General features: G+C 39.7%; 53 protein-coding genes, 1 other RNA gene and 1 pseudogene (2 of these 55 running past the window's edge). 1 reads left to right on the plus strand and 54 read right to left on the minus strand.

All coding sequences use genetic code 11. The features are described from left to right. The 37 genes and pseudogenes from rny to E7K77_RS03175 form a co-directional block, all read right to left on the minus strand. On the minus strand, positions 1-1,359 hold the 5' portion of the coding sequence (gene rny, locus E7K77_RS02995) for a ribonuclease Y (protein ID WP_004696400.1). The gene continues 243 nt to the left of window position 1, outside the view; only the first 1,359 of its 1,602 coding nucleotides appear in the window; its start codon is at positions 1,357-1,359; its stop codon lies beyond the left edge, outside the window. A 118-nt stretch (positions 1,360-1,477) separates the two neighbouring features. After that, positions 1,478-1,921: a regulatory protein RecX gene (locus E7K77_RS03000; protein WP_325306048.1), complete on the minus strand. Its 444-nt coding sequence runs from the start codon at positions 1,919-1,921 to the stop codon at positions 1,478-1,480. A 2-nt stretch (positions 1,922-1,923) separates the two neighbouring features. After that, a complete protein-coding gene (recA, locus tag E7K77_RS03005) occupies positions 1,924-2,964 on the minus strand; it encodes a recombinase RecA (RefSeq protein ID WP_004696404.1) in 1,041 nt (346 codons plus the stop codon). Positions 2,965-2,968: 4 nt separating this feature from the next. After that, positions 2,969-4,216 (minus strand): competence/damage-inducible protein A, encoded by a 1,248-nt coding sequence (locus tag E7K77_RS03010; RefSeq protein WP_278471770.1) that lies wholly within the window; start codon positions 4,214-4,216, stop codon positions 2,969-2,971. 37 nt (positions 4,217-4,253) lie between these two features. After that, positions 4,254-5,600 (minus strand): 30S ribosomal protein S12 methylthiotransferase RimO, encoded by a 1,347-nt coding sequence (rimO, locus tag E7K77_RS03015; RefSeq protein WP_004696407.1) that lies wholly within the window; start codon positions 5,598-5,600, stop codon positions 4,254-4,256. 59 nt (positions 5,601-5,659) lie between these two features. Then, a complete protein-coding gene (locus E7K77_RS03020; RefSeq protein ID WP_325306049.1) occupies positions 5,660-6,697 on the minus strand; it encodes an ABC transporter substrate-binding protein in 1,038 nt (345 codons plus the stop codon). Positions 6,698-6,753: 56 nt separating this feature from the next. Beyond that, positions 6,754-8,700, minus strand: a complete 1,947-nt coding sequence (locus E7K77_RS03025) for a YgiQ family radical SAM protein (protein WP_325306050.1) — start codon at positions 8,698-8,700, stop codon at positions 6,754-6,756. Positions 8,701-8,739: 39 nt separating this feature from the next. Beyond that, complete coding sequence (locus tag E7K77_RS03030) at positions 8,740-9,192, minus strand: helix-turn-helix domain-containing protein (RefSeq protein WP_004698676.1); 453 nt, start codon at positions 9,190-9,192, stop codon at positions 8,740-8,742. Between the two features lie 48 nt (positions 9,193-9,240). Continuing rightward, positions 9,241-11,985 (minus strand): FtsK/SpoIIIE family DNA translocase, encoded by a 2,745-nt coding sequence (locus E7K77_RS03035; protein WP_325306051.1) that lies wholly within the window; start codon positions 11,983-11,985, stop codon positions 9,241-9,243. An 82-nt stretch (positions 11,986-12,067) separates the two neighbouring features. Beyond that, a complete protein-coding gene (locus tag E7K77_RS03040) occupies positions 12,068-13,369 on the minus strand; it encodes a replication-associated recombination protein A (protein ID WP_287531221.1) in 1,302 nt (433 codons plus the stop codon). A 245-nt stretch (positions 13,370-13,614) separates the two neighbouring features. Beyond that, positions 13,615-13,786, minus strand: a non-coding RNA gene (ssrS, locus tag E7K77_RS03045) — 6S RNA. 80 nt (positions 13,787-13,866) lie between these two features. Then, positions 13,867-15,672, minus strand: a complete 1,806-nt coding sequence (aspS, locus tag E7K77_RS03050; protein ID WP_287531222.1) for an aspartate--tRNA ligase — start codon at positions 15,670-15,672, stop codon at positions 13,867-13,869. A gap of 8 nt (positions 15,673-15,680) precedes the next feature. Further along, positions 15,681-16,952: a histidine--tRNA ligase gene (hisS, locus tag E7K77_RS03055; protein ID WP_105086654.1), complete on the minus strand. Its 1,272-nt coding sequence runs from the start codon at positions 16,950-16,952 to the stop codon at positions 15,681-15,683. Continuing rightward, a complete protein-coding gene (gene hemZ / locus E7K77_RS03060) occupies positions 16,952-18,379 on the minus strand; it encodes a coproporphyrinogen dehydrogenase HemZ (RefSeq protein WP_325306052.1) in 1,428 nt (475 codons plus the stop codon). The genes hisS and hemZ overlap by 1 nt, the downstream gene beginning before the upstream one ends. After that, entirely contained in the window at positions 18,372-18,860 is a 489-nt protein-coding gene (locus E7K77_RS03065) for a Fur family transcriptional regulator (RefSeq protein WP_008601380.1), read from the minus strand. Before E7K77_RS03065 ends, hemZ begins: the two co-directional genes overlap by 8 nt. Before the next feature lie 41 nt (positions 18,861-18,901). Further along, positions 18,902-19,537, minus strand: coding sequence for an MBL fold metallo-hydrolase (locus E7K77_RS03070; protein ID WP_128114051.1), 636 nt, complete (start codon positions 19,535-19,537; stop codon positions 18,902-18,904). Then, positions 19,537-21,777: a RelA/SpoT family protein gene (locus E7K77_RS03075; protein ID WP_004696424.1), complete on the minus strand. Its 2,241-nt coding sequence runs from the start codon at positions 21,775-21,777 to the stop codon at positions 19,537-19,539. The genes E7K77_RS03070 and E7K77_RS03075 overlap by 1 nt, the downstream gene beginning before the upstream one ends. A gap of 11 nt (positions 21,778-21,788) precedes the next feature. Further along, the gene (gene recJ / locus E7K77_RS03080; RefSeq protein ID WP_077708569.1) at positions 21,789-23,771 is read right to left on the minus strand and encodes a single-stranded-DNA-specific exonuclease RecJ; all 1,983 of its coding nucleotides are present in this window, start codon (positions 23,769-23,771) and stop codon (positions 21,789-21,791) included. Between the two features lie 194 nt (positions 23,772-23,965). After that, a complete protein-coding gene (gene hydG, locus E7K77_RS03085) occupies positions 23,966-25,384 on the minus strand; it encodes a [FeFe] hydrogenase H-cluster radical SAM maturase HydG (protein WP_004696428.1) in 1,419 nt (472 codons plus the stop codon). A gap of 325 nt (positions 25,385-25,709) precedes the next feature. After that, complete coding sequence (gene rpmA, locus E7K77_RS03090) at positions 25,710-25,994, minus strand: 50S ribosomal protein L27 (protein ID WP_004696430.1); 285 nt, start codon at positions 25,992-25,994, stop codon at positions 25,710-25,712. Positions 25,995-26,006: 12 nt separating this feature from the next. After that, positions 26,007-26,321 (minus strand): ribosomal-processing cysteine protease Prp, encoded by a 315-nt coding sequence (locus E7K77_RS03095; RefSeq protein WP_008601403.1) that lies wholly within the window; start codon positions 26,319-26,321, stop codon positions 26,007-26,009. A gap of 2 nt (positions 26,322-26,323) precedes the next feature. Beyond that, a complete protein-coding gene (rplU, locus tag E7K77_RS03100) occupies positions 26,324-26,635 on the minus strand; it encodes a 50S ribosomal protein L21 (protein ID WP_004696434.1) in 312 nt (103 codons plus the stop codon). Between the two features lie 201 nt (positions 26,636-26,836). Further along, positions 26,837-27,412 (minus strand): annotated as a pseudogene (locus E7K77_RS03105) (manganese efflux pump MntP). A 28-nt stretch (positions 27,413-27,440) separates the two neighbouring features. Beyond that, positions 27,441-28,868 (minus strand): Rne/Rng family ribonuclease, encoded by a 1,428-nt coding sequence (locus tag E7K77_RS03110; protein WP_195213110.1) that lies wholly within the window; start codon positions 28,866-28,868, stop codon positions 27,441-27,443. A 109-nt stretch (positions 28,869-28,977) separates the two neighbouring features. After that, on the minus strand, positions 28,978-29,673 hold the full coding sequence (locus E7K77_RS03115) for a TIGR03936 family radical SAM-associated protein (RefSeq protein WP_195213109.1): 696 nt from the start codon (positions 29,671-29,673) through the stop codon (positions 28,978-28,980). Beyond that, positions 29,645-31,528, minus strand: a complete 1,884-nt coding sequence (locus E7K77_RS03120) for a TIGR03960 family B12-binding radical SAM protein (RefSeq protein WP_325306053.1) — start codon at positions 31,526-31,528, stop codon at positions 29,645-29,647. The genes E7K77_RS03115 and E7K77_RS03120 overlap by 29 nt, the downstream gene beginning before the upstream one ends. Positions 31,529-31,583: 55 nt before the next feature. Continuing rightward, positions 31,584-32,687: a rod shape-determining protein RodA gene (gene rodA / locus E7K77_RS03125; protein ID WP_083791376.1), complete on the minus strand. Its 1,104-nt coding sequence runs from the start codon at positions 32,685-32,687 to the stop codon at positions 31,584-31,586. An 8-nt stretch (positions 32,688-32,695) separates the two neighbouring features. Continuing rightward, positions 32,696-33,619 carry a P-loop NTPase gene (locus tag E7K77_RS03130; protein ID WP_287541567.1) on the minus strand — a complete coding sequence of 308 codons (924 nt, stop codon included), beginning with the start codon at positions 33,617-33,619 and terminating at the stop codon, positions 32,696-32,698. A gap of 1 nt (position 33,620) precedes the next feature. Further along, on the minus strand, positions 33,621-35,543 hold the full coding sequence (mrdA, locus tag E7K77_RS03135) for a penicillin-binding protein 2 (protein WP_008714278.1): 1,923 nt from the start codon (positions 35,541-35,543) through the stop codon (positions 33,621-33,623). Between the two features lie 19 nt (positions 35,544-35,562). Next, on the minus strand, positions 35,563-36,057 hold the full coding sequence (gene mreD, locus E7K77_RS03140) for a rod shape-determining protein MreD (RefSeq protein WP_008714280.1): 495 nt from the start codon (positions 36,055-36,057) through the stop codon (positions 35,563-35,565). Then, positions 36,054-36,971 carry a rod shape-determining protein MreC gene (gene mreC / locus E7K77_RS03145; protein WP_012864591.1) on the minus strand — a complete coding sequence of 306 codons (918 nt, stop codon included), beginning with the start codon at positions 36,969-36,971 and terminating at the stop codon, positions 36,054-36,056. The genes mreD and mreC overlap by 4 nt, the downstream gene beginning before the upstream one ends. 1 nt (position 36,972) lies before the next feature. Beyond that, positions 36,973-38,010, minus strand: coding sequence for a rod shape-determining protein (locus tag E7K77_RS03150; RefSeq protein ID WP_008601416.1), 1,038 nt, complete (start codon positions 38,008-38,010; stop codon positions 36,973-36,975). Positions 38,011-38,289: 279 nt separating this feature from the next. Next, positions 38,290-38,988 (minus strand): RadC family protein, encoded by a 699-nt coding sequence (gene radC, locus E7K77_RS03155; protein WP_008714282.1) that lies wholly within the window; start codon positions 38,986-38,988, stop codon positions 38,290-38,292. Positions 38,989-39,130: 142 nt separating this feature from the next. Further along, a complete protein-coding gene (locus E7K77_RS03160) occupies positions 39,131-39,697 on the minus strand; it encodes a Maf family protein (RefSeq protein ID WP_004698546.1) in 567 nt (188 codons plus the stop codon). Positions 39,698-39,783: 86 nt separating this feature from the next. After that, entirely contained in the window at positions 39,784-40,404 is a 621-nt protein-coding gene (locus E7K77_RS03165; RefSeq protein WP_325306054.1) for a hypothetical protein, read from the minus strand. A 152-nt stretch (positions 40,405-40,556) separates the two neighbouring features. Further along, positions 40,557-41,762, minus strand: coding sequence for an acetate/propionate family kinase (locus tag E7K77_RS03170; protein ID WP_004698711.1), 1,206 nt, complete (start codon positions 41,760-41,762; stop codon positions 40,557-40,559). 3 nt (positions 41,763-41,765) lie between these two features. After that, positions 41,766-42,329, minus strand: a complete 564-nt coding sequence (locus tag E7K77_RS03175; RefSeq protein WP_004696462.1) for a hypothetical protein — start codon at positions 42,327-42,329, stop codon at positions 41,766-41,768. 186 nt (positions 42,330-42,515) lie between these two features. Between E7K77_RS03175 and E7K77_RS03180 the strand changes: the two genes are divergently transcribed. Continuing rightward, a complete protein-coding gene (locus E7K77_RS03180; protein ID WP_325306055.1) occupies positions 42,516-43,853 on the plus strand; it encodes a tRNA(Met) cytidine acetate ligase in 1,338 nt (445 codons plus the stop codon). A 122-nt stretch (positions 43,854-43,975) separates the two neighbouring features. Here E7K77_RS03180 and pyrR read toward each other — a convergent pair whose 3' ends face one another. The 17 genes from pyrR to E7K77_RS03265 form a co-directional block, all read right to left on the minus strand. Beyond that, positions 43,976-44,497 carry a bifunctional pyr operon transcriptional regulator/uracil phosphoribosyltransferase PyrR gene (pyrR, locus tag E7K77_RS03185; protein WP_004696466.1) on the minus strand — a complete coding sequence of 174 codons (522 nt, stop codon included), beginning with the start codon at positions 44,495-44,497 and terminating at the stop codon, positions 43,976-43,978. Positions 44,498-44,590: 93 nt separating this feature from the next. After that, positions 44,591-45,514, minus strand: a complete 924-nt coding sequence (locus E7K77_RS03190; protein ID WP_021148361.1) for an RluA family pseudouridine synthase — start codon at positions 45,512-45,514, stop codon at positions 44,591-44,593. An 86-nt stretch (positions 45,515-45,600) separates the two neighbouring features. Then, positions 45,601-46,041 carry a signal peptidase II gene (lspA, locus tag E7K77_RS03195; protein WP_021148362.1) on the minus strand — a complete coding sequence of 147 codons (441 nt, stop codon included), beginning with the start codon at positions 46,039-46,041 and terminating at the stop codon, positions 45,601-45,603. Between the two features lie 108 nt (positions 46,042-46,149). Next, entirely contained in the window at positions 46,150-46,314 is a 165-nt protein-coding gene (locus E7K77_RS03200; protein WP_004696472.1) for a DUF362 domain-containing protein, read from the minus strand. Between the two features lie 491 nt (positions 46,315-46,805). Continuing rightward, positions 46,806-47,069: a SemiSWEET family transporter gene (locus tag E7K77_RS03205; RefSeq protein ID WP_004696474.1), complete on the minus strand. Its 264-nt coding sequence runs from the start codon at positions 47,067-47,069 to the stop codon at positions 46,806-46,808. 240 nt (positions 47,070-47,309) lie between these two features. After that, positions 47,310-48,611, minus strand: coding sequence for an SLC13 family permease (locus E7K77_RS03210; protein WP_021148363.1), 1,302 nt, complete (start codon positions 48,609-48,611; stop codon positions 47,310-47,312). A gap of 38 nt (positions 48,612-48,649) precedes the next feature. Further along, on the minus strand, positions 48,650-48,907 hold the full coding sequence (locus E7K77_RS03215; protein ID WP_008601433.1) for a hypothetical protein: 258 nt from the start codon (positions 48,905-48,907) through the stop codon (positions 48,650-48,652). Between the two features lie 194 nt (positions 48,908-49,101). After that, on the minus strand, positions 49,102-50,223 hold the full coding sequence (gene mmdB / locus E7K77_RS03220; RefSeq protein ID WP_008601435.1) for a methylmalonyl-CoA decarboxylase subunit beta: 1,122 nt from the start codon (positions 50,221-50,223) through the stop codon (positions 49,102-49,104). A gap of 70 nt (positions 50,224-50,293) precedes the next feature. Then, positions 50,294-50,677, minus strand: coding sequence for a methylmalonyl-CoA decarboxylase subunit gamma (mmdC, locus tag E7K77_RS03225; RefSeq protein WP_008601436.1), 384 nt, complete (start codon positions 50,675-50,677; stop codon positions 50,294-50,296). Positions 50,678-50,778: 101 nt separating this feature from the next. Next, positions 50,779-50,946: a methylmalonyl-CoA decarboxylase subunit epsilon gene (gene mmdE / locus E7K77_RS03230; protein WP_004696483.1), complete on the minus strand. Its 168-nt coding sequence runs from the start codon at positions 50,944-50,946 to the stop codon at positions 50,779-50,781. 23 nt (positions 50,947-50,969) lie between these two features. Beyond that, positions 50,970-51,314: a methylmalonyl-CoA decarboxylase subunit delta gene (mmdD, locus tag E7K77_RS03235; RefSeq protein ID WP_021148364.1), complete on the minus strand. Its 345-nt coding sequence runs from the start codon at positions 51,312-51,314 to the stop codon at positions 50,970-50,972. 73 nt (positions 51,315-51,387) lie between these two features. Next, a complete protein-coding gene (gene mmdA / locus E7K77_RS03240; RefSeq protein ID WP_021148365.1) occupies positions 51,388-52,917 on the minus strand; it encodes a methylmalonyl-CoA decarboxylase subunit alpha in 1,530 nt (509 codons plus the stop codon). Between the two features lie 150 nt (positions 52,918-53,067). Then, a complete protein-coding gene (mce, locus tag E7K77_RS03245) occupies positions 53,068-53,490 on the minus strand; it encodes a methylmalonyl-CoA epimerase (protein WP_004696488.1) in 423 nt (140 codons plus the stop codon). A gap of 51 nt (positions 53,491-53,541) precedes the next feature. After that, a complete protein-coding gene (gene meaB / locus E7K77_RS03250; RefSeq protein WP_021148366.1) occupies positions 53,542-54,480 on the minus strand; it encodes a methylmalonyl Co-A mutase-associated GTPase MeaB in 939 nt (312 codons plus the stop codon). A gap of 79 nt (positions 54,481-54,559) precedes the next feature. Continuing rightward, positions 54,560-54,955 (minus strand): cobalamin B12-binding domain-containing protein, encoded by a 396-nt coding sequence (locus E7K77_RS03255; RefSeq protein ID WP_021148367.1) that lies wholly within the window; start codon positions 54,953-54,955, stop codon positions 54,560-54,562. Positions 54,956-54,982: 27 nt separating this feature from the next. Continuing rightward, on the minus strand, positions 54,983-56,629 hold the full coding sequence (locus E7K77_RS03260) for an acyl-CoA mutase large subunit family protein (protein WP_021148368.1): 1,647 nt from the start codon (positions 56,627-56,629) through the stop codon (positions 54,983-54,985). 28 nt (positions 56,630-56,657) lie between these two features. Beyond that, positions 56,658-57,671, minus strand: the 3' portion of a protein-coding gene (locus tag E7K77_RS03265) for an acetyl-CoA hydrolase/transferase family protein (RefSeq protein ID WP_004696497.1). 492 nt of this gene lie beyond the right edge of the window; the window shows 1,014 of its 1,506 coding nt (coding positions 493-1,506); its start codon lies beyond the right edge, outside the window; it ends in the stop codon at positions 56,658-56,660.

The following is a 57,671-nucleotide window of genomic DNA, read 5'->3' on the forward strand; positions in this document are numbered from 1 at the left end:
GTTTTCTAATGTTTCTCGACGTGCTCCTGGACGGGCAGCGGAGATAGCATCAGCGGCAGCTACTAATACAGCTTCTACAGTTTGGAACTCTTCATCACCATGATGAGCACCAATACAGTTAATTACTGCTGCACTTTCACGATATTTACGAGCCACATCAACACCGATTTGAACATGAGAACCTTCAAGTTCACGGTCTAATGCTTTACCAATATCATGAATCAAACCACCTCGTTTAGCCAAAGTTACATCACAGCCTAGTTCAGCTGCCATTAAACCTGCTAAATGAGATACTTCAATGGAATGTTTCAATACGTTTTGACCATAACTAGTACGATATTTCAAACGGCCCAAAATCTTAACAATTTCAGGATGTAAGCCATGAACATCAGCTTCAAATGTCGCTTGTTCACCAGCCTCTTTAATAGTTTGGTCCACCTCTTTACGAGCTTTACCAACCATTTCTTCAATACGAGCTGGATGGATACGACCATCTACAATCAATTTTTCCAGCGCAATACGAGCCACTTCACGACGAATTGGATCGAAGCCGGAAAGAATAACTGCTTCTGGTGTGTCATCGATAATCAAATCAATACCTGTTAATGTTTCGAGTGCACGAATGTTACGGCCTTCACGACCGATAATGCGCCCCTTCATTTCATCATTAGGCAATGCCACTACGGATACGGTAGTTTCCGCTACATGATCAGCTGCACAACGTTGGATAGCAGAGGAGATAATTTCTTTCGCTTTTTTCTCCGCTTCATCCTTAGCTTGCTGCTCCATTTCCTTAACCATAATCGCCGTTTCATGACGGATTTCTTGTTCCACATTCGTTAATAAGATATTTTTTGCTTCTTCGAACGTCATGCCAGAAATACGTTCTAATTCTGCCATTTGTTTTTCATACAAAGCTTCTACCTTTTCACGGCTTTGGGCTAAGTCAGCTTCTTTGCGATGTAAAGCTTCCTCTTTGTGCTCAATATTGTCTAATTTTTTATCCAAAGATTCTTCTTTTTGAAGAATACGACGTTCCATACGTTGAAGTTCAGAACGACGATCTTTATTTTCTCGTTCTACATCAGAACGGAGCTTATGAATTTCTTCTTTCGCTTCTAATAAGGCTTCTTTCTTTTTAGACTCAGCTGTGCGTTCACCATTTGCAATGATGCGAGCAGCCTCTTGTTCAGCTTGATTCAGTTTTCCTTCAGCAATATTTTTTCTTAAAAAATAGCCTACCCCTAGTCCAATCAGTACCATTACCACCGCAATTAGACTATACTCTAAAATTTCTTTCACCTCCTTTTTATTTCTCAAAATTGAGCTTTCATGCTCCTTTTTATGCCCTTTATGCATTAAATTATCAATTAGCCATATCATCATATAAATAAATAAGGCTATTATTAATTTTAGACTTCAAAGCCCTTTCTGTCAAGATTTTACAAGCCTACCAAGGCCTCTCAAAAAGCAGAATTTATTCATAAAAATCATTGCATACAACTTGAATTGTGCTTGTTGAGAACCCCCTGTATTTGAGAAAACTAAAAACTTTTACCCGAGGAGTCTTCTCTTCATTGAGAATAGATCCAAATTTTTTTTCTACCACCCGATAAGCAGCTTTTACCTCATCATAAGCAGAAATATCTTGAGGAATCGCAAGTCCTCGAAGTTTCATTTTTTGCTTAATCATATAAACACCGTATTTCTGTTCTTTCATAAAATACGCTAATACTTGCTCAGATAAACGTTCATCATTAATGTAATCATAATCTTTAAGGCGCTCAAGGACCCTCTCAATGATAGGGTCCTCGAATTGTTTACGTCTCATTTTTTGCGTCAGCTCATAAGAACTAAGGAAGCGCTGAGCTAGGAAGCGATACGCTTGATCCATAGCAGCTTGCATCGTTTCGTCACTCATGATTATACTTCTTCAGTTACTTCTTCACCAATTACATCGATTTCTTCAGTGCCAACAGCCAATGTATCACGAATAATGCGATCGATTTCATCAGCTATTTGTGGATTCTCTAACAAGTATTGTTTAGCCGCTTCCTTACCTTGCCCCATACGTTCCCCATTATAGGAGTACCAAGCACCAGATTTATTAATAATTTCCATATTTGTACCAATATCAATAAGTGTGCCAGTTTTAGAGATACCTTCGCCATACATCAAATCAAATTCAGCTGTCTTAAATGGAGGTGCCACCTTATTTTTGACAACTTTGACTTTTGTTCGAGCGCCAACATTTTCGTTGTTTGCTTTAATTAATTCCCCTTTACGAACATCAAGTCGTACGGAAGAATAGAATTTCAACGCACGACCACCAGTCGTTGTTTCAGGATTACCGAACATAACACCTACTTTTTCACGCAATTGGTTGATGAAGATAACAACTGTTTTGGATTTACTGATGATACCAGTCAATTTGCGCAAAGCTTTACTCATCAAACGAGCTTGTAAGCCTACGTGAGCATCGCCCATTTCGCCATCGATTTCCGCTTTAGGCACCAAAGCCGCTACGGAGTCAACTACAACGATATCTACTGCACCACTGCGAACAAGAGCTTCTGTAATTTCTAGAGCTTGTTCTCCATTATCTGGTTGAGAAATCAACAAATTATTGATGTCTACCCCCAAGTTGCGAGCATATACAGGATCCATCGCATGCTCCGCATCAATAAATGCCGCAATACCACCTTGTTTTTGAGCTTCTGCTACAGCGTGAAGAGCGACTGTTGTTTTACCAGAAGATTCTGGACCGTAGATTTCAATTACACGACCACGAGGGAAGCCACCTACACCAACAGCAATATCGATAGCAAGAGAACCAGAGGAAATCACCTCTACATTCATGCGATCTGCCGCTTCACCAAGACGCATAATAGCACCTTTACCAAAATCTTTTTCAATTTGTTTTAACGCGTTATCCAACGCTGCTTGTCTGCCATCTACAGCCATTATTTTATTTCCCCTTTTCTGTTATATAAGTATAAACATAGTATAGTGCTAGCTCTGCCGCACTTTGTCTAATATCTTCTCGATTGCCAATTAAATTAGCTTTATGGGCCACTGTGCCATATGGACCAGTAACACCAAACCATACAAGACCAACAGGCTTTTCTCGAGTACCACCTCCAGGACCAGCTATGCCTGTCGTAGAAACAGCATATGTTGTTTGGCCAACAGTTCGTGCCCCCTCTGCCATAGCCTTAGCCACTTGTTCACTAACAGCGCCATACGCATCTAACATATCTTGTGGTACACCTAAAACACGATGTTTCACATCATTACTATACGAAATGACACCACCCATATAGTACTCACTACTGCCACTGACATTAGTCAGTAATTTACCAACCAATCCTGATGTACATGATTCAGCAGTACTAATAGTACTATGTTCCTCTAACAAGGTTCGACCTAATGTTTCCTCCATAGAAATTGTTAAGTTGCGCCCTATGCGAGAGCCTAAGCGTTCTCGTATGATTGCATCCCAAGGATTAAGCAGGTCTTGTGCCGCTTCTAATGTTTCAGCCTTAGCAGTGATACGAACCTCAATGTAGCCTTTTTTAATGAGCAAAGCTATGGTCGGATTAGATTGCTTCTTAATTAGATCCATCAAGGTGCTTTCTAAATCAATTTCACGAATATCATATACGCCATAACGATAGGATGTAACAACACCTTGAGAACCAAATCGGCCATTTAAATAAGGAACTACGCTCTCTTGGAACATGTCCTTCATTTCTCCAGGAGGTCCAGGTAAAAGTATGTACGTAGTGTCGCCATCTTCAACGACGACACCTGGAGCAACTCCAACAGGGTTATATAATACTTTCGCCCCTTCTGGTAATTGTGCTTCTCGCCGACTCGCATCGGGTATAGTACGGTTTACACTTTTAAAAAACCTTTCAAGCTCATTCATGGCCTCTTGATTAAACACAATAGGTCTGCCAATTGAATCGGCAAGTACATTACGTGTAATGTCGCCCTGCGTAGGTCCTAGCCCACCAGTACTAATAACGATATCAGCCCTTGTACTAGCGAGCTGAAAAACTTCAGCCATCCGTTTCGGATTATCACCTACCACCGATTGATGGGCAATGGTATATCCTAATTTATTTAACTCTTGTGCTAGCCATGATACATTCGTATTTACTGTATCACCTAGCAATAATTCTGAACCTGTAGAAATAAGTTCTACAATCATCAGATCACCTCCACAATCGAATGTATCGAACTGTGTATTATTCTACAACCGTAGCTACTACATCATAAGCAAAGCCTTGCTCTACTTGTACCTTAAGAATATCACCAGGTTGAATGTCTTCACCACAGTCTTCAATGTACATATTACCATCTACATCAGGTGCTTGAGATTTCAATCGACCTTTTGCAAGCAAGGTGTTATTCTCGCCTTCTTCGATTTCCTCTACCATCGCATAATCAATGGTACCTTCTAAATTGCGATTATTCTCTTCAGAGATAGCAGCTTGGATGGACATAAGAACGTGATAACGCTCTTCTTTGACCTCTTCTGGTATTTGGTCTTCACGAGCACCAGCTGGTGTACCATCTTCTTGAGAATACGTAAATACGCCCATATTATCGAATTTGATTTCTTTTACAAAGTCACAAAGTTCCTCAAATTGTTCATCTGTTTCACCAGGAAATCCAACGATGATAGAGGTGCGCAATGTAATATGAGTCGGTGCATTTCTAATCTTCTTAAGCAAGCGCTCAATATCATTGCGATCGTCTCGGCGATTCATTTGTTTCAAAATATCGTTATTAACATGTTGCAATGGAATATCTACATATTTACAAAGCTTTGGCTCATTAACAATAATATCTAACAATTCATCAGAGAAAAATGTCGGATATAGGTATAGCATGCGAATCCATTCTATGCCTTCTACAGTTGTTAATTCTTTTAACAATGTCGTCAATAATGGTTTACCAGCATTAAGGTCGATACCATAGCTCGTTGTATCTTGAGCGATAAGGACAACTTCCTTAACCCCGGTCGCAGCCAATCGTTCCACTTCAGCCTTAATAGACTCGATAGTACGACTGCGGAATGCACCGCGTACCTTAGGAATAATACAGAATGTACACCCGTTATTACAGCCTTCTGCAATTTTTACATATGCACTATAACGAGGTGTTGTTTGAATACGAGGCATGCGCTCATCATAGATATTCGTAATATTTTCCATGATACAACTGCGATTGCCGTGCTCAATAGCATCAACGGCTACCATAACTTGATCCCATGCACCGGTACCGATTAATGCATCAATTTCAGGAATTTCTTGGAATAATTCATCCTGATATTGTTGGCTAAGACAACCTGCTACGATAAGGCCCTTACAAGTACCATCCTCCTTATATTGGGCAACCTCAAGGATGGTATTTATAGACTCAGCCTTAGCTTTTTCAATAAAAGTACAGGTATTTACAACGATAAGATCTGCTTCGCTTAAGTCTTCTGTAATCGAATAGCCATTATCTCTCAATAAGCCTAACATTACCTCTGTATCTACTAAATTTTTAGCACAACCTAGGCTAACATATCCTAATTTTTTCCCCATTCTATATCCTTTCGTCACTAGATTCTTATTTATTTATTTCTTGGATTTATACAACTGACTTAGTCCTTACGGAATCGTACTTGACTAACCCAATGATTTAATAGTAACTTTTTACCTTCTAGAGTATAGCCACCATTCACAGGCCATAATACTAAATCATGCCCCATAGAATCTTTTGGCTCATCCATCTCAGGATTAGTAAATATATAAGTAAAATTCTTTTCTACCATATATTTCGCCGTTTTAGAAGATAGTAACCAATTAATAAACTCTACACTATCTGCTTTATGTTTTGAATTTTTTAAAACGGCAGCACCAGTCACATAATAAGACGTACCATCTTTAGGATAAATGATCTTAATTGGATACCCATGATGACTATATTGCGCCGCATCAGACAAGTTACCAATACCAATATTTGTCTCCCCTAGCGCAGTTAGGCGTATTGGAGTAGACAAAAATTTAGCATGTTGAACCACATGGGGCTTCAAACTATATAAGTATTCAAGAGCCTCTGGTTCCCCTTTATACTCTACCATATTATATAGCAAATTGGCCGCATTCTGAGATGCTACAAAATCGGTCATAACGATAGACCAATCACCTTGTTTTCCCAATGTATCCCATGTAGTAATATATTTACCAATGCCATTATGGAAGGTATCATTCTGAACAAATACGATGGGATCATACCAAATACCAACCCAATAGCCATTTGGATCCTTTAGATTATCACGTACCTCGTCAATACGTTCATTGACGATGGGCATATATTTACCTGCATTGGCACCAATTACGAGATTATCTTCAGAAGTTAGCACCAAATCACCAGAAGTATCAGCCACTGTAGAAGCCGACCGTTGCGACATTTGTTCCTCTGTAAGAGGCATTACAATGACTTTTACCTTTTGTTCCTCTTCATAACGCTCAGCAAGCATAGCTGTCAAAGTATTAGGTAAGTCCGTATAGACTATAATTTCACCACGAATAGGCTCTTTGGCCTGTTCTATTTGTTCTTGTTGGTAAAAGTTTATGCCATAGATCAACATTCCTACCACAAATAATGCTAAGATGCTCGGAGCAATCCATCGTTTCATATATGCCTCCCATAAGACATAAAGTATCTTAAAATGAGAGTAGCTAGAGCTACTCCCTACATGTAACGACCACCAAAACTTTTATTAGATGTACGAACTTTAGTCACATCTCTACTACACCTTTTTCCAGTCTGGCATCGATTCCTAGATTCGCAACCTCGTTTGCCATTACGAGATTTACTAGATTGGCTAATACGCTTAGAATTTCCACCAATTGGTCGGGGTGGAATTAAACATTCTGGGCCAAAGCCAATTAAATCACGTCGATTGGCTTCTATGAGAGCCTCTTTAACAAGGTCATAGTTTTCAATATTTTTAAACTGCATCAATGCGCGCTGTTTTGCTTTATCTCTACCCTTTTTAGCAACATATACAGGTTTTCCATCTAGTGGATTAATGCCCGTATAATACATACAAGTAGAAAGGCTACCCGGCGTAGGAATAAAATCCTGTACTTGCTCTGGGTACATATGGTGATCTCGTAAAAATTCCGCTAATTCAATAGCATCCTCTAGGGCACAACCGGGATGAGAGCTCATAAAGTACGGCACTAAGTATTGTTTCTTACCAAGCTTTTTATTTGCCTCTTCAAACCAAGACTTAAAGGTTAGGAATTCTTCTTTACCAGCTTTTCCCATCATATTGGTAACCCGTTTAGATACATGTTCTGGAGCTACCTTTAGCTGCCCACTTACGTGAAACTCGCAAAGTTCCCGCACAAAATCTTTATTGTTATCGGCTAGTACATAGTCATAACGCAAACCAGAACGAACAAATACCTTTTTTACACCTTTTAGTTTACGTAATTTACGTAGTAAAGCAATATAGTCATCATGATTTGTATTCAAGTTTTCACAAGGCTCTGGAGCCGCACAAGTACGACCTTTACACGCACCATAGACAGCTTGTTTATCGCAAGCTAGATGGCGGAAGTTTGCCGTAGGGCCCCCTACATCATGAATATACCCTTTAAAATTGTCCATCTTGATCATCATGTGAGCTTCTTCAATCAAAGACTCATGACTACGATTCTGAATGATACGCCCTTGGTGATTAGTAATAGCACAGAAAGAACAACTGCCAAAGCAACCTCGTTGGCTCACAAGGCTAAATTGAACTTCACTTAATGCTGGCACACCACCCTTATCATCGTATTTAGGATGCCACTTTCGAGTATATGGCAAGTTATAGACACCGTCCATTTCCTCCTGTGTCAATGGCAAGGCAGGCGTGTTCTGAATGAGATATCTATCACCATGCTTTTGGACTACAATACGTCCATAGAACGGATCTTGTTCATCGTATTGAATGCGGAATGCATCGGCAAAATCCATCTTATCCGCCTTAATAGCTTCATACGATGGGCACTCTACATAGTCAATGGTTGGAATTTCCTTTGCCATGTAGCAAATGCCACGTATAGATGGCAAAGACTCTTTAAATCGACCCTGATCTAAGGCATCAGCTAGTTCAACGATTTGAAGTTCTCCCATGCCATAGACGAGTACATCGGCCTTAGAATCTACTAAGATGGATCGACGCACCGTATCTGACCAATAGTCATAATGACCAAAGCGACGCAAAGACGCTTCTATACCACCAATGATAAGAGGTACATCACTGTAAGCCTCCTTCATGCGGTTAGCATATACCAAGGTAGCACGATCTGGACGATGACCTGACTCACCACCTGGAGAATAATCATCTTGACGGCGAACTTTCTTTGCTGCCGTAAATTTATTAAGCATTGAATCTAAATTCCCTGCCGTAACAAGGGATGCTAGACGTGGTTTACCTAGTTTTTTGAAAGCCTCTACATCATTCCAATCTGGTTGATCTATAATGCCTACACGATAACCTTTGGATTCCAAGTATCTACCGATAACTGCAGGCGCAAAGGATGGATGGTCCACATAAGCGTCCCCACTGATGAGAACGAAATCTAATTCAGCCCAACCACGTTCCTTCATATCCGAAGGTTCTGTTACTAAAAATCTATCCATTGATTGTGTAAATGCCTTTCTATCATGCCTAATCAGATACTAGAACAGAAATAACCATAGTAAAAATAATGCCATACAAACTAAAATAATCCCTAAAATAATGCGTTCTTGTACAATAGAGCGTTGACGTTTTCGTTGACGCGTTTCTAAGGACATACGCTTTTTAGATGTTTGGTATTCAACAAACTCACTTTGTACCAAATTAGGAGTTGCTTGAGCCTTTCGTCTTGTAACAGAACGTAAAGAAAAGGTATCTATGTCCCCTACTTGGCCCTGATATACTTTTACCAAGCGATCCCCATCAAGATCTAAGTAGTTACCATAGTTTCGAATAAAACCTTTTACGTAGACTTGACCAGGAATGATATCATAGTTGCCATCTTCGATAGCCTCTAAATAGGTTGTTTTAATGTGCAGCACTTGCTCCACATCTTTAAAGGTTAGATTACGTCTTACCCGTTCACGTCGTAATTCTTCGCCTAATTCAGCCATTTTCGTTCCTTTCTAAATCTACGTAATATTCATATAGTAATTAGCTAATTATTGCTCATCATTGGAATCGGAGAAATATCTAGCCTTAGCTTGTTCAGGGCTCATTAAAATTTCTCGAGCCTTACTGCCCATGCTAGGGCCAACGATTTTGAGGTCTTCCATTGTATCTACAAGACGTGCCGCACGGGTGTAACCTATACGGAAACGACGTTGCAACATCGATACGGAAGCTTGACCAGATTCCATAACGAGATTGACAGCTCGCTCTAATAATTCATCGCGGTAAACATCATTAGCATCAGAAGATTCTTTTTCAGCTTCCTTTTCCACTTCTTGAGTTACCGTATTATCATATTCTGGTTCTCGTTGAGCTTTCACAAACTCTACAAGTTTTTCTACCTCATCATCAGAAATGAAGGCCCCTTGTACACGAATAGGTTTATTAGCACCAATCGGAGCAAATAACATATCCCCTTTACCCAATAATTTCTCTGCTCCTGCCATATCAAGAATGGTACGGGAGTCAATTTGAGAGCCTACAGCAAAGGAAATACGGCTTGGTACATTGGCCTTAATAGAACCGGTAATAACGTTAACAGATGGCCGTTGTGTAGCAAGAACCATGTGAATACCTGCGGCACGAGCCATTTGTGCTAAACGACTAATAGATTCTTCAATATCATCAGGAGCCGTCATCATAAGGTCAGCTAACTCGTCAATAATCAACACGATTAGTGGCATTGCAGCCTTAGGATGCGCTTCATTATAGCTCTTGATATCACGTTTACCAGATGCAGCAAAAGCCTTATAACGAGCCTCCATTTCACGAACGGCCCAACGCAATACAGCTGCTGCTTTTTTCATATCCGTTACAACTGGAGCCATCAAGTGCGGGATCCCATTGTAAATAGACAATTCAACCATCTTAGGGTCGATTAATAATAACTTAACCTCTTCCGGTTTGCGGCTAAAGAGAATACTAGAAATTAATGTATTTACACATACGGATTTACCAGAGCCAGTTGTACCAGCTACGAGCAAGTGAGGCATCTTCGCAAGGTCTGTAATAACAGGCTTTCCTGCAATATCCTTACCAAGGCCGACAGGAATACCTCCACGAGCATCTTTAAAGTCACTGCAATCAAGTACATCGCGTAAATGAACAGCTTCTGTCGTTTTATTAGGGACCTCAATACCGATGGCAGATTTCCCTGGAATTGGAGCCTCCATACGAATATGTTGTGCTGCCAAATTGAGGGCAATATCATCTGTTAAATTAACGATACGACTCACTTTCACGCCTGGTGCAGGTTCAATTTCATAACGTGTAACAGTTGGGCCTTGTGTAGCATTAACAACCTTTGCCGTAATACCAAAGTCACTCAATACATGTTCAAGAATCATCGCATTTTGTGCTACTTCTTCACCATTATTTTGACTCTCCTTCCCTTTCGCCAAAATATCTAGGCTTGGGAAATGGTAAGGTCTATCATAGGACCGATGAATCTGTCCATCTTTAGATACAGCTACTTGCGCCGTATCTTCTGTAGTACTAATAATGGACGGTACTTGTAACCCCATACCTGCCATACCAGCTCCAGCACTTACAGAACTTGCCGCTGCACCCGTTCCTGGCACAGCGGAGGCAATAGCACCGTGATTCGTTTCTAATGGTCCTATTGTTGTATTTTGATAAGAGAATTTTGGTTCTTCATCATCAGAATTTTCTACAGTTCCAACCTCATCTGAATACTCTTCATCTGGTGTATATGAATAGTCCTTATCTGGAACATATACATAATCATCACTCGTAGATCTATGCGTATCAGAGAATTGTTCAAAATCATCAGCTTCATAAGACTTCGTATCACCAGATGCTTCAGATATATTAGCTAATTGCTCAGCCGCACGATTACGTGCTTCTATCTCAGCTAATTCCTTCCAAGATGTAGGAGGTTTTGGCGCCTCCACAGTAGTAACTGTATCTTCAAGATTTTCAACTTCTACATCTGTAGAAGAGTCAAACAGATCTCTTCCATTAGCAATACCTTGTTTTTCCAATGCATCTAATGCTTGATCTGCCGCATCAGCAAAGCGTGTGTCTTTTTCCCTGTTATAAGCTTTACGCTGTTCTGCCGCTTCTTTACGCTGTTCATTCCAATCTTCAAAGACTTCTTTTGCAACAGCGACCTTTTCAGCAGCTACCTCTTTTGCAACATCAAGGCCAACCTGTGTTTTGTCCGCAGCCTTCTGTAATCCACTACGCAAAGACAAACGTGTCACAAGTAATCCAAAAGCTATGACTAAGAATACATCAAGAATAATAGCCCCTAGGTTGCCTAATAGTGTGCGAAGGAATGTAGCAATTGCGCCACCTACGAAACCACCTTGATTAGCTAGTTGTGTAGTGATGAGTTCCTGCCCCTCAGGAACGCGCCACAAGGGAACAAGAGCTAACAAAAATAGGAAAAACAAGGTCATTACAACGCCTCGTTTTGTAATAGAAATAAATGTATCCTTATATAATAATCTCCAACCTAACCAGAAAACGCATAAACAAGGAATAATACCCCCTAGGCCAAAGCCATAACGGAATATACCTGTTAAAATCTGTCCTACAAGGCCGAGTTCAAAGCCAAAAAAGCCCAGAAAGGAAATCACAGCAAAGGCAATGACAATAAGGCCTTTAACTTCGCTGCGCAAAGAAAAACTTTGAGACTTTGATTGCTGTTTTGTACTTGTTCGCTTACGGCGTGTGTTGCGTTTTTTGGTGGAAGTATTTTCTTCTGCCATAAATCTATACAAACCCCTTACTTATATAACATTACAGTAAATTAACTTATCATTATATTATAGCATATATCGTAATATTAAGTTAATTTTTACGACGTTTCTCCCAGTCGTGAAGTAACTGTTCCTCAGTCCCTCTCTTTATACCCTTATAGTAGGTTGCATCGACTAGAGGCGTTGGTAAATACTGCTGTTTTATATATCCATTAGGATAATTATGAGCATACTTATAAGCTTTTCCATGGCCTAATTTACTAGCCCCGCTATAGTGACTATCTTTCAAATGATCAGGTACTTGTCCACAATCCTTATGTCGCACATCAGATATAGCTGCATCAATAGCTACATAAGCAGAATTACTTTTAGGTGCGAGAGCAACATAGCACGCAGCTTCGGATAATATAATACGCGCCTCAGGAAAGCCTACCATATGAGCCGCTTGAGCCGCTGCATTGGCGAGTATAAGAGCTTGTGGATCCGCAAGACCAACATCCTCTGCTGCACAAATAACAATACGACGAGCAATGAAATTAGGATCCTCTCCAGCTTCAATCATACGCGCTAAATAATGTACCGTTGCTTGCACATCGGATCCACGCATACTTTTAATAAAAGCTGAAATTGTATCGTAATGACTATCGCCTTTTTTATCATATGTATATATGCGACGACCTACGACCTTTTCAAGAACCTCAATAGTAATCGTCCCCTCATCGGGAACCATAGCTGCTGCTTGTTCAAGAATATTAAGGGCCATACGTCCATCACCATTGACGAAAATCCCCACATCTTCCAGAACTTCATCCGTTACCTGTAGATGGCGTTTGCCTAATCCCACTTCTTCATCGGTAATGGCGCGACGTAAAATTTGACCAATAGCCTTTGGTGTAAGTGCTTCTAATGTAATAAGACGCAAACGAGATAATAACGGTCTATTAACCTCAAAGAATGGATTCTCTGTAGTAGCACCAATAAGGATAATAGTGCCATCCTCTACACAGGGTAACAACACATCTTGTTGGCTTTTATTAAAACGATGAATTTCATCAAGGAATAGAATTGTGCGTTGTTGTAAAGAGCGAACTCGTTTACGCGCATCTTCAATGATGGTCCGCAACTCACCAATACCGGCGTTAGTAGCATTCAGGTTTACAAAATGACTATTACTCACCTTAGCTATGATTCCGGCTAATGTAGTCTTACCCGTTCCACAAGGACCATAAAAAAGCATAGATGGTATTGTATCCTTCTCTACCATAGCACGCAAGAAAGTCCCCTTCCCTATGGCCTTCTCTTGACCATATAAATGATCCAGTTTAGTAGGACGCATTCGTACAGGAAGTGGCTCGTATGTATTTGTAGGTGTCATATCAAATAAACTATCCATTCTATCACCTCAATTCGCACCCAGTTTAACTATCGTATTTTAATATCTATAACTATTCAATCAAAAAAACAATTACTTCCCTGTCATAAAAGCCTAATAACATCAGTAACTCGGTAACACTGATAATATTGGCAAGACATTTATAACGTTTATGACATTTAAGACTCTTAAGATTTTAAAAAGTTTAAATTCTTACCAAAGATATATTTATAGTATATGATATTTCAGTCTATTTTTACACGCAAAAAAGCCCCACCATGCCGTAATGTACCGCGTTTTGATCCTGCAAGGGCAGGTGGGTGTCCTCCTCATCCTGCAGTTGTCCCGTAAGGGCGTAACGTTCAGACGAGAGTTCAGACTCCCAAAGTAAATGTGTTGGCTCAAAACTGCGATATCACACGCACATGGCAGGGATATCTTATACTTAAATAGTATCAGAAAGATTAGCAATTAACAAGTCTTGACATTTCGATTTTAATCAATTCTTGCCTATGTTTTTACACTAAAGATTGCTCTTGTTCTTCTTCTACATCTGGTTTAATATGCAACTCTTTTAATTGCTTTGGTTCTACTTCAGATGGAGCTTGGCTCATGATATCAGAAGCAGATTGAGTTTTAGGGAATGCGATTACGTCGCGGATAGATTGACGTTTTGCCATCAACATAACAAGACGATCTAAACCAAATGCACAGCCTGCATGAGGAGGTGCACCATATTGGAATGCATCAAGCATAAAGCCGAATTTAGATCGTGCTTCTTCAATGGACAAACCAATTGCTTTGAATACTTTTTCTTGTACGTCAGCTTGGTAGATACGCAAGGAACCGCCACCGATTTCTACGCCATTCAATACCATGTCGTAAGCAATCGCTTTTACGCTGCCAGGATCGGATTCCAATTTATCAAGATCCGCATGGCGTGGCATTGTGAACGGATGGTGCATTGCCACATAACGTTTTTCGTCTTCATTATATTCGAACATAGGGAAATCAGTTACCCATGTGAATGCCAATTTATCTGGATCAATCATGTTCATGCGGCGTGCCATTTCAAGGCGCAATTCGCCTAATGCACGTGCCACAGTTGCAGGTTTATCAGCAATCATCAATACGAGGTCGCCACCTTTAGCGCCCATTTTTTCACCGATATTGCGAATTGTATCTTCACCTAAGAACTTCATGATTTGAGACTTGATAGAACCATCTTCGTTGAAGCAAGCCCATGCAAGGCCTTTAGCGCCGTAACGATTTACATACTCAACAAGGTCATCAAGTTCACGACGAGGAATGCCAGCGTCGCCAGGTACAACGATACCTTTAACTACGCCACCATTGTCGATTACAGAGCGGAATACTTTAAATTCTGTATCTTTTACAAGATCAGTTACATCTGTAAACGCCATGTCAAAGCGAAGGTCTGGTTTATCAGAACCATATTTATCCATTGCTTCATCCCATGTAATGCGAGGCATAGGCAATGTGATTTCTTTGCCCAATGCAGTTTTAAATACATGAGCAATCATTTCTTCAAGCATGGAGTAAATGTCTTCTTCGTCTACAAAGGACATTTCCAAGTCGAGCTGAGTAAACTCAGGTTGACGGTCTGCACGCAAATCTTCATCGCGGAAGCAACGAGCGATTTGGAAGTATTTTTCATAACCAGCAACCATCAAGATTTGTTTAAAGATTTGTGGAGATTGTGGCAATGCATAAAATGTACCAGCATTTACACGGGAAGGCACTAGATAGTCACGAGCGCCCTCTGGTGTAGATTTAGTAAGCATTGGAGTTTCAATTTCCAAGAAATCGCGGCTATCAAAGAAGTCGCGCATTGCTTTTGTTACCTTGTGACGTAAAATCAAGTTGCGTTGCATTTCAGGACGACGCAAGTCAAGGTAACGATATTTCAAGCGAATATTTTCATCTACATCGATATCATCTTGAATATAGAAAGGAGGAGTTTTAGCGGAATTCAATACGCGCAACTCTTCACAGAACATTTCGTATGCACCTGTAGGAAGGTTTGGATTAATAGCAGCCTCATCACGTTTTGTAATCTTACCACGTACACAAAGAACATATTCATTACGAACATCCTCTGCTTTGTGGAACGATTCTACGTTATGATCTGGGGATGCCACTACTTGTACTACACCAGAACGATCGCGTAAATCCAAGAAAATCAAACCACCATGGTCACGACGGCGTTCAACCCAACCACATAATACGACCTCTTTACCTACCTCTTGTTCAGAGATGGTGCCACAACCGTGCGTACGGTGTAAGCCTTGCATTGTTTCCATTCTAATTGTCATCCTTTCACCAAAGAAGTTATACGTTCAGCCACTGTATTGAGAGATACAGTCTCTTGTTCACTAGTATCCATGAATCGAATTATGGCTTCTTTACGAACCAATTCATCATCACCCAATATAATAACATATTTCGCATTAATTTTGTTAGCGTATTTTAATTGTGCCTTCATACTTTTTCCCTGCCCGTCCATTTCAACAGGAATATCAAGACTGCGAAGTTTTTGGCAAATTTTGAAAGCCTCTACCTTAGCCGCATCACCAAGAGCGACTACGAATGCAGATGGTTCTACAGTCGGCTCAGGCAATAAGTTTTGTTTTTCAAGAGCTAATAGTAAACGCTCCATGCCCATAGCAAAACCGATAGCTGGAGTATGAGGTCCATCGAGCTCTTCTACGAGACCATCGTAACGGCCACCACCGGCTACGGCACTTTGAGCACCTAAAGGAGTATATTGTACCTCAAAAGCTGTTTTTGTATAGTAATCAAGGCCACGTACGAGACGAGGATTTAAAGTATATTGCACATTAGCTGCAGTTAAATAGGTTTTCAATTCTTCAAAATGATCATGACACTCTTCACATAAATGTTCGTGAATTTCAGGAGCACCTATGGACAAGGATTTACATGTTTCATTTTTACAATCCAGTATACGCAAAGGGTTTTTGTACAAACGTTCTTGGCAGTCGCTACATAATTGTTCCTTTTTAGGTTCAAAGAAAGCGATTAATTTTTCACGATATACAGGACGACATATCGGACAACCTACAGAATTTACCTCTACATTGAGATCTTTAAGCCCAAAATCTTTTAACAACTGCACAACCATGCAGATAACTTCGCTATCCACTACTGGAGATTGAGAGCCTAATACCTCAGCACCAAATTGGTGAAATTGACGGTAACGGCCTGCTTGCGGTTTATCATGACGGAACATAGGGCCCATATAATACCATTTGGTGAGACCTTCTTTACCATATACTTTATTTTCTAAGTATGCGCGCACAGCAGACGCCGTATTTTCAGGGCGTAAGGTAAAGCTAGAACCACCGTCATCTCCGGTGGTAAAGGTGTACATCTCTTTTTGTACTACATCTGTAGTTTCACCGATACCTCGCAAAAATAATTTAGTTTCTTCAAAGGCAGGTGTGCGAATTTCATTGAAGCCGTATACTTTACAAATTTCGCGCATACGTTGTTCAATATAGTGCCAATTTATCATCTGTTCTGGCAAAAAGTCTTGTGTACCTCTTGGTTTTCTTATAGCCATTACACAACCTCCCAAAATCTTTCACAAATTCTATGTCGTTTCTCTAAAAGTGCATCTATCGTTACGTGATAAACATCTACGTCTTTTGGCATATGCTGTTTAAGCTGACGATATTCAGGGGCTCGCATCCACTTAGACGAGCTACCGGGCCCCATGGATAGAATACTTTGACGTTCCTCCATGATTTGAATATTATATTCGCATGCTTTGCCAGGCAAGGTATAGCCGATATTCTCTAACTGCCCTCTCATATATTGTTGGCGATATAAATAATATGGCACATAACCAGCCGCTTCAAGACGCTCTTTACCATATTGTACCATTTCCGCTACGAGATTTTCTTCAGGAATATCATCTTGCATTTGTAAATCGTACAACGGGCTACCACGTTTTAATGCTAACGTATGAATTGTAACATTTTCCGGCAGATTTTGACATACATAATCCATATTCTCTATCATGTTTGACATCGTTTGGTTAGGCAAGCCTGCGATAAAATCCATATTTACGGCTAATGATGTATTGTTTTTTACATATTGTAAAAGTTCATCAACATCCCGTACGCTATGACCGCGTCCAATGCGACGCAAAATATCATCTTGCATCGTTTGCGGGTTAATGCTAATGCGATTCACACCTAGCTCAAGCATGGAACGTAGCTTAATAGGATTAACAGAATCTGGCCGCCCGGCCTCTACAGTGAATTCATGTCGTTCAGATACGAGTAGAGATAACTGTTTTAGGACTTGGTGAAAGTCTTCATCCTCTAGCACTGTCGGAGTACCACCGCCCATATAGAGAGTATCGACTGTTAGGCCATAGGAATCAACAATAGATTTCATATCTTCTATATCACGGTTTAAAGCCCTTAGAAATTGACTTTTACCAACATAATCCTGATAAAGACCATATGGAAACGAGCAATATACGCAACGCGTATCGCAGAAAGGAATACCACAATAGAGACTTACCTTTTTATCATCTGTATCAGATAAAAACGGACGTTGATATTCGCCAATGGACCCCAAAGTAGCAAGCTTTTCCATAGACACAGAAAACTCGTCCCTAATGTGACGAGTTGCTGCGTGGATAGAGCCATATGTATCTATATATTTATGTAGTAGCTTTGTAGGGCGCACACCTATCATAGTTCCCCATGGAGCCTCAGCAGGTAAGCCTTGATATTCACGCAAATATCGCAACAAGGCTTGTCCAATTTGACGACGCCCCATAGAGGAAACAGTTCCTTCAAAAATCTTAATTGTATCACCAATAGTAACAGTTAATGTATATATTCCTTCCACTTCATGCGCTTCAAGGATAACCTCTGGATGTACCTTATCAGAAAAGAGTCCTGCCGCGCCACAGTTATGAGCTACTACGGAGCCAAGTGGTAATGGACCCGTATATAGATATCCATTAACCATGATGGGACATACGCTCAAGCTTTTCTAATTCTGCTTCAGTCATATGATTTTGACAATCACTACAGTAACCATATACTTTCAATTGATGATCAATGGTACGGAAGTTCAATTTCTTAGCGATGATAGACTCCAATGTTTCAAGCATGTCATCTTCAAACTCGGATACTTTACCACATTTTACGCAAATCAAATGATGATGGAAATGAGCGAACTCTTCGTCATTTAATTCATAACGATTACGGCCATCACCAAAATCAAGACGTTTTAACAAATCAAGTTCTGTGAAGAGATCAAGAGTTCTGTAAATTGTTGCTAACCCGATATCAGGTGCCACCTCTTTTACAAGAACATATACATCTTCAGCACTCAAATGATTTTCTTCAGCATCGATAAATGCTTGCAAGATTGTTTGACGTTGTGTGGTCAATTTGTACTTTTTGTCTTTAATGCGTTCTTTTAATTTTTCTAATGTTGTGTTCATAATAAATTTCCCCTCGACTGTAAAAAATAATTCGTTTAAACCTACTGACCAACGAATGGGTTGTATTGTTTTTCATACCCTATATTTGTTTCCGGTCCATGACCAGGATAAACCATTGTATTATCAGGCAATCTATATAGCTGAGTCTTAATCGATGATATCAGGGTCTCATAAGAACCATTTGGAAAATCTGTACGGCCTACAGAGTCTCTGAATAGAGTGTCCCCTACAAACACAAGACCTTCCATGTAATAACACACACCTCCTGGCGTATGACCTGGTGTTTCAAGCACCTCAAGATCGATATCACCACATGTAATGTGATCACCTTGTTTAACCTCAATAATTTCCGCTTTTACCTTAATTGGCGTTGGATTGCTATAAGCACTAAGATTAAGTTCAGGATCAGATAAATACGGTACATCGCCCTTATGAATATATACAGGCACATGATAGATGTTTACAATCTCTTGAATGCCACCAATATGATCTCCATGACCATGTGTCAGTACAATTGCCTTCGGCTTTAAGTCATGTTTTTTTAGCGCATCTAGTACTTCAGCTGTTGCAGGATCGATAATGAAAGCTTCACCTATCGCTTTATCACCGATAACATAGCAATTTGTTCCTAGTGGACCTAAAGGCATGCGCATAAGCACTAATTGTTGTTCGCTCATTAAGCCCCTCCTTTACTACGTTGAACAGTATACACTTCACGAATACGACGCAATTTAGTCATTACAAAATCTAGTTGCGAAATATCCCGAATATCAACCACCAAATTAATGCTTACATTTTTTGTATCTTCTTGAACCTTAGCATTGATGTTAGTAATGGTGATTTTCAATTCTGAAAGCACCGCCATAACTTCCATGAGAATGCCAGCTCGATCATAAGCTTGAATATCAATGCCTACGTGGAAAGATTCGCCAGAAGAACCGTCCCAAGAGACTTCTATCATCCGCTCTAAATCTTCAGGTGAATGGCCCATGCTAGGGCAATCACAACGGTGAATAGAAACGCCACGACCACGGGTTATGTAACCTATAATATCATCACCAGGTACAGGATTACAGCATTTTGCCATACGCACCATCACACCAGCTTCACCTTTTACGAGAACACCAGTGCCATTTTTAGTTTTCTTTTGTCCTTGAGATTTTAACTTCTCAATAATTTGCTCTGTACTGCGCTTAGATTCCTCTACCTCTTTAGACTTTTTATAAAGTTCAATTAAACGCAAGAGAACCGTGCTTACAGGAATACCGCCATAGCCACAGGCTGCAAACATTTCCTCTTCTGTACCGGCTTTAAGTTGTTTCGTTACATGTTGTAAACGGTTGTCTGCACATAATTCTTTCCAATTATGATTCAATCGTTTTGCTTCTTTTTCAAGAGCTTCTAAGCCTTTTTCAATATTTTCAGCTTTATTTTCACGCTTGAACCAATTGCGAATTTTGCTCTTACTTTCAGAAGAACCTACGATATTCAACCAATCAAGGCTAGGACGACCTGTTTTGGATGTGATGATATCAACAATATCACCATTTTGCAAGGTGTAATCCAGCGGTACAATTTTACCGTTTACCTTAGCACCTACACAATGATGACCTACATCGGTATGAACTCGATAGGCAAAATCAAGAGGTACAGAGCCTATTGGCAACTTAACAACGTCACCCTTTGGCGTAAATACAAATACCTCACCAGAGAAAACGTCTAATTTCAAAGCATTAACGAGTTCCGTTGGATTACTAGTATCTTGCCATTCAAGAACTTGGCGCAGCCATGCAACCTTTTGATCAAATTCTTTATCGCCATTTTTATTTCCTTCTTTATATCGCCAGTGAGCAGCCACACCATATTCAGATACACGGTGCATTTCCCAAGTACGGATTTGAATCTCTACCGGTTGCCCCATCGTGCCGATAACGGTTGTATGCAAGGATTGATACATATTAGACTTCGGCATGGAAATATAATCTTTGAAGCGATAAGGCAATGGCTTCCACAAGCTATGTGCAATGCCAAGTACTGCATAACAATCAGGAATGCTATCAACAATTACACGAACGGCAAGCAAATCATAAATTTGGGATAAATCACGATTATCCTTTTTCATCTTCTTATAAATACTGTAGAAGTGTTTTGGACGACCTTTGATATCCGCCTTGATATGGGCTTCACTTAAGGCCTTTGTAAGTTGCCTCATCGTATCATTAACGATGTCTTCCCGGACTTGGCGTTTTTGTTTCATTTGATCGACTAGATCATAGTATTTTTCCGGCTCTAAATAACGGAAGGATAAATCTTCCAACTCCCATTTCACATTGAAGATACCAAGACGATGTGCCAAAGGTGCAAAGATTTCTAGGGTTTCCTTAGCAATACGCTTTTGTTTGTCACTACGCATATGCTTTAAGGTGCGCATATTATGTAAGCGATCACCCAATTTAATAACTACGACACGTACGTCCTTCGCCATAGCTAAAATCATCTTTCGATAGTTTTCCATTTGGCGATCTTCTTTGGTTTCATACTGGAATTGGTTTAATTTTGTTACCCCATCAACGAGGAATGCTACTTCAGAGCCAAACATCTCCTCTAGGTCTTCCTTCGAGTAAGATGTATCTTCAACCACATCATGCATTAGAGCTGCCATGAGTGTAATATGGTCGATTTGTAAATGTGCCAAAATATCAGCTACAGCTAGAGGATGCATGATATACGGTTCACCGGAAGCTCTAAACTGACCTTCATGAGCCTTATCAGCAAGCTCAAAAGCTTTCAATACTTGGTCACACTCATCATCTGTTAAATACGTATGGATATACTCCATAAACTCAGCTAAGGCTTTACTTTTATCAAATGTACTTTGTTCTACCAAAGCTTTGCCTTCTTCATTTACAGTTGTCATGATGTCACCTCCTATACACTATACGTAAGGAATGTTACGGATGTGACAAGATCTAATTTTCCTTCAATGGCGTTCCATCTAAGCATTAATTGACCATCATCACTTGTATATTCTTCAACAATGCCCAATTCTTTAAATACATCAATAGATGTTAGAGCACTGCGATTATTCTGATCTGCCGGCTTACGGCGCAATATATCTTGTTCTACATTATAAACCGATTGACTACGACCTCGCATGGACTGTTTTATTATGACATACATTTGCCTAAGCCCTTCTGTAGAAAGCTTAATCGGCTCTTCAGTCAATGGTTCAATAGCTTGAATCATGAGTTGCGGAGAAACCATGCCTTGCCATTCATTCTTTTGCAAAGAAAATGCCACTTTTACCACAGTTCCCACAAAGATAAATTTAAATAAGTCTGGACGATTCCAAGCTATAGCATCTAATGTACCATTCGAAGTTTCAAATATTATCTTACAATGATTTTTTAATTGGCCCATGAGCATAATATCTTGCACGGTAGCTTCCATAATAGCAAAGACTGGCGTGCTATTGGCCATTCCATAAGGTTCAAGGTCTGATACGCGGTCAATGATATCGACATCGATATCATCAACAGGTAGTTCCGCATCAATAGCAACCACAGGAATATATTCCTCATCTGTAATAACTGCTTTGCAATACTTGGTTAACCGTTCTCGTAACTCATCAATACGATTTGCATCGATGCTAAAGCCTGCTGCCGCAGCATGCCCGCCAAACTGTAGCAAGATATCCTCACAAGATTTTAATGCATCATATATGTTAAAGCCATCTATACTACGGCACGAGCCTTTACCAACGCCATCATGAATACTGATGACTAAGGTTGGCTTGTAAAACTCCTCTACTAGACGAGAAGCAACAATACCAATGACTCCTGGATGCCACTCTTCGCCGGCCACAATAGTTACATAATCAGCTTTATGTCCTTGATTAGCTACATCAACACGAGCCAACTCATGAATATTTCGTTCTAACTCTTGTCGTTCACGGTTCGTTTCATTTAGTTCCTCCGCAATTGCCTCTACTATATCCTCGTCATCGGTCACAAGTAATTCAACTGCACGCGTTGCATGCGTTACGCGACCCGCTGCATTAAGACGAGGTGCTAAGGTAAAACCAATATGTCCAGATGTAATAGTTCGTTCATGAAGCCCAGCTACATCAATAAGCTTTTTAATCCCCAAGTTAGGTTCCCTATTCATCTTCTCAAGGCCTGATTTTACAATGATACGGTTCTCACCGACCAAAGGCACTACATCTGCCACAGTGCCAAGTGCAACGATATCTAAATCATCTAAGTACCATTCTCCGTGCTTTGTAAGCCACAAGGCTTGGCATAACTTAAAAGCAACACCTACTCCAGATAAGTTTTTATCCTTATATGGACAGTCCTTTTGCTTATGATTTATAACGGCCTTGGCTCGTGGAATCATATCAGGAGCCGTATGGTGATCCGTAATAATCATATCGATGCGGTCTCGTACAGCCTCTACAATATCGTAAGAACTAATGCCGCAGTCTACAGTAATGACTAAAGCCGTTCCCCGTTCAATAAGGTGCTCTAAAGCCTCTAAATTGAGGCCATACCCTTCACTTTGACGTTCTGGTATGTAATAGGTAACATCGGCACCTAATTTCTTTAAAAATCGATAAAGTACTGATGTTGCAGTAATACCATCTACATCATAATCACCATAAATGACGATTGGTTTGTGACTTTCAATTGTTTCCAGAACTAGTGAAACAGCCACATCCATATCTTTTAATGTAAATGGATCTAACAAATCTGACAAAGTACCTTGTAAAAACTGACGACCTTCGTCTACATCAATGTGACGATTCACCATTAATTTAGCCACAATAGGGTTTACACCAAGTTCACGGATTAAGATATTCTCTTTCTCTTGATCACCTTTACAAAGGCGCCAACGTTTTTTCTTAATCATCATATCTCTCAGTAGTTTATAATCAATATTATTCTTGAATTCAACGTATTATCATTATCATTTTTATTTATTATACCTTAAAATGCAAATAAAATAAACTATTTTATATATTTTATTCTCATTTAAATCTTGCTATTTTCTCAACAAGAAAGAGCCTCCCATTATCAATAGGAGGCTCCATATCAGTGAATTCCTTAGAACCGGAAGTCCCGTTCGCCGTCTTTCATCTGTGCAATATAAGCTTTAGCTTTATCTTTAACTAAATCATTTTTGATATTTTCTAACTGTTGTTCAATAACCTTAGAACCATGAGCCTTAGTTTCATCATTGCCGTAATCCATGATATATTCGTTCAATGTCATCAACGCATTTGGTTGACAACAGTTGTGAATTTGACCGGATTTTGCAAGAGCCATGAATCGATCCCCAGTTCTACCTGCACGATAACAAGCAGTACAGAAGCTTGGAACATACCCAAGATCTAGCAACCAGTTAACGATTTCATCTAATGTACGCGTATCACTACGATCGAATTGTGCCGTATTATCTTCTGGCTTTTCTTCTTCTTTGTAACCACCTACACTAGTACGAGATCCACCACTAATTTGGGAGATACCTAATGCCAAGCCACGTTCACGCATGGATTGACTTTCACGAGTGGACATAATCATACCTGTATACGGTGTGGAGACGCGGATAAGAGCAACAATTTTTTCAAATACATCATCAGGTACAGCATTACTGAAATCATCTACATCGATATCATCCGCTGGACAAATACGAGGTACAGAAATAGTATGTGGACCTACCCCATACACAGCCTCTAAATGTTCTGCGTGCATCAACAAACCAACGAAATCGTATTTATAATGTTCCAAACCATAAAGAACACCGATGCCTACATCATCAATACCACCTTGCATAGCGCGGTCCATCGCCTCTGTATGGTAGGCGTAGTCGCTCTTAGGGCCTGTAGGATGTAAGGCTTCATAGTTTTCTTTATTATATGTTTCTTGGAATAATGTATATGTGCCAATACCAGCTTCATGTAATTTTTTGTAGTCCTCAACGGAACAAGCTGCAATATTTACGTTTACACGGCGGATTTCACCATTTTTATTTTTGATACCGTAAATCGTCTTGATGGATTCCAAAATATATTCTAGTGGATTATTAAGAGGATCTTCACCAGACTCAATTACAATACGCTTATGGCCCATCGCTTCTAACGCAATAACCTCTTCTCTGATTTGGTCTTGCGTTAATTTTTTACGTTTAATATCGCGGTTTTTGGAGTGGTACGGACAATACACACATCCATTGATACAATAGTTAGACAAGTATAACGGTGCAAATAGAACAATACGATCGCCGTAGATAGCCTTCTTGATTTCCTTTGCTAAAGCAAAAAGCTTTTCCTTATATTCAGGTAACGGACATTCTAAGAGAACTGCTGCTTCTCGGTGGTTTAATCCCTTAAATGTAGCAGCTTTCGCTAAAATAGCATCTAACAACTCCCGATTTTCCTTGTTTTCCTCTGCATAGGCAAGTGTGTCAAGGATTTCCTGATGGGAAATAAATTCCTCCGCCTTTGGAGATTTTACATCATACATAGTACTTACCTCAAATCTTTCTAGTGGCAATGCCACCCCTCTTTAGGTTTACGAAAGTATATGACAACCAGTCTTCTGGTATTTCACTGATACTGTACATAGTATACCACTATTCCTACTAAAAAGCACAGGAATTTGATACATGCAAAAAGGTTGCCTCCTCATAAGAGGAAGCAACCTTTATATCATGGGAGTTTCTAATCTATATCGATTATCTATATCGAATATGACTAAAATGTATATGGTTTATTCATTCAATTACGATCACCTGTAAACAACAAAAAAACCCTAGTGGAAACCACTAGGGATTAATAGTCTTATAAAATTAAGCTTCTACAGGGTATACGCTAACTTTACGGTTATAACGACCAGCACGTTCAAATGCTACTTTACCAGGCACAAGTGCAAATAAAGTGTCATCTTTACCGATACCTACGTTAGTACCAGGGTGGAAGTGAGTACCACGTTGACGAACGATGATGTTACCGCTCTTTACGATGGAACCATCATGGCATTTAACACCAAGACGTTTAGATTCACTGTCACGACCGTTACGAGTACTGGACACACCTTTTTTATGTGCGAACAATTGCAAATCAAAAGTAAACATTAAGTTCACCTCCTATATTTCGTGAATTTGGACAAACTCTGGATATTGACGGCTAATTTCCTCTAAACCGAGAAGCATAGTCCCCAGAATATCCTGTCCACTCTGATTAATCGTACCAGAGAGAACTATATCACATTGACCTTCGCTATTCGTATACTCCCCTTCTTGTCGAGCAATTTGGGTGAGTCCTAACATTGCCGTTGCCGACAAGGCGGACACTGCGGCACATACGATATCGAAGCCATGTTCATCATATCCTGCATGACCGGACATATGACAACCAACTACTTGGCCATCACTATTCCGCTGGATTCCAATGGAAACCATAATTAAGCTTGGATAGATTCAATACGAACTTTTGTGAACGGTTGACGATGGCCTTGACGACGACGGTAGTTGGATTTAGCTTTATATTTGAATACTAAGATTTTTTTACCTTTACCATGCTCAAGAACTGTACCTGTAACTTTTGCACCGTTTACAAGAGGAGCGCCAACTTTAACGTCGCCGTCATTCACTACAGTCAAAACTTCTTCGAATGTAACGGACTCGTCAGCAGCTGCTTCCAATTTTTCGATAGTAATTACATCGCCTTCAGCAACGCGATATTGTTTACCACCAGTTTTAATAATTGCGTACATGAGAACACCTCCTTGTTATCGAACTCGCTGAATTCGGTATCCCGACCCGAACTTCGGTCGGGCGTTTAAACCTGCTTCACGCGGATTGCAAAGTTCAGTAAACCGAACTAATACTGATATAGTATATCCTATTTACACAGTCATGTCAAACAAAAATCAACAGAATCCGCTCAGTTTCTAACACTTTCACATATATATACCTTAAAATTCTCCAATAATCCCAAGATGTTGTAAAAGTATCTTTGTACCGATGAGGATCAATACACCTCCACCTACTATATCTGCATATTTTCCAACAAATCGGCCCATAAATTTACCTAAGTAAACACCCACTAAAGATATACCAAAGGTAATAACACCAATCATCGTAGATGCTTCCCATACATTGATAGGTAAAAATGCAAAGGTCAACCCTACAGTCATTGCATCAAGGCTAGTCGCTACGGAGAGCATCATCATTTCCCAGACACCCAAGAATTGCTTATCATCGTCCTCTTCATCATCATCGCTAAGTCCCTCTCTGATCATAGCGATACCTAAATAACCAAGAAGTCCGAAGATAATCTAGTGGTCCCAATCAGCAATCACATCGATAAATTGACGACCGATGAGCCAACCAATAAGAGGCATAAGAAACTGGAACAAACCAAAAAGAAATGCCAAGGTTACCTTACGGCCATTCTCGCCTACGGGCATTGTTAGCCCCTTACCGATAGATACACCAAAGGCATCCATCGCTAGGCCTATACTAATTAATATAATTTCAAATACAGACACTATACTCACCTATAAACAAACTACTTACTTATTCAGTTATAGCCATCAAGGAATACCCTTCTCGACTAATTTGTGGATTTACTACAATAGAAATCTTGCGCCCTATAGACTCACCTAAATCCTCGAGAATAGCCTTTGTTAAATACTGAGCCACCTCCGGATGAACTTCGATTTCTAGATTCGTTTTAATACGTCCCGACTTAAATAACTCGCGGATACGACGCACGATCTGCATATACACAGTACGACCTGACAACATATAGCCCGTACCACCGCATTGAGGGCATGTATCAAACATCAAGGTTTGCAAGCCTTGGCGAGCTCGCTTTCTGGTCATCTCTACGAGGCCAAGCGAACTAATGCCGCATACAACAGTTTTCATTTTATCTAACTTAGCTTGTACCCCCAACAATTTTAACAATTCTTGTTGATGCTCTTTATCTTTCATATCGATGAAATCGACCACAATGATACCGCCAATATCGCGCAAACGCAATTGACGACAGATTTCTTTCGCCGCCTCTTTATTGACTGTGAAAGCTAAATCTTCCAGCTTATTAGACTTACCAGTATAGTGAGCAGAGTTTACATCAAACACGGTAAGAGCTTCAGTATGATCGATACGGATTGAACCACCAGAAGGAAGATTAATATCGCGAGAGATAAGATCTTCTAATTGCGGTTCAATGTGGTTTGCCTTAAAGATAGGTGTACTATCGCGATGACGTGTTACTTTAATTTGTTGCGACGTAGGTCCATGACCTAAAAGATCCATCAATCGACCTTCACCCATATCGGAATCAACGATGATTTCCTCTACATTGCGATGCGCATAGTCCCGAACAAGGCGGAACCAAAAATCCGCATCACTATAAAGGTCAGTACCACTCTTAGCAACCTTAAAACGCTTCAACACATGTTGCCAGGTCCGCCACAGATACTCCATATCGCGACCGATTTCATCGGCACTGGCCTTAGCTGCTGCAGTACGAATGATAAAACCGCAACCTTCTTGTACATAAGGGGTTGCCAATTCTTGTAGTTTACTGCGCATGGTTTCGTCTGTAATTTTCTTGGAAATATGCATGCCTTCAGAATATGGTAATAGTACCATAAAACGACCAGCCAAACTGACATCTGCAGTCACGCGGGCGCCTTTACCGAGCATTTCTTCTTTCACTACTTGAACGAGAATTTGTTGCCCTACAGATAGGCGTGGCAAAATTTTCTGTTCCTTCCCTTGTTGAAGGTTCAAATACGCATTTTGAGAGCCCCCAATATCAACAAAGGCCGCTTGCATACCGTTTAATACGTTCTTTACTGTGCCTTTGTACATATGATTTGCCATATGAGAATCATCGGTACGCTCCAAGACAAAGTCCACTAGCTGGCCTTCTTCGTCGATAACAGCCATACGAATTTCTTCGCGCATAACATTGACCAAAATTTTATGCATCCTATCCCTCCCTTCTTTATACTTTCAGAATATAAAATAATATATTAAATCCCTAACATCTACATAAATAGCTAAGATTTACATAGGTAATTAATATTTACGTAAGTAGTTAATAATTAATTTCTAATGGCGTATAGCGACCTTCTTCGTTTTCTACCATAATTGCTTTACGATGAATTTCGTAGCTAGTTGTAATAGGCCAATTATATTGATCCTTGCCTAAATTCCACACTTCGCTAGGTTTGATTGTACCTTGCGGATAAATGCCGATGCCCATTGTAAGGGTCACCATACCGTCCTTAACGGAGGCTACGATGGGTTCTTTTACAAACTCTTTTACATCAATGGTACGAGTTTTCTTAGGTGTTACCTTTTCATAAGAAATTTCCGTTGCTTCATTAAAAGGTTTGAGTAACGCATCCCAATCAGCATTTTCATCTGTCACAGGACCTGTTACCTCATAGATAGCAAAATTACAGATGGCCATCATCTTTTTCACCTTTTCAGGCATTTCTTTACCGTCTAGTACTTCAAGTCCTGGAGGTGCTACGCGATTTAAACGGTCCATAATGGACTCTAAACTATCCTCTTCAAGCACATCCATATCGATATATTCAGCCGCTGCCGTTACGCCTAAAGCAAGAGCAGAGGAAAAGCTAATTTTCATATGAGGGTTAAAGCCTTCAGAATATGCCATTTTAATTTCTGCTCGACGTATCATCCGCTCTACAGCTTGAGCATAATCAAGGTGTGACAGGAATCGTAATTCTTCGCCCTTATTTAAGGCCAAACGTAACTTTTTCAACTCTGCCACCCTCCTTATAGTCAATAATAGCTGTATTGAGCTCTGGACATACATTACAGCCCTTACATGGAGCTCGACGACAATCGCCTGTAAGATTAGCTGCTACCGCTTGCTCCCACTCACGCTTTAAGAAAGCTTTACTTACAGTACAATCTAAATGATCCCAAGGCAATGGCTCATCGAAATCTCGTGTACGACGTGCAAAATACGCAGGATCCAATCCGCAGTCAGCGAATGCTTTCAACCAAGCTTCATAGTTAAAGAACTCAGTCCAACCATCAAATTTACAACCAGCTTTCCAAGCCTCTACGAGAACTTTAGATAGTCTACGATCTCCGCGAGCAAAAGCGGCTTCCATGTAGCCAGTATAACCATCATGATAGTGATAAGAAATGTTACGATTATTGATGAGAGACTTCAAGTAACGTTGTTTACGATGAATCTCCTCCACATCTTCTTGACCATACCATTGATATGGAGAATGTGTTTTTGGTACGAAGAAGGATACGCTCACCGTTACAGAACCATTACGTTTGCCTGTAATATCACGGTGCAAGTCAAGCACCTTGTACGCAAGATCTGCAATACCAGCCAAATCTTCGTCTGTTTCTGTAGGAAGCCCCATCATAAAATACAATTTAACCGTGTTCCATCCTGATTTGAAGGCATTAGTACATGCGGCCAACAAATCTTCTTCACTAACGCCCTTATTGATAACGTCACGCATCCGTTGCGTACCTGCTTCAGGCGCAAAGGTAAGACCACTCTTGCGCACTTGCTGTACCTTTTTCGCAATATCGATAGAGAAGCTATCAATACGCAATGACGGTAAGCTAACGCTAACTTGTTTATCTTTAAACTCTTCCATGAGCATATCTACGAGTTCAGGCAATTTAGAATAGTCCGCAGAGCTCAAACTCATCAAGGATATTTCATTGTACCCCGTATTGGCAATTGTATCTTTAGCAATCTGTAACAAACGTTCTGGCGTCTTTTCACGAACCGGACGATAGAGCATACCGGCCTGACAGAAACGACAACCACGCGTACAGCCACGGAATAACTCCAATACAGCACGGTCATGCACTATATCAAGGAACGGTACAACAGGCTTTGTTGGATAGAATACATTCTCTACATCCTCTATAATACGTTTCTCAACGGTTGCAGGTACGTCTTCGAAACGCGGCGTAATCGATTTAAAATCGCCTTGTTCGGTGTATTCTACATCGTATAAAGCCGGGCAATATGTGCCAGGAATTTGGGCTACTTTACGCAAAAAGCCTTCTTTGCCACCTGGGAAGCCTTTGGCTTTTTCTGCTTTAAATAAGTCGATGAATTCATCGCCCCACTCTTCGGATTCACCGAGGGATACGATATCAAAGAAATCAGCAATAGGCTCTACATTATACGCACAAGGGCCACCGCATACAAGCAGTGGAAAATCTAAATCACGCTCCTTAGCATACATAGGAATGCCTGCTAAATCGAGCATATTTAAAATGTTAGTAAAACTCATTTCATATTGAAGCGTAAATGCTAACACATCAAAGTCTTTAATAGGCGTACGTGTTTCTAAGGAAAATAATGGAATATTACGCTTGCGCATTGCCTCTTCCATATCGTGCCACGGTGCAAATACGCGCTCGGCTACCGCATCTTCACGACGGTTTACGAGACCATACAAAATCTTGATGCCCAAATGACTCATGGCCACTTCGTACACATCGGGAAAACCTAAAGCCATAGTTACATCAACAGTACTATGATCTTTCACGATACTATTGTATTCGCCGCCCGTGTAACGAGCGGGCTTTTGGACATGTTGTAACCATGACGTATCTAATTGAATCATACATCCTCCGTCTTTAATGAAAGACTTCTTTCACAATCAATCCTATGAAAGGATATTAAAATATATATTTTGTCCGCTGTCTAGCAATATTTAATAAAATGCCAATGCTCAGCATATTAGTTGTTAGCGCACTAACACCATAGCTAAGGAATGGCAACGGAATCCCCGTTACAGGCATAATACCAATCGTCATGCCTACGTTTACGAGCACTTCAAAGGCAAACATCGTACCAATACCCGTTGCTAATAACATACCGAAATTATCATTGCAGGTATATGCTACTTGAATGCTGCGATAAATAAGCATAAACAATAATAGCAATACTACAATGCATCCTACAAAGCCAAATTCTTCGCCGATTACAGAAAAGATAAAGTCCGTATGATTTTCTGGTAAAAAGTTCAACTGACTTTGAGTACCATTAAAGATACCTTTACCAAAAATCATACCCGACCCGATGGCAATCTTAGATTGAATAATATGATAGCCAGAACCGAAGGGATCGATATCTGGATTTAAAAATACTAGAATACGTTGCTTTTGGTATTCTTTCAGTACAAACCAGCCCAAAGGCATCAAGAGTAAAGCCACACTCGCAATAATTTTTATAAGCTTAGTTTTGATACCAGATATAAAGAGCATCCCTACAAATATAGCAATATATACGAGGGATGTCCCCAAGTCAGGTTGTAAGAATACGAGAAGGATAGGAATCCCTACATATAACACTGGCATCAATAGGGATTTAAAAGTATCTAACTTGCCAATGCGCGGTTCTAACATTTTAGCCATACAGATAATCATCAATAGTTTAGAAAACTCTGAAGGCTGAATAGTAATTGGCCCCAGTTGAATCCAACGCTGTGCACCTAGTGCGGAGGTACCAACTACCATAACTGCAATTAACATAAGCATGGTAATCACATAAATCATATTCCCCCACCCTTTAAGGCGATGGTAATCTAGAAATTGCATGCCTATAACGACAGCTATATTTGCTAAAAAGAATACGAGTTGTTTTACCACTAAACTACCAAAACCGATAGCCTCATGATTCACATGGGTAGCACTACCAATAGCTGTAAGACCAATTCCGACAAGTAATATAGTACATATGATGATAGTCCAATCGCTATCTGTCCATATTTTACGCCACATCATATCACCTATTTCAACTTGCTACGGCGCCACAAGCTTTGTTTCCCTTGCACCAATAAGCGTTGCGTGGTCCAACCGCCACGATTAATGTAATGAACATTGTTAGAATCCTCAAAAATAGACTCACCTACTGTTGCAAGACTTGGTGTACTATCTTGCTCCTTCGATGTTTTTTTCTTAGTTACATAAGCATCGAAGTGCTTTTGTACATCGTAGTCTTCCCAACACTCACCGGTAGTTACATAATCAACAAGAGGTGCTAACATAGCTTTTAGTTCGCTAGAAACAAATTCTAACAAACGACCATCTTGTGTATAGGTCAAAATATCCTCATCATAAGGGATTATAGCCCCTACAAATTCAGCGCGAAGGACTTCTAACATATCATATAAATTGATATTCTCTCCATCGATAGGTACTGCATTAAAAGCAATAGCATAATCACGAATATTATGTTCTTGACATACTTGAATCATGCGCGCCCCATTACGTAAGGACACCCATAAAGGATGCGTCACCACGATGCAGCGATTTACTAATTCTAAAATAGACTCTATGCCCTTACCGATACCAGCAGGAGCATCAATTAAAATATAGTCATATGTCTCAGAGAGGCGACGAACTAATTTTTTATATTTTTTACGACCTATATCTTCCCAACGAGCACTTTGGCTAGCTGGTAGAAAATCTAAGTTTTCAGCAATTGATACGATGGCATCATCCATATAGTCTTTATCTTCGCTCGCATCTAATGCGTCGTAAATAATTTCATTTGCCACTCCTAACACAAGGTCTAAATCGCGCAATCCAAAATCTCCATCACAGAGCAATACGTGATGCCCTGCATTGCTTAAGGCTGAACCCAAGCAAGCGGTAATCGTAGTCTTACCTACGCCCCCCTTACCGGATACAACGCCGATTATCTCGCCCATACTAATCCTTTCTTGGTTGTCCACTAGTTACCGCATTCTGAGGTTTTTGCCCTTTATTAATACTTGTCCCCGTAGCAGTTTCCTTATTGCTCTTACTATTTGTATCATTAGATTTCTTATTCACTGGTACATTGAAGTACGCAGCCAATATATCTCGTACGATAGGCCCTGCAGAGCCCGCACCAAAGCTACCTTGCTCAACAAGTGCAACCACTACAATTTGTGGCTTATCATATGGTGCATAGGCTACAAACCAGCCGTGATCTCTGCCATGTGCATTCTCTGAAGTACCTGTTTTACCAGCTACATCAATAGGGAATCCTTTAAACAACTCCCCTGCTGTACCACCTTCATTAGTAACATCACGCAAGCCTTCGCGAACAAGATCCATAATATTTTTTGGTACAGGTAAGATACCGAGCTTGTCTGGGCCAAAGATTTCTTTTGGCGTGCCATCCTTATTATCAATACGGCTCACTACATATGGGCGGTATTTAATGCCACCATTTGCTACTTCACTGAGCATAACAGCCATTTGTAATGGTGTCACCAAAGTAAAAGACTGACCTATGGCCGCATCAAAGGTTTCACCTAAATACCAATCTTCATCATACACTTTGCGTTTATAAGCAGGACTTGCCATATTACCAGAGGCCTCACCAACAAGATTGATGCCTGTCTTTTCGCCAATACCAAAGTAGCCAGCATATTTTACAAGTCCTTCTATGCCAACGCGATTGCCCATTTCATAGAAGTAAACATTATCTGATTTTGCAAGAGCTTTATTAAAGTTAAGCCACCCTAATGCTTCACCTTCTGCATTTCGTTTATCGATAAGCCAATGTTTACCACTATCAAAAATCATTTCTTCAGGGGTAACCTTTTTAAGATCTAAAGCCGCCGTACCTGTAATAATCTTGAACGGAGAACCTGGTGGATATTCACCAGAAATAACCTTATTATCAAATGGATGATTCTTATCGTTATTCAATTGATTCCACTGTGCCGTTGTAATCCCCTTCGCAAACCAATTAGGGTTAAACTCAGGGGCGCTGACCATGGCCAAAATGGCACCCGTATTTGGATCCATTGCTACTACAGCAGCTCCTTGAGCTGGAATGCCTTGGGCACGCAACTGTTCTAATTGGTTCTTAACAGCTTCTTCAGCAGCCTTTTGTAGATTTGCATCTATTGTCAAATGGATATTAGATCCAGGCACTGTATGCTTTCTATCTACCTCCGCAACCGGTCGGCCTGTAGCATCAACCTCTACCTGTTTACCACCATCAGTACCACGCAAGATGGAATCATATAGTTTTTCAAGACCAGAACGGCCTAAAATAGTACCACCACTAATAAGGGTATTTGGATCTTGCTGTTTTAGCTCTTCTAATTCTTCTTCGCTCACTTCACCCACATAACCAAAGAGCTGAGAAGCCATCGTTTCATATGGATAATAGCGAAGTGGTTCTACATCTATGGTAACACCTGGTAATTCATGACGATGCTCTTCGATGCTTGTAACTACATCCATAGAAATATCATTAGCAATACGAATTGGCTCATAACCATATTTATGATCATTTACCTTTTTTGTAATATCTTCTGGTTTAATTTTCAGCAAAGTTGCCAACTTAGCAACTTCACCTTCGTCTAGAGCCTTCCCCGTAGGCAAAATGGAGATAGTGTATGCCGGTCTAGAACCTACTAAGATCTGACCATTTCGATCGTACATAATACCACGAGCAGCTGTCATGGATACCATGCGCAAACGGTTGCCTTCTGCCTTAGCTTGGTAATAACCACCAGACAAGATTTGCAACGACATCAGGCGTAATGCCAAGACTATAAATATGCCGGCTACAATGTAAAAGAGTACATCAAAGCGATTCGTTTTTCTTCGTTTATAGAGGCCTTCAAGCACTCTTTCACCCCCTTAATCCTTACCAAATATAACCTTGTTGTTCATCATCTTTACGCCATAACAAACCATGCACAATAGCGCCTAACAAGCCATTCCAGAACATCACGGGTAATACCATATGCCACAAGTATAGTCCAAAGTGCAAATCGCCACCACTAGCTAATATCATAAAGCTACGAATAACGCCATCTAGTAGCGTACAAATAGCTACTATACCGCTAGACCAATACCAGCGTTCTTCATAGATACGATGCTTTACGGCAGATAGTAGGTATACCACAATTACGTAAGGGAATAGATGGAGCCCAAAAAAGTTAGATATCAATACATCATGTACGATACCCCCAACAACAGCGGATATCAGCCCCATACGACGACCTTTAAATAAAGTAATCATAACAATTATCGTCAAAATTAAGTTTGGTAACCAATTTGTATGAAAAATAGTAGGCAATAATTGCGCTTGTATAAAATATATTAAAAATCCAGAGAGAACTAAAGCTAGACGCATCATTGTTTAACGGCCCCCTTTGCACCCTCTACTTGATCTCGTTGTGTTTGAGGCACAAGTTTAGGTTCAAGTTCTGGTTTTTGTGGTGCACTTAGAGAAGACGAGGTAAGCACAAAAACTTCTTCTAAACGATAAAAGTCTACACTCGGTGTGACTACCGCATTTTTAACAAATCCTTCCGAATCATTTTCGATAGATTGCACGTTGCCAACAGGTAAACCTTTTGGATAGATACCACCATAACCGGAGGTAATCAACTTATCCCCTACCAATACGTCCCCATCGCGAGCAATATTTACCATAGAAGGTGTACGAGGTGTATTTCCATTACCTTTTACAACGCCAGACAAACGAGATTCAGGTCGTTGTACAAGAATACCTATTGCGCTACGAGGATCAAGAATGGTTTGAACGCGAGCAGAATGCGGATATACATCTGTAATAAAACCAACGACACCACTAGGTACCACAACAGCCATGTTAACTGCCATACCTTCATCACTCCCTTTATCAATGGTGAAAGTATTTGTCCAAGTACCGTAATCCTTTGTAATGATACCCGCTAAGGTCATGGAGAATTCTGGATGGCTACTTTTATAGTTTAAAAGCTGACGAAGACGAATATTCTCTGCCACTACTTCATCGTAGTTAACTACCTTTTGTTCCAATGTAGCTTTACGAGATGCTTCCTCTTCACTTTCAATATTAGAGAAAATAGCATTATTAAGTACTGTAAAGCTAGTTTGAACACCCTCTAATAAACGGGCTGACCCATAAGCGAAAGGCGTTGTAATTCCTTCGAGGGTAACCGTAACAAAGGGAATACTAGTCCGTTGCTTCCACGCAAAGCCGAGCAATGCCATTAGGATACAACCAATGACAACGATGATAATTAACTTTTTATCTGACTGTATCATGCTAATCTCGGCCCTTTCTATTCTTAGAATTTACAATAAAACGCGATAAGCTCACTAAATCAGATGAGGCCCCATTAAGGCCTACCACAACTTTTGTTTCAGGTGCTTCAGGAACGTGAACAGGTACCCCTAATTCAGTACCAATCCGGTCCGCTAAACCAGATAGTCTTGCTGTACCGCCAGTAAGCCATATGCCATGTTGCATAATATCAGCCACGATTTCTGGTGCAGTAGCACGAATCATTTGCTTAACCTCATCCAAGAGACCAATCAAACATTCATTTATAACTTGGTACACTTCAGATTGGTGAATCACACAACGTCTACCTAAGCCGTTCATCATATCGCGCCCTTGAAAGGCATACTCTGCATCCTCTAAAGGAGCGACAGCTGTTCCTAATGTATGCTTAATATCTATTATAGTTTCATCAGATACAATAATGCCAAAACACTCACGCACATAGCGCAATAAGGCATTATTAATATCAGAACCACCAAAACGAATTGTTTTGCTATCCACGATACCACCTAAAGAAACAATCCCCATATCAATAGTGCCACCGCCGATATCAATGACCATAGATCCTTGCGCTTCAAAGATAGGCACACCACAACCAATAGCAGCCGCCACAGGTCGTTCGATAAGAAATACCTCTCTAGCACCAGCTTGAATAACAGCATCCATCATGGCTCGTTGCTCAACATCGGTCATCCCACAAGGAACCCCTACGACAACGCGAGCTCGACGCAATGCATTAGAAACCTTATTAAGAAAGTAGCTAAGCATAGTATGCATAACGCGATAGTCAACTATAAATCCATCCTTTAAAGGCGTTAACGGACGCCACATATCGGGCATGCGCAATACGAGGCGCGCCGCTTCATCACCAACGGCTACTACTTTTTCTTGTTTTGTATCAGTTGCTATAATCGATGGTTCGCTTATAACAGTCCCTCGCGTCCCCCCCATGAGGCGCGTTTGTATGGAACCAATATCTATACTTACATCTTTTCCTAGAGTAGGTAAAATGGAACTCATAGTAATTTCTCCTTCATTACATCATCATTCCATTTTACCATATATAACGCGACTTTTTCCATTGATATCAGTACCTTTCATTTTGTTAAAAGCACTGATAATGCATAATTCCTGTACTCATAAGTCATACATAAAAATTACATAACTTCATACATAAAATCTCATATACAATAAGGAAAAGCACTCATTTATAGGAACTTACCCATGCGTCAAAATTAGGTATAGTTCAAAATGAGTGCTTTTAATAATCTTATTTGGCTTTGTTCAGTTTATTTAGGCTCAGCTCAATTTACCAATTTCGCTGAGGCTCGTAAATTCATTATCCCCTATAACGATATGATCGAGTACAGGAATCCCCATAAATTGACCAGCACTAACAAACATTTTCGTTAGCCGTATATCTTCATCACTTGGTCTACTATCGCCTGACGGGTGGTTATGGATTAGAATAATAGCCGCCGCATTACATGCTATAGCTTTTTTAAATACTGCTCTTTGCTCTACAAGACTTGATACTAATCCACCATTAGAGATATGTTCCAACTGAATAAGCTTATTTCGAGATGTTAGCATGGCAGCCCACACATGTTCCACATCTTCGTGACGCAGTCGCTCCATCACATATTGAGCTATTACAAAAGGTTGCGAAAAATCTTCATAAGTCTCTTTAATCTTTAACTCCCCTAATCGCCTACCCATTTCAAGTGCTGCACATAGCGTCACTGCTTTATCTCTACCAATACCCTTGATTTTGATCAGATTATCTACGGTCATTCGGTTAAGACCATAAACACCATCATCAAAGGATTGTACAATATCACTTGCCAAAGAAATCGCAGATTGCCCCTTTACCCCTGTACGTAATAAAATAGCCAACAACTCCTCCATCGCCATATGTGATGGACCTAAGGCGAGAAATTTTTCTCGAGGTCGCTGGAATGGTAACATATCTTTTACACTTACTGTTGGTACTTCCATAGAATCTCTCCATTCAAATAGATAACACCATTTGTAAATCAAACAATAAACACATCTACTCTCTTAAAAATTATTCAGCACAGCACAGCACAGCACAGCACAGCACAGCCAATTATATCACTATCTGTCTAATATGCTAGTACTATTTTGCCCCTAACGCCTTGCACAGTTCCTCGTATACATGTTCAACTGGTAACCCTACCACATTAGTATAAGAGCCCTCTATTTTATCTACCCATAATGCACCTTTTCCTTGGATGCCATAAGCTCCAGCCTTATCCATCGGTTCCCCACTAGCAATATAAGACTCAATTTCAAAGGGTGCTAATTGTTTAAAATATACTTTTGTTTCATTGTGAAAAACTATCTCCTCCCCTTTGATGAGTAACGCGACTCCAGTGATTACAGAATGTGCTCTACCCGATAAATGCTCCAACATATGGCGTGCATCGGATTCATCATGTGGCTTTCCTAATACTTTATTATCAAGGACAACAATAGTATCTGCGCCTAACACAATACTTCCGTCTGGAACACCTACAGCACAACGAGCCTTACCTAATGCTTGGGCTTTCACCATTTCAATAGGGTTGTCGTAACCCTCATTAGATTCCTCATAAGTACTGGATACAACAGTATGATCAATCCCAACCTGTGTTAATAATTCAGTTCTACGTGGTGATTGACTCGCCAAATATAATCCAGCCATATACGCTCCTTCGTATTAAAAAACTTGTACATAAAATTCTTGGTATAACTAAACTATCCTGCCTATCCCCCAGAACTTACCATCCCTTACATAGTTGTTCCTTTATCTTCTTTTGAAGAAATTAATCTTTCATAATATTCTTGTACATCTTCCCCATGTTTTACCGCATCAGCTCGCACCGCTGCATAAAATACAATATCCGCTTGAGGCACACGAATACGGCCAGGCACATGCTCTTCTAATATTTCAAAGAATCTATCGTCGGCTTTCAACAGCAAACGACCATTTTTAACTTTATTTCCATCTACAATAGAATACACAAGAGACCAAATCGGGCGCGGGTCAGAGGTAGAACATTTTCTATATTTATAGCGGTATTTAATATTTGTCAACAACTCACGTTCAAACTTGAACACCCCATCAATCATGTTATAATCTACTTCAAAATGACGATTTCTAAAGATAGAGTTCTCTTCAATCACAAGCTTTGTATCTGTCAAAATATATGTATATCTACTAACAGCCTGTTTAACCATAACAATGATGGCCATGATTTCAATAAAATACCCAGCTAATAAAACCGTATGTAATTGAATACTGCGATACGTTGTATAAGCTGCTGCACACAACAATAAAATCACAAAAAATACTACCAATAACTCTGCACTTCTGGTGCGCTGAGATTTTTCTTCATATAATACTGTCATGCTTTACCCCTTTTAAAGAAATCACTAATTAATAACTATACATCCTATTATAAGATATTCTATGCATAAAAACTACAAAAACCCCGTCTATATCCAAGATATAGACGGGGTTTTATGACTCTATTAGTCACTCAGTTCAGATGCGAACTATATTATTTTTTCAACGCTGCTGTAATACGTTGAGTATCACGAGCAATCATGATTTCTTCGTTTGTAGGAATTACGAAGATTTTAACCTTAGAGCCTTCAACACTAATTTCTTGTTCTTTACCACGAACATTATTGCGTTCAGAATCAATACGAGTACCTAAATATTCCAAACCGTTACAGATTGCATCACGGTTACCAATACCGTTTTCACCAATACCAGCAGTAAAGATGATAGCATCTACACCGCCCATAACAGCAGCAAAGGCACCTATTACACGGCGAACTTTGTAATGGAACATATTCAATGCCAATTGTGCGCGTTTATTGCCATTAGCAGCAGCTTCTTCAATCACACGGAAGTCATTGGATACACCAGAAATCCCTAAAACACCGGATTCTTTATTCATAACTCTATCAATTTCTTCATAGGTCATACCTGTTTTTTCCATCAAGAATGGAACGATAGCAGGGTCAATATCACCTGTACGAGTACCCATAATCAAGCCGGACAATGGAGTGAAGCCCATTGTAGTATCGATGGAGCGACCACCTTTAATAGCAGCCACAGAGGAACCATTACCCAAGTGGCATGTGATAATACGAAGATCAGTCATATGTTTACCCATTAATTCTGCACAACGTTGCGCTACATATTTATGGGATGTACCATGGAAGCCGTAACGACGAATACCATAATCTTCATAATAAGAGTAAGGAAGCGCATACATATATGCTTCTTTTGGCATAGTTTGATGGAATGCAGTATCAAATACAGCAACTTGAGGTACATTTGGCATAATAGCTTCACAAGCTTCAATACCTTGAATGTTTGGTGGGTTATGCAATGGTGCAAGAGAAGCACATTCTTCCAATGCTTCCATAACTGCTGGAGTAATCAATACGGAATCAGCAAATTTTTCACCGCCGTGTACTACACGGTGACCTACAGCATCGATTTCATCCATGGAAGAAATAACACCAAATTCAGCATCAACTAAAATATCTAGCAAAATGCGAAGCGCTTCTTTATGGTTCAAAATTGGTTCAATGCGTTCTAATTTATCTGCATTAGGACGTTTGTGAGTGAAGATAGCATCTTGATCACCAATCTTTTCAAAAAGACCTTTTGCCAATTCTGTTTCAGTTGTCATATCAAGTAATTGATATTTCAAAGAAGAACTACCGCAGTTAACTACTAATACGTTCATCGATTAACCCTCTTTCTGTTGTGTAACTTGAATCTTGTTTTGAATTTCTTTGCTGATATCAGCACCTACCTGATCCTTTTCAGGATATTGGTAGACTATATTCCACAATACGCCATGATCTAAGAATACGTATTGAGAAATTCTAAATATTTGTCCTTGCGATGTAACAGTAACATCAAGCTTTTTAGCAGATGCACCTTCTAATGCTACGGACTCTTCTTTGATGGTCGCGCCTACTTTAGCAAATTCAGACTTACTGTGATTAATATACTCATCTACCGTAGGTAACGGTTTATTTTCACCAGGCCGTAAAGCCTCAACCTCAATTACCATATGTTCTGTAACAGATCCATAAATATCAATTGGATACCCCTTATCAGACATATTTTTTGTACTTTTACCCATTTCATAAGGCAAAGCAATGGTAATTTCAGATTGACCAGCACGGATAACTTGATGGCCAAAACTATATGTATCCATTACATTTGTAGAGCCACATCCCGCCATTGCTAGCAGCACAGCACCGAGCAGAGCCCCTTGTAATGTACGTTTCCAATTTTGTTTCATCATATACCTCACATCAATTCAGCATTTACAGTTAATTATAGCCTATAGTGTCAAGAAAATCTATACTAAACTTAATATTTGCACATAACATCATTTCTATAACCAGACCTTTTATATGGATATCATGAAATGTTATTTACAGCATTTCTTCGCTTTGTTACACTAACAATAATGAAAGGAGTCACTATGAAAACAATCGGTATCATCTGTGAATATAATCCATTTCACAATGGACATGCGCATCAATTACATACCTTAGCACAAGAGCATCCTGAAGCGCTGCGCATTTGTATCATGAGTGGTTCCTTTGTACAACGAGGAGAACCTGCTATTTTTTCTAAATTTGACCGTGCTCGTTGGGCTATTCTCGGTGGTGCAGACATCGTTATCGAGCTACCTACACTCTATTCTTTGGGTAGTGCACAACTGTTTGGAACAGGTGCTATTCGCATGGTAAAAGCTTTACATATCGATGCACTCTCCTTTGGTTCTGAAACGGCTGATCTAGATACACTCGTTGATATAACTAAACGTATGGATTGTGAAAGTACTCAAACAGTATTACGGACCTATATTAACGAAGGTATGTCCTATGGCTCTGCCTTCCGTAAAGCCCTTAATACAGAGATGCTCAACACCCCTAATGCACTGTTAGGACTTGAATATATTCGGGCAGGACTTACCTATTATCCTTCCTTAAAATATATACCAATCTTACGCACATCAGATCATCACGACGCGAATATTACAAAAGATTTTCCTTCTGGTACAGCATTGCGTAAACTTATAACAAATATGGCTACAGGTAGTAACAATTGTAATAAAAATAGTATCTACACTTCTACAGATATAGATACAACGACCAGTGCAAGTACAAATACAAATACAAATACAACTTCAAATTCAAATTCAACTGCAACTACATTAACAAAATTAAATACACTAAATAGTAAAATAGAGTTACAACTTCAGTCAATCATTCCTAAGACTATTGCAGACGATATGACTAATATAATTTCTAATGGTGCTTATGTAAACTATAACCGCTACTATGATATGGTCCATACCTTAAGTCGTCGTACTTCAACTAAGGAGCTAGAAAGCTTTGGAGAGTTCAACGAAGGCATTGAACACTTATGGTCCAAAGCGGCCCAACAACCTACGTGGAACTTGGCTATGAAGCAAATAAAATCAAAGCGCTATACCTATGCCCGTTTACAACGAATGGGAGCCTATCTCACCTTAGGAATACAAAAAGATTTACTACAAAGTGCTATACAGGAAGCACCACAATATGCTCGCTTGCTAGCCTTCAACGATAGAGGTCGTCAATGGCTTCGAAATGATTTTGAAATACCACTTATTCAAAAATGGGCCAAAGCACCTAATGAATTAAATACGTTGGGACAAACGATGCATCAAATCGATACATTAGCTACAGATATACAGGCCTTATGCTTACATAATGAAGTTAAACGAATAGGTCATATGGACTACACCTATACGCCACAATACATAAAATAAGCAGAACTACGATCTGGTAGAAACATTCTGCACATAAATATAAGAGTCAAATAATTTAATTTTATTAAGATAATCATCTTATTATATGATAATACTCAAAAAATAAGGGGTTACAATACAGATTATTCCTGTATTGTAACCCCTTCTTCACCATCCAGATCAGCGACGGCAACGCGTACACTTTCAAGATGTGATGTAGGAATATTTTTACCTACATAGTCCGCTCGTATAGGCAATTCACGATGACCACGATCGACGAGGACGGCCAATTGAATAGATCTTGGTCTGCCAGCCGTCATTAATGCATTTAAAGCAGCACGGATGGTACGGCCCGTATACAAAACATCATCTACAAGAATAATTGTCTTTTCCGTTGTATCAATCGTACACGGTTCCCCCTCTTTAGGACGAGCATCACGATCATCACGATACACTGCAACATTCAAAGACTCACAATCAATATGAATACCTTCTATACGCTCAATTTCCGCTTGTAAACGTTTTGCCAAAATGACACCACGCCGTTCAATACCTACAATTAACGCATTAGATAAACCTTTATTGCGTTCTAAAATTTCATGACTAATACGACGAATCGCACGCATTATAGCGTCTTGATCCATTAGTAAGCGTTTCTTTTCCATATATACGCCCTTACAGCATAGGATTGTTCTATGCCCCTATATCCAAATAAGTAGTAAAAATAAGTACTTAAACAATCAATGTAAACATTTAGACTATTTTCGTTTATCTTCACGGTAGGTCTTAGCAAATTCTAAGCACGCCTCAAAGTCAGCTGGTACCGGTGCTTCAAAGTGCATTTCTTCACCTGTAATAGGGTGTTTAACATCTAACGATTTAGAATGTAATGCTTGCCCTTCTATAGGAAAATCCATACGTCTATATCCATAAAATGGGTCATTAACAACAGGATGTCCAATATGAGCAAAGTGAACACGAATTTGATGGGTTCTGCCAGTCTCCAAATTACATTCAACCAATGTTTGATGACCATAACGCTCCAATACTTTAAAATGTGTTACTGCATCTTTACTGTTTTCAAAGACAACAGCCATTTTCATACGGTCCTTAGGATGGCGTCCAATAGGCGCCTTTATAGTCCCCTTTTCTTCTACAATATTGCCTTGTACTAGCGCCCAGTACGTACGTCTTGCAGAATGTGCTTTTACTTGCTCTGCTAGGCCAATGTGTGCTGCATCATTTTTTGCCACCATCATAACACCAGACGTATCTTTATCTAAGCGATGCACAATACCTGGCCTAATTTCACCATTAATGCCTGATAGGTCCTTACAATGGAATAATAGAGCATTTACAAGGGTTCCAGAATAATTCCCTACTGCAGGATGCACCACCATGCCACGAGGTTTATTAACAATAACAATATCGTGATCTTCGTATAAATAATCTAAAGGGATATCCTCAGGTTTAACCTCAATCGATTCAGGCTCTGGGATTTCTACATGAATGACAGTATCAGGTGTAAGCCGAAGATTAGCCTTTCCTACTTTATCACCTACTGTAACATGACCACCTTTAATTAAACTTTGAATATAGCTACGAGATCCTTCCATCTGTTCAGTTAAAAATACATCTAGTCTCATGCCTTCTTGCTCAGCACTTACAATATATTCATTCATCCTCTATTCCTCTTTGAGTCAAGTATAAGATATATATGTATTGACGAATCAAGTCAATGATCTATAAAGGACCCTAATAATGAAAGCTATTCATGGTCCTCTTTCAATGAAAACAAATAAAATACAACAAAAGCTACACCTATACAAATACCAATATCTGCCACATTAAAAATAGGCCATACACGAAAATCAAAAAAGTCCACTACCCCATGAATCATGTATCGGTCAATGCCATTACCAATTGCACCTGCGACTAATAAGGCGGATCCGATTTGCAAAGTCCAATGGCCCTTAGCTAATCGCTTCCAATAAAAAGCACAAACAGCTAATAGAATAAAAGCTACTAGTAAGAAAAACCATCGTTGATTCGCTAACATGCCAAAGGCTGCACCGCGATTGATAATATAGGTAAGATGAAATACATTAGGAATAACAGGTAAAGATTCACCTAACAAAAAATGATTCATTACATAATATTTAGTTAATTGGTCCAATAATAACCAAATGATAAGTACTGTATAAAACAAGATTAACTCCCTTACTATAATATAATTCTTAATAGTCCTATTATACTAAGTTACGCAAATTTAGGCAAAATAAAAAGCCCCTCAATGAGGGGCGTGTTTTATTTGTGATTACTCAGCGGAAATTACAGAAACTGGGCAAACGGATTCGCAAGAACCGCAATCGATGCAAGCATCGCCAATTTCGTATTTAGTTTCGCCTTCAGTAATGCAGGAAACTGGGCAAACAGATGCGCAAGAACCACATTTAATGCAACCATCAGCAATAACTCTCATAATTAGGACCTCCATCAAAATATAAATCAGAACTTTTTATTATCATTTAGAAAGGCACTTGCCTCAACTTATGTTCTCATTATCACACAGTTCAAATTGAAAGTCAAATGAAAATGATAAAAAATTATATAATATTTTGCATAATAATTGTTCCTTTTTATCATAAAAAGCCTATATTTATATGTATTTTGATATTTCTTTTCATTTATGTAATTGAGTTTAATAATCAATAATTGAGAATGCACTAATTATCATTTCAATTAAAATACGTACTATTATACTAGGAATTCAATTATCAATATTTATTATCATAAAAACTATTTTTTTATTACAACAGATTTAACGCTTATCTATATTTTAATCTAACATATAAACTTCACTCTAAAAAAGGCCGAATCATACGATTCGACCTCATTTATATTTATAAAGTAAAGTAATATCTTTACTATTATTCACTATATAACAATAATACTATTTTTTTCTTATAGCACTTAGAAAGATGTTAAGAATGTTAGTGTACCTAAAATAACGCCTGCAAGGTTTGGTACGATTAAAATATAATCACGTTTAGGTGATTTTGTCCAACCATATAATACCCAGATCAAACAGGATACTGCTGCAAATAATGGTTGCCATGGTTGACTAGGTTGACCATGAAGATTAGCAATTATTTGTGGGATATAGGCTAAAAATACAAATACACCAATAAATGCACCAATAGAACCAACTAACATGTTAAATCTTTCTTTTGTCATAGATGACCTCCTTATTCAACATTACATTATTATATCTTACACAATATACTATATCATATTTTTTTCGATGTAGTCAATTGTGTAAAATTAATCATGCAAATTAGTTTAATTCATATTGCTTTTGATTACACTTATATGTAATCTATATTAAAATCATATAGACTAAAATCATAAAAAACGAGGCCGAATCTTACGATTCGACCTCGTGTGTGCTTGTATAGTAGAGTAACCTATTCCCTATTATTTACCAGGGAAGAATGGCCATACCATTGGAATGATAATTAAGCTTACTACGAAGCAAACTAAAATCAATGGAACGCCGGCTTTTACATAATCTGTAAATTTGTATTGACCAGGACCAAGTACTAGTGTATTTGGAGGTGTACCTACAGGTGTACCGAATGCACAAGATGCAGCAACGCCGATAGCCATCAATACTGCATGAGGGTCAGCGCCCATACCTTGAGCAATGGAGATACCGATAGGTGCCAATAATGCACAAGATGCAGTGTTAGACATGAATTGAGTCATGATACAAGACAATGCAAATAATACTGCTGTTGCAAAGTAAGGGCTAGGATCAGACCCCATAACACCGATTACTGCATCAGCAATCATTTTACCTGCACCAGATTGGTCAAGTGCAGTTGCCACTGGCATCATACCAGCGAATAAGAAGATTGTTACCCAGTCAATAGATGTGTAAGCTTGTTTTTCGTTCAAGCAACCAGTTAATACGCAAAGCATTGCGCCAATAACTGCAACCATGCTCAATGGTAAATTAATACCAAAATATGTTTTTAGAGGATCCCCTAAAATCATAGCAATGATTACACCTAAAAGAATAAGACCAGAGTATAATTGTTTCTTAGGATCGTTAGAAATATCTTCAGCAGCTACTTCTTGTTCAACATCACCAGCATCAGTAATTTCATGTTTAGGTAATAGATGTTTACCAACGAGCATCATGAATACGATAGTAGCAACAGTCAAAGGAATACCAATCCAAGCAAATTCAAAGAAACCAAATGGTTCAATGCCAAATTTAGATAATGTACCACTTACAATGATATTAGGTGGTGTACCAACCATTGTAATGATACCACCGATACCTGCAGCAAATGCTAAAGGCATTAATTGGCGAGATGCAGGAATCTTAGCAACAGCACAGATACCAACAACCACAGGAAGTAACGCAGCTGTTGTACCAGTATTAGATAAGAATGCGGACATGGTAGCTGTTACGAGCATAATCGCAAGCATCAAGCCATTTTCGCTAGTCCCTGCATGAGATACTACGGTTTCCCCAATTTTTTGAGCCAAACCAGTGTAGAATAATGCAGCACCAACAACGAACATGCCTGCAAACAACACAACTGTACTATCAGATAAACCAGAGAATACAACCTTAGGAGTAATAATACCCATAAGGCCTAATGTAATTGCGCCGCCTAAAGAAGTAATAGCTAGAGGAATAATTTCCGTAACGAATAAAACAGCCATGACTGCAAGGACGATTAAGGTTTGTTCTGCAGTACCCATACATCATCATCTCCCTTCAGAGAAATGCACTGATATAGTTATAATAGGTATAAAATATAACCTACGATACCAATGGCAGAAGCCATCAAAAAAGTAATCCCATATCCCTCTCTTGTTTTAGGATACCCAAATAATAAAGTTTCACCTAAAAATCCTCGACGATTAAACCAAGAATATTTTGTTCTTTGTTGAAACCACTTAGCTTTGCCTTTATTACCGATAATCAGCGCTGTAATAAAAAAAACAATAAATGCCCATATAAAACAAATCAGTATTTTTAATTCAATTGATAACAAGTGACCACCTCTACTATATATAAAGCACTAGAAGGTTATTCTGTGAAATCTTGCTAATCACCTAATGACCGATCTGAAAAGCATTTATTGCAAATATTCCCTTTTTATGTATGATTACATAATGACCAAGGGCTTTTTGATTCACCAATAGGTGTACCTATTTAGGTACACCTGGGTGAATAATTATTAAATTATTAGTGGTTAGACAACATAGCAAGCATTGTACCTGCAGCTACTGCTGTACCGATAACGCCAGCTACGTTAGGACCCATAGCATGCATGAGCAAGAAGTTAGCTGGGTTAGCTTTCGCACCTACTACTTGAGATACGCGAGCCGCCATTGGAACCGCGGATACACCGGCAGAACCAATAAGTGGATTTGTTTTACCACCATCTACTAAGCTCATCAATTTACCGAATAATACGCCACCAGCAGTACCACCGATAAATGCAACTAAGCCTAAGCAGATAATAAGAATTGTTTGTACGCTTAAGAAATGTTCCGCACTCATTGTTAAACCAGTACCAGTTGCCAAGAAGATTGTAACAGTATTGATTAACGCATTTTGAGAAGTATCGGACAAACGTTCAGTTACGCCAGATTCACGGAACAAGTTACCTAACATCAACATACCTAAAAGGGATGTAATGGAAGGAAGCAATAAGGAAATGAAGATCGTTGCAACAATTGGGAACACGATTTTTTCAAAACGTGTAACTTCACGCAATTGCTCCATAACAATTTCGCGTTCTTTTTGCGTAGTGAATAATTTCATTACAGGCGGTTGAATCAATGGTACCAAGGACATATAGGAATATGCGGCAACCGCGATAGCACCTAATAAATGAGGAGCTAGTTTAGTAGCTAAGTAAATGGATGTAGGGCCGTCAGCACCACCGATGATACCGATAGCAGCTGCTTCTTGAGCTGTGAAGCCAAGCATCATTGCGCCACCTAAAGCAACGAATACGCCGATTTGAGCGGCAGCGCCTAAAAGCAATGTTTTAGGATTAGCAATGAGTGGACCAAAGTCAGTCATTGCACCTACACCTAGGAAAATTAAAGGTGGGAAGATTTCTTGGGAGATACCTGCGCTAATAAGTGCCATAACGCCTTCTTCGAAACCATTACGAGGAATATTAGCAAGTATACAACCAAACGCAATCGGACCCAACAATAAAGGTTCAAACTCTTTAGCAAATGCCAAATACAATAGGATCAAACCTACAAGAATCATAATAGCATTGCCTGTTGTAAATGCGAGGAACCCGCTATCTGTAATAACGGATTGAATCGCAACAGCAAAAGCCTCCATATGCGTTCCCCTTTCACAAATATAAAATTGTTAGATGACGTGGCGCAGCCACGTCATACAACACTTGGTATTAGCCAAGAACAACCATGTCGTCACCAGTGGATACAGTTTGGTTAGCAGATACGCGAACTTCGGAAACTACAGCATCATGTGGAGCTGCGATTTCATTTTGCATTTTCATAGCTTCAAGGATCAACAAAGTTTCGCCTTTTTTAACTGCTTGACCAGCAGATACTGCTACAGATAAGATTTTACCAGGCATTGGAGCTTTTACAGTTTCAGCACCTGCTGGAACTGGAGCTGCTGCTGCAGCAGGAGCTGGTGCAGGAGCTGCTTTAGGAGCTGGAGCTGCTGCTGGAGCTGCTTTAGGAGCTGCTGCAGGAGCCGCTGCTTTCACTTCATTAACTTCTACATCATATGCTGTACCATTTACTGTAACGTTGAATTTTTTCATCTTAAATTCCTCCAAAATGTGTAGTTTCTACACAAAACTTATAAATATTTTTACACATATAAATTGAATAATCCCATGGATTATCAAATTAGCCAATTATCTTATCGATTACCACGCAAACGGCCTTCCATTTTCCAATTGTAGCTTACGATTGGACGGATATGCGCGATTTGATCAGCGGAATAACCCATTGCCGCTAATGCACCAACGATTACTGCTACTACATCTTGAGATGGAGCTTTACCGTTAGTTGTTGTAGCATTGCTCATTACAAATGCCTCCTAAAAATATTTTAACCTCTACCGCTTAAGCGACCTTCCAAGCGCCATTTAGCACTGGTTGCTGTAGGTCGAATAGATGCAATTTGTTCAGAGGAGTACCCCATCGCCACAATGGCACCTACGATAGCTGCTACTACTTCACCTTCATTTTGAGCAGATGCATTTGGTGCAGCCACCGGTGTAGCTGCGGGAGCCACAACAGGTGCACTTGGTGGTACGTCTTTTTTCTTCTTAGTAGGGTCAATCAAATGAACGATTGTCATCAAAATACCTAAAAGAATCAACACAACAAATACAACTGTCATATTAATGGCCATGATTAACCAAGGATTGGTAGTAACTGCTTGTCCTTCCATAATCATTCCCCTTTCTAAAAAAGTAGTAAAGAAAGGTATCTCCCAAATTCGATGATATGTTTACCGAATCGAATTATAATGGAATATTACCATGTTTCTTTGGAGCACGGTTTTCGCGTTTGCTTGCAAGCATAGCCAAAGCGTTGATAACTGCTGGACGAGTTTGTTTAGGTTCGATTACAACATCTACGAAGCCACGTTCTGCAGCTTTGTAAGGAGTCGCAAACTCTTCTACATATTTAGCTGTTTTAGCATCTTTATCTTCGTCTTTCTTGAAGATAATATTAGCTGCACCAGCAGGACCCATTACAGCGATTTCGGATGTAGGCCAAGCATATACTTGGTCTGCGCCTAAATCTTGGGAACACATAGCGAGGTAGGAACCGCCATATGCTTTACGAGTGATGACAGTAATTTTTGGTACTGTAGCTTCAGAGTAAGCATATAACATTTTAGCACCATGACGAATGATACCGCCCCATTCTTGATTTGTGCCAGGCAAGAAACCAGGAACGTCAACGAAGTTAACGATTGGAATATTGAAAGCATCACAGAAACGGATGAAACGGGAAGATTTGTCAGAAGCGTTAATGTCCAAGCAACCAGCCATTACTTTTGGTTGGTTAGCAATGATACCAACGGATTGACCATCAAAACGAGCGAAGCAAGTAATGATATTAGTAGCATAGAATGGTTGTACTTCATAGTATTCGCCATTATCTACAGTAGCTGCGATAACATCTTTCATGTCGTAAGGCATGTTACTGTTATCTGGCAACAAGCTATTCAAGCTTTCATCCTCACGAGTTGGATCGTCACCAGTATCTACCAATGGAGCATCTTCCATATTGTTGGATGGCAAGAAGCCTAATAAGTAACGAATTTGAGCGATACAATCATCTTCATTTTCAGCTGCAAAGTGAGCAACACCAGACACGGAGTTGTGAGCCATTGCACCACCAAGATCTTCAGCGGTTACTTCTTCACCAGTTACAGATTTGATTACTGCAGGACCAGTGATGAACATTTGAGAAGTATTTTTAACCATGTAGATGAAGTCAGTCAATGCTGGAGAATATACAGCACCGCCCGCACATGGCCCCATGATTACGGAAATTTGTGGAATAACACCAGATGCATTTGTATTTTCAAAGAAAATTTTACCGTAACCAGCAAGAGCATCTACCGCTTCTTGAATACGAGCACCGCCGGAATCGTTGATACCAACAATAGGAGCACCCATTTTCATTGCTAAATGTTGTACTTTAACGATTTTAGCAGCATGCATTTCACCAAGAGAACCACCTTCTACAGTGAAATCTTGTGCGAATGCATATACTAAACGACCGTCTATAGTACCATAACCTGTTACTACACCTTCGCCTGGTAATTCTTTCTTTTCTTGACCAAAGTTAACACAACGATGTTTAACGAATTGATCAAGTTCAACGAAGGAATTATCATCGAACAATTTAGCCAAGCGTTCGCGAGCAGTCATTTTGCCTTGAGCATGTTGTTTCTCAACGCGTTTTTCACCGCCACCAGCTTTAACTTTAGCTAGTTTTTCGTGCAATAACTCGATTTTTTCCTGCACTGTTGCCATTATAGCACCTCCAAATAAAACTTGTTACAGTATCATTTTATTTCATAAATGAATAAAGTTCAAGAAGCATACATATTTAATATATAACGTAGGATTATATGTATATGTATATCTACAACTCATATATAATGATGTGAATTGGATACTGTATTATTTCATACGTTGACATAATTCAAGCAAAACACCACCAGTTGCTTTTGGATGTAAGAAAGCAATTGAGGAACCGCCTGCACCATAACGAGGTTTTTCGTCAATCATACGAACGCCTTTAGCCATCAAATCAGCAATAGCATTTTCAATATTATCAACGCGCAATGCAACGTGTTGGATACCATCACGACCACCATTTTTTTCGATAAATTTACCGATAGGGCCATCTGGAGTTGTAGTTTCTAAGAATTCAAGTTCAGCATCACCACAAGGGAAGAAGGATACTTTTACCTTTTGTTCTTCTACGATTTCGTCTTCAGGAAGATGTTCAATGCCTAATGCATTTTTATAGAATTCTTTAGTTGCTGCTAAATCATTAACACCAATACCGATGTGATCCACTTGTAATACTTTAAAAGCCATTTTGATTATCTCCTTTTCAAGGCTAAATCTCTAATGCTATGTAGTCGCCGTCTACTTTAGCACGCTTGTCATTACGCCATTAACAACTGTATATGGATCGCTTTCGCGTTCATTAACAGCTGCCACTTGGCTATTAAATTCGTCGCTTGTAACAATTTTATCAGCTACATAACGACCAATTTGTTCATTAATCATTGCGATGATTTCATCACGAGTACGTTCTGCCCGACGAGATTCCAATTCTCCAGAATCTTCAAGATACTCAAAATGTTCATCTAAAGCGTCGATAAGTTCATCTACGCCTTGGTCTTTACTAGCAATTGTGCGCTTAATTGGTGGGCGCCATTTTACTTCACGAGAATCTAGGTCAAGCATCATTTCAATTTCTACATTCAAACGATCGCAACCATCTCGGTCAGCTTTGTTGATAGCAAATACATCGCCAATTTCAAGAATACCCGCCTTGATAGCTTGGATATCATCACCGAGACCAGGAACCAGTACAACCAATGTAGTATCAGCATTTTTTACAATATCTACTTCAGATTGACCTACGCCTACAGTTTCAATAATTACTAAATCCATGCCAAAGGCATCCATGAGTTTTACAACGTCTGCAGTCTTTTTAGATAAGCCACCAAGACTACCACGCGTCCCCATGCTTCGAATGAATACATTTTCATTTAATGTCAAATCATTCATTCTAATACGGTCCCCCAATATAGCACCACCAGAGAATGGGCTTGTTGGGTCGATGGCAACGATGCCGATTTTTATACCTTGATCAAGATAATGTTTAACAACCTTATCAGTCAAAGTACTTTTACCAGCACCAGGGGCCCCTGTAATACCGAGAATACGGGCATTACCCGTTTTAGGGTAAATGGCCTTCATAATATCGATGGCGTTTTCATACTCGTTTTCTACAGCAGTGATGGACCGTGCTAAGGCTAGTCTAGAACCTTCAAAGAGGCCTTTAACTAAATCCATTCGCCTCACCACCTATCTTAGAATATGGAAATAGAGAGGAGCCAACCATTCCAGTTGAGCCCCTTTCTCACCCAGTTAATTATTTTACGTGTTCCTTAATGAAGTTAACGATATCACTAGTTGGTGTACCAGGTGTGAATACTGCCGCTACGCCAGCTTTTTTCAAGCCAGGAATATCAGCATCAGGAATTACGCCACCGCCGATTACTAATACATCGCCCATGCCTTTTTCTTTCAAAAGTTCAACAACTTTAGGGAACAATGTGTTGTGAGCGCCGGAAAGAAGGGATAATGCAACTACATTAGCGTCTTCAGAAAGTGCTGCTTCTGCGATTTGTTCTGGAGTTTGACGAAGACCTGTGTAGATTACTTCGAAACCAGCATCGCGAAGAGCGCGTGCTACAACTTTTGCACCACGGTCATGACCATCAAGACCTGGTTTTGCTACAATTACTCTAATACGTTTTTCTGCCATGATAATTACCTCCGAAATCAGCCGATATTATAATGTAGAATGAGCTTGGTATTCACCGAATACTTCGCGCAACACATTACAAATTTCACCCAAAGTAGCATATGTTTTAACTGCTGCAAGAATTAATGGCATCAAGTTAACGTTTTCGTCAGCTGCGCCAGCTTTCAAATCAGCCAAAGCTTTGTCAACTGCTGCTTGATCACGGTTAGCGCGAACTGCTTGAGTTTTCTTAGCTTGGTTAACACCTACGGAAGCGTCTACGCGAAGCAAGTCTTTTGGAGCTTCTTCTTCAACTTGAAATTTGTTTACGCCAACGATTGTGCGCAAACCAGATTCAACTTCCATTTGCCATTTGTAAGCGGATTCTTGAATTTCTTTTTGGATGTAGCCTTTTTCGATTGCTACTACAGCGCCGCCCATTTCATCAATTTTTTTGATGTATGCCATAGCTTCGTCATAGATAGCATTAGTCATAGCTTCAACATAGTAAGAGCCGCCCAATGGGTCAACTACGTCAGCCAAACCAGATTCGTAAGCCACGATTTGTTGAGTACGAAGAGCTACTTGTACAGATGCTTCTGTAGGAAGAGCCAAAGCTTCGTCACGGGAGTTTGTATGCAAGGATTGAGTACCGCCCATTACAGCAGCTGCAGTTTGAAGAGCAACACGAACGATGTTGTTATCAACTTGTTGTGCAGTCAACATGGAACCAGCTGTTTGAGTATGTACACGAAGCATCATGGATTTTGGTTTTTTAGCACCAAAACGTTCTTTCATGATTGTTGCCCATAAACGACGAGATGCGCGGAATTTAGCAACTTCTTCAAGTACATTGTTATGAGCATTCCAGAAGAAGGAAAGACGGCCAGCGAATGTATCAACATCAAGACCAGCTTTCAAAGCTGCTTCTACGTATGCGATACCATCAGCAATTGTAAATGCGATTTCTTGTACTGCTGTGGAACCTGCTTCACGGATGTGGTAACCAGAGATAGAAATTGTATTCCATTTTGGAACGTATTGAGAGCAATATTCAAAGATATTAGTGATCAAACGCATGGATGGTTTTGGAGGGAAAATGTATGTACCACGAGCTGAATATTCTTTCAAAATATCATTTTGAATTGTACCTTTCAATTCTGTGGAAGGTACACCTTGTTTTTCAGCTACTGCGATATACATTGCCAACAAAACGGATGCTGGAGCATTGATTGTCATAGATGTGGATACTTTGCCAAGGTCGATGCCGTCGAACAAGATTTCCATATCTGCTAAGGAGTCAATTGCTACACCTACTTTACCAACTTCGCCTTCAGCCATAACGTCATCAGAGTCATAACCGATTTGTGTAGGTAAGTCGAATGCACAGGAAAGACCAGTTGCACCGGATTCGATAAGGTAACGGTAACGTTTGTTAGATTCTTCAGCTGTCGCGAAACCAGCATACATACGCATAGTCCAGAAACGACCACGGTACATTGTAGGTTGTACGCCACGAGTATATGGGAATTCACCAGGCATACCCAAATCACGTTCATAATCAAAGCCTTCAATATCAACTGGTGTATACACGCGGTTGTATTTCAAGTTTTGACGTTCTGGAGTTTTTGCGCATTTTTCGTCACAAAGTTTATTGTACTCAGCAATTTGGGCTTTAAGGTTTTCGTAAGCCATGTTTTCATCATCCTCCTAAAAAAAAAAGTTATTTTTTCATGCTTCCAGTTTCTGTGAAGCGTTTATGCCAAGAAAGAGCTTCGTCGAGCAACATTGGCGTATGGGCATTCTTTGTTGCAGCTAATGCTTTTTCTAGGTATTCAGTTAACATAGGTTTGTAGTCTGGGTGAGCACATTTTTCAATAATCAAACGAGCTCTTTCCACTGGGCTCAAACCACGACAGTCAGCAACACCTTGTTCTGTACAGAAAATCATAGTGTCATGTTCTGGATGATCCACATGGGATACATATGGAACGATAGAACTGATGTCGCCATTTTTAGCAACGGAATTGGTACAGAAGATAGTGAGATATGCACTACGTGCAAAGTCACCAGAACCACCAACACCATTCATCATTTTGCTACCCATAATATGAGTAGAGTTTACATTGCCAAAAATATCAAATTCGATAGCGGTATTCATGGCAATGACACCAATACGACGAGCAATACCAGGGTTATTGGAGATTTCTTGCGGACGAAGAATAATTTTTTTACGATATTCATCAATATTCGCATAGAAACGTTTCAATCCATCTGGAGAAGGACTCAATGCAGTACCGGAACATACAGTTACTTTACCAGCATCGATCAAGTCAAACATACCGTCTTGAATTACTTCTGTATAAATAGATAAATCTGTGAAAGGCCCTTGAGCCAAGCCACTAATTACCGCATTTGCTACAGAACCTACGCCGGATTGCAATGGAAGCAAGTTTTTAGGCAAACGCCCTTCTGCAATTTCTTGTTCAAAGAATTTGATAAGATGTTGACTCATTGCCTTTGCATCATCATCAATAGCAGCTAAAGGTCTTGTTGTATCAGGTACATCACTTGGAACCACAGCAATAATTTTGCTAGGATCACAAGGTATTGCTTCTGTACCGATGCGATCGCCGGCCTGTTCCAACGGAATTGGTTTACGATGTGGCGGATCCAACGGTTCATAGATATCATGCATACCAACTAAGGATAATGGTTGAGATACATTTACCTCTAC

The sequence above is a fragment of the Veillonella parvula genome (genome assembly GCF_032577575.1).
In the GTDB taxonomy this organism is placed as follows: Bacteria; Bacillota; Negativicutes; order Veillonellales; family Veillonellaceae; genus Veillonella.

Excerpts from the sequence above, each read along its gene's own strand:
- E7K77_RS03000 (WP_325306048.1), bottom strand. The coding sequence starts at position 1,921 with ATGAGTGACGAAACGATGCAAGCTGCTATGGATCAAGCGTATCGCTTC.
- recA (WP_004696404.1), bottom strand. The coding sequence starts at position 2,964 with ATGGCTGTAGATGGCAGACAAGCAGCGTTGGATAACGCGTTAAAACAA.
- E7K77_RS03010 (WP_278471770.1), bottom strand. The coding sequence starts at position 4,216 with ATGATTGTAGAACTTATTTCTACAGGTTCAGAATTATTGCTAGGTGAT.
- rimO (WP_004696407.1), bottom strand. The coding sequence starts at position 5,600 with ATGGGGAAAAAATTAGGATATGTTAGCCTAGGTTGTGCTAAAAATTTA.
- E7K77_RS03020 (WP_325306049.1), bottom strand. The coding sequence starts at position 6,697 with ATGAAACGATGGATTGCTCCGAGCATCTTAGCATTATTTGTGGTAGGA.
- E7K77_RS03025 (WP_325306050.1), bottom strand. The coding sequence starts at position 8,700 with ATGGATAGATTTTTAGTAACAGAACCTTCGGATATGAAGGAACGTGGT.
- E7K77_RS03030 (WP_004698676.1), bottom strand. The coding sequence starts at position 9,192 with ATGGCTGAATTAGGCGAAGAATTACGACGTGAACGGGTAAGACGTAAT.
- E7K77_RS03035 (WP_325306051.1), bottom strand. The coding sequence starts at position 11,985 with ATGGCAGAAGAAAATACTTCCACCAAAAAACGCAACACACGCCGTAAG.
- E7K77_RS03040 (WP_287531221.1), bottom strand. The coding sequence starts at position 13,369 with ATGGATAGTTTATTTGATATGACACCTACAAATACATACGAGCCACTT.
- aspS (WP_287531222.1), bottom strand. The coding sequence starts at position 15,672 with ATGGAAACAATGCAAGGCTTACACCGTACGCACGGTTGTGGCACCATC.
- hisS (WP_105086654.1), bottom strand. The coding sequence starts at position 16,952 with ATGGCTATAAGAAAACCAAGAGGTACACAAGACTTTTTGCCAGAACAG.
- hemZ (WP_325306052.1), bottom strand. The coding sequence starts at position 18,379 with ATGGTTAATGGATATCTATATACGGGTCCATTACCACTTGGCTCCGTA.
- E7K77_RS03065 (WP_008601380.1), bottom strand. The coding sequence starts at position 18,860 with ATGAACACAACATTAGAAAAATTAAAAGAACGCATTAAAGACAAAAAG.
- E7K77_RS03070 (WP_128114051.1), bottom strand. The coding sequence starts at position 19,537 with ATGAGCGAACAACAATTAGTGCTTATGCGCATGCCTTTAGGTCCACTA.
- E7K77_RS03075 (WP_004696424.1), bottom strand. The coding sequence starts at position 21,777 with ATGACAACTGTAAATGAAGAAGGCAAAGCTTTGGTAGAACAAAGTACA.
- recJ (WP_077708569.1), bottom strand. The coding sequence starts at position 23,771 with ATGATTAAGAAAAAACGTTGGCGCCTTTGTAAAGGTGATCAAGAGAAA.
- hydG (WP_004696428.1), bottom strand. The coding sequence starts at position 25,384 with ATGTATGATGTAAAATCTCCAAAGGCGGAGGAATTTATTTCCCATCAG.
- rpmA (WP_004696430.1), bottom strand. The coding sequence starts at position 25,994 with ATGTTTACTTTTGATTTGCAATTGTTCGCACATAAAAAAGGTGTGTCC.
- E7K77_RS03095 (WP_008601403.1), bottom strand. The coding sequence starts at position 26,321 with ATGGTTTCCATTGGAATCCAGCGGAATAGTGATGGCCAAGTAGTTGGT.
- rplU (WP_004696434.1), bottom strand. The coding sequence starts at position 26,635 with ATGTACGCAATTATTAAAACTGGTGGTAAACAATATCGCGTTGCTGAA.
- E7K77_RS03110 (WP_195213110.1), bottom strand. The coding sequence starts at position 28,868 with ATGCATAAAATTTTGGTCAATGTTATGCGCGAAGAAATTCGTATGGCT.
- E7K77_RS03120 (WP_325306053.1), bottom strand. The coding sequence starts at position 31,528 with ATGATTCAATTAGATACGTCATGGTTACAACATGTCCAAAAGCCCGCT.
- rodA (WP_083791376.1), bottom strand. The coding sequence starts at position 32,687 with ATGTGGCGTAAAATATGGACAGATAGCGATTGGACTATCATCATATGT.
- E7K77_RS03130 (WP_287541567.1), bottom strand. The coding sequence starts at position 33,619 with ATGGGCGAGATAATCGGCGTTGTATCCGGTAAGGGGGGCGTAGGTAAG.
- mreD (WP_008714280.1), bottom strand. The coding sequence starts at position 36,057 with ATGATGCGTCTAGCTTTAGTTCTCTCTGGATTTTTAATATATTTTATA.
- mreC (WP_012864591.1), bottom strand. The coding sequence starts at position 36,971 with ATGATACAGTCAGATAAAAAGTTAATTATCATCGTTGTCATTGGTTGT.
- E7K77_RS03150 (WP_008601416.1), bottom strand. The coding sequence starts at position 38,010 with ATGAGTTCCATTTTACCTACTCTAGGAAAAGATGTAAGTATAGATATT.
- radC (WP_008714282.1), bottom strand. The coding sequence starts at position 38,988 with ATGGAAGTACCAACAGTAAGTGTAAAAGATATGTTACCATTCCAGCGA.
- E7K77_RS03160 (WP_004698546.1), bottom strand. The coding sequence starts at position 39,697 with ATGGCTGGATTATATTTGGCGAGTCAATCACCACGTAGAACTGAATTA.
- E7K77_RS03165 (WP_325306054.1), bottom strand. The coding sequence starts at position 40,404 with ATGACAGTATTATATGAAGAAAAATCTCAGCGCACCAGAAGTGCAGAG.
- E7K77_RS03170 (WP_004698711.1), bottom strand. The coding sequence starts at position 41,762 with ATGAACGTATTAGTAGTTAACTGCGGTAGTTCTTCTTTGAAATATCAA.
- E7K77_RS03175 (WP_004696462.1), bottom strand. The coding sequence starts at position 42,329 with ATGAAACAAAATTGGAAACGTACATTACAAGGGGCTCTGCTCGGTGCT.
- E7K77_RS03180 (WP_325306055.1), top strand. The coding sequence starts at position 42,516 with ATGAAAACAATCGGTATCATCTGTGAATATAATCCATTTCACAATGGA.
- pyrR (WP_004696466.1), bottom strand. The coding sequence starts at position 44,497 with ATGGAAAAGAAACGCTTACTAATGGATCAAGACGCTATAATGCGTGCG.
- E7K77_RS03190 (WP_021148361.1), bottom strand. The coding sequence starts at position 45,514 with ATGAATGAATATATTGTAAGTGCTGAGCAAGAAGGCATGAGACTAGAT.
- E7K77_RS03200 (WP_004696472.1), bottom strand. The coding sequence starts at position 46,314 with ATGAGAGTTATTGCTGATGGTTGCATTAAATGTGGTTCTTGCGCATCT.
- E7K77_RS03205 (WP_004696474.1), bottom strand. The coding sequence starts at position 47,069 with ATGACAAAAGAAAGATTTAACATGTTAGTTGGTTCTATTGGTGCATTT.
- E7K77_RS03210 (WP_021148363.1), bottom strand. The coding sequence starts at position 48,611 with ATGGGTACTGCAGAACAAACCTTAATCGTCCTTGCAGTCATGGCTGTT.
- mmdB (WP_008601435.1), bottom strand. The coding sequence starts at position 50,223 with ATGGAGGCTTTTGCTGTTGCGATTCAATCCGTTATTACAGATAGCGGG.
- mmdC (WP_008601436.1), bottom strand. The coding sequence starts at position 50,677 with ATGAAAAAATTCAACGTTACAGTAAATGGTACAGCATATGATGTAGAA.
- mmdE (WP_004696483.1), bottom strand. The coding sequence starts at position 50,946 with ATGAGCAATGCTACAACAACTAACGGTAAAGCTCCATCTCAAGATGTA.
- mmdD (WP_021148364.1), bottom strand. The coding sequence starts at position 51,314 with ATGGAAGGACAAGCAGTTACTACCAATCCTTGGTTAATCATGGCCATT.
- mmdA (WP_021148365.1), bottom strand. The coding sequence starts at position 52,917 with ATGGCAACAGTGCAGGAAAAAATCGAGTTATTGCACGAAAAACTAGCT.
- mce (WP_004696488.1), bottom strand. The coding sequence starts at position 53,490 with ATGGCTTTTAAAGTATTACAAGTGGATCACATCGGTATTGGTGTTAAT.
- meaB (WP_021148366.1), bottom strand. The coding sequence starts at position 54,480 with ATGGATTTAGTTAAAGGCCTCTTTGAAGGTTCTAGACTAGCCTTAGCA.
- E7K77_RS03255 (WP_021148367.1), bottom strand. The coding sequence starts at position 54,955 with ATGGCAGAAAAACGTATTAGAGTAATTGTAGCAAAACCAGGTCTTGAT.
- E7K77_RS03260 (WP_021148368.1), bottom strand. The coding sequence starts at position 56,629 with ATGGCTTACGAAAACCTTAAAGCCCAAATTGCTGAGTACAATAAACTT.